Origin of the sequence: Paenibacillus riograndensis SBR5, from assembly GCF_000981585.1 — a bacterium.
Taxonomy (GTDB): domain Bacteria; phylum Bacillota; class Bacilli; order Paenibacillales; family Paenibacillaceae; genus Paenibacillus_AQ; species Paenibacillus_AQ riograndensis.
This window is the reverse complement of sequence record NZ_LN831776.1, coordinates 3,935,525-3,993,195: the sequence shown is the minus strand read 5'-3', so window position 1 is coordinate 3,993,195 and position 57,671 is coordinate 3,935,525. Positions and strand designations below refer to the sequence as shown.

Sequence of the window (57,671 nt, the reverse complement as noted above, 5' to 3'; positions counted from 1 at the left end):
GATCCCGTCATAGCATCCTTGGGCGCAGGGCCCAATTCCGTATGAAGCTCGGAGACTTTTTTCATCAGGCGCACCGCTGCTCCGTTTCACCCTTCCGAAGCTCTCTGTGAACGATGCCGCCTGATTACTCTTCTCTTCATCGCTGAAGTGTTATGCTTTTTCAATATAGACCACTATAACAAAATCACAATAAAAAGTCATTATCGAAATAAATATTGTCTGGATTTTCCCTTAATCATCTACATTATCAGCTGCCCTGTTCATTCAGATAAATGGCCTTGCCCGTACGCGAGGATTCATAGAGGGCTTCTAAAATCCGGGAAACCACGTAGGCCTGTTCAGGCGTCACCACAGGTTCTTTGTCCTGATCAATCGCCTCAATCCACTGGCGCATTTCGGTATCGGGTGCGCTTTCCTGTCTGCCTTCGTAGAAGGCCACTCCGCCCGCACTAAGCTCGATTTCGTTCGTATACAAACGGCCCAGCTTTTCGCCATTAATGCGCAGTCCTTGTTTCATGTCTGCACCCGCTTCCGTTCCGCTCAGGCTGCATTTGGCCTCATCGACATCCAGCGAATTCAGCGCCCAGCTGGACTCCAGCATAATAGTGGCGCCGTTCTCCATGACAATCATCCCGAAGGCCGAATCCTCCACCGAAAATTGCTTCGGGTCCCACGGTCCCCAGGCATTGGCTGCATTCTCTCTCCGCGAAAGCTCGTGGTGGGTGGTGCCGAGAACCACCTTGGGCTGATAATTATCCATCATCCACAGGGTCAAATCCAGCGCATGCGTGCCGATATCAATCAACGGTCCGCCGCCCTGCTTCTCCTCATCCAGAAACACTCCCCAGGTCGGTACAGCTCTGCGGCGGATGGCGTGGGCTTTGGCAAAATAAATGGAGCCAAGCTCCCCGGCTTCGCACAGCTGCTTTAGATACAAGCTGTCCTCCCTGAAACGGTTGTTGTAGCCGATCGTCAGTTTTTTGCCGGTCCGTTTGGCGGCTTCAAGCATTGCTTTGGCTTCTGCCGCTGTTTTGGCCATCGGTTTTTCGCACATCACATGCTTGCCGGCCTCCAAGGCGGCAATTGAAATTTCCGCATGGGAGATGTTAGGGGTAAGCACATGGACTATATCAAGCGATCCGTCTTTTAATAACTCTGTGTATTGGGTATATACTTTGGCTTCTGCGCTTCCATACTTCTGCCGGGCCTCTTCCGCCCGTTCTTCAATAATGTCACAAAAAGCGGCCAGCTCTACATTCTGAAGCTTGCTCAGGCTGGGAAGATGCTTGCCGTTAGCAATACCGCCACAACCGATAATACCTATCCGATACGTTGTACTCATATTAAGTCACCCTCACTTTGAATTGGATTGCTGTCTCAATGCGCGGAACGCTGCGGGCGTCATGCCCAGACGTTTGCGGAACACAGCATGCAGATAATTGGCATTGGTAAATCCCGAATCTTGGGCGATCTGCTCAATGGAGGACAAATTCTCTTCCAATGCACGGCATACTGCCTGCAGGCGGATTTCCTCAAGAATCCGGCTAAACGGCCGTTCCGGCTGAACCTGTTTGAAGATCCGCTGCAGCTGTCTGCTGCTGATATGGAGCTTTTCCGCCACATTGTCCAGGGTTACAGGGGTTTTATGATTGGCTTCCATATACTGGACCGCATATTCGTATCTGTACGCTGCCATATTCCGCACTGGTGCTTCCGCCCGGTTGTCCCCGCTGTCATACGCCCTGATGGTCTTCAACAAGATGCTGATCACCAGTTGTTTGATCGAAGTGTAATATCCGAGCAGTTTCCCGTCACATGCTTCATAGGCTTCCAAAAAGCAGTACATCGCCCGATGATAATCATACGCCGGAACCACAGGCAGAGCCCGCAGCTTGACCATAGTCTCCTCGGCTTCGGCGGCTTCCCAGGGGTCAACGCCTTTCCTTTCTTTGGCTGTAATATCCACATGCAGGCACAGTTCGTCCATAGCTTCCCCGGCATCCGCTTCCTGGTAGTGGATCACACCCGGCCCGGTCAGATAGAGCATGCCTTCTGAAAGAGAATATTGCTGCCCGCTGAGAATGACCTTTCCCCGCCCGCGCGGGATGAAATGAAATTCAAACTCGGCATGCTTGTGGAAATCTATAACCTTGCCTGCCGGAAAAGAGGTCAAGTGGAAGCGGAGCACCTTGATCTCGTAATGCCCCCATTCGATGCAAATATCGAGACGTTCCAGCATATCCTGCTTCTCGAACATTTTCTCAAATGAACACCGGCTCCATACGGCACCTTCCCGGATCATCCTAATCTATCAGCGCTTTCAAAAGTATCGTACGGCCTTCCCTGGCCGCAAGGTTCGCCGCTTCCATAAGCCTTGTCAGTTCTAAGGCTGTCTGTACATTATCCTCGGCAAATGTATTCGCTTGGATATGAGCCACCCATTGCCGGAATGCGCTTTCTTCGGGGGCCGGCAGAGGCCATTCGGTCCATTCCTGATAGAAATCTCCTGCCGCCTTCGTGCGAATCAGCAGTTTCTGGTCCGGTGTCCCGTACAGCAGCGTCCCTTCCGTGCCATGCACTTCGATTGCAAAAGGTGAATGGCTGTTGACGAAGCCCGCTTCAACGACGCCGATCGCTCCGGAATCCGTAGAAAGGGTCGCAACGGCGTTATCTTCCACTTCCTTGCCGGTGACATAACCAAAGCTTGCGCTAACCCCGGTCACCGCTTGGCCCAGGAAGAGTCTGGTTAGGTACATCGGATGGCACCCTAGATCAATCAAAGCTCCCCCCTGGCAGTCCTCCAGATTATAAAAATGGGCCGGCAGCCAGCCGGCAATCGCTCCGTCATGCGACAAGCGCACTCTGACATAAGTAACGGTGCCAAGCAAGCCCTGACGGAGTACCTCTTGAATCGCTAAGGTGTACCCGTCATACAAACGAGGCAAGGACACGGTCAAGGTTACCCCCTGCTTGGAGACCTCGGAGAGAATGGCGTTGGCTTCTTTCAGTGTCGCAGCAATCACTTTTTCTGTAAAAATGTGTTTTCCGGCTTTGGCCGCAGCGGTCAGCACCTCCGTGTGCATACGGGTGGGCGCATCCACAATAACGCCGTCTATATCATCCTCCGCAAGCAGATCGGCCAGTGATGCATAAAAAGGAACGTTCAACTGCCCGGCAGCCGCCTGCCCCCGCACGGGATCTTCATCCCACACGGCAGCGATCACGGTATCCTCATGTTCCTGGACCTGCTTGATATAATCCCAGGCGTGCACATGCCATAAGCTTAATACACCGATTCTAAGCGTCACTGCTTATACCTCCAATATATAATATTCTGACATCTGCATTTAAAATAGCACATAAAAAGCGTATTTTTAATAGAAATATGCGACATTAATTATATGGAATTACGCCATTCTTCAGATCAGGTTAATTTCACACCCACACTTCATCCGCCGTCTCAATAATCAGCCGAAGCTTATCCCACTGTTCTTCCTCTGTGAGCATGTTGCCTTCCTCGGTCGATGCAAAGCCGCATTGGGCGCTGAGGCACAGCTGGTCGATCGGTACAATCCGTGCCGCTTCTTCTATGCGGGCGATGATCTGCTCTTTGCTCTCCAGACCGCCGTGCTTCGTAGTTACCAACCCCAAGACGACCTGCTGGTCCCGGATGAAGCGCAGCGGAGCGAAGTCGCCGGAACGCTCATTGTCGTATTCGAGGAAAAAGGCATCCACTTCAGCCTGGCCGAACAGGACTTCGGCAACAGGTTCATATCCTCCGGCAGCGAACCAGGTGGAGCGGAAATTGCCCCGGCAGACATGCAAGGCAATGGTCATATCCGCTGGCCGTCCGGCGATACTCTCGTTAATCAGCCGCACATAATCCTGCGCCAGCTGGTCGGGATCGATGCCACGGCTGCGCAGATGCGCCCGGTGTCTGCCGCTGCACAGTGTGCCCCAGGTGGTATCATCCAGCTGCAGATAACGGCAGCCTGCCTCGTAGAAGGCCCGGATGGCGTCCTGATAGACCTGGATAATATCGCGGAACAATGCCTCCCGGTCAGGGTAGACCTCATTTCCGTTATAGCTCTCCACGAAGTGGAATAGCGCCGGGGATGGAATGGTCATTTTAGCGAGTGTGTCCCCGGCCATCTGCTGCAGCTCTACAAACTGGCTAACCATGGGATGATCGCCGAAGGCGATTTTGCCAACAATCCGGAAGCTTTCTGCCCGCTGCACCGCTTCTTTGGCGCTTCTGCCTTGATCCAGACTGATCTTCTGCGTACCGGCAACCCCGAGAAAAAAATCCAGATGCCACCAGGACCGCCGGAACTCGCCGTCTGTGACAGCCTTAAGACCCAGCGCCTTCTCCTGTTCCAGCAGCTTGGAGATTTCCGCATTCTCGATTTCATGCAGCTGCCCGTCTGTAATTTCACCCTGAAGATGCAGGCTGCGTGCGGCTTTTAATGCTTCTGGGCGGAGGAAGCTGCCGACAATGTCGTAGCGGAAGGGCGGAGTATTTCGTTTGGAGCCGTGAACTGGACTAATCATACGTTCCTCCTGCGGTTAGAGTAAAAAAGATTTGAGGTCAAAATTATTTCTGGTGACCAGATCATTCAGAATATCAATATAGGCGGACATCATCTCGCCGGGCTTGCGGTCCTTGTGGGCGATCCAGCCGACGGTGAACATTTCAGGACTGTCAAAAGGAATCGTCACCAGCCCGTCTCCGTTCAGCTCAGCATCCATAATTCCCGTACCTACCGTATAGGAATCACTGCCCAGCAACAGATGGGTCAGCGTGGCCCGGTCTGTCACCTGGATATTTTTCTCAATCTGAGTGAAACTAAGCATCTCCTCGGAAAAATGCAGGGAGTTGTTCTCGCCTTGTTCAAAAGTAATGTAAGGGTAGGGGAGAATATCCTCCAGTGTAATCAACTCCTTGCCGGCAAGCATATGGCCTGCCCGCACATACACATGCGGATTGGTGTTGAAGAGCGGCGTGAATTTCAGGTTCCCGTCGCTGAACAGCTTGTTCATCACTTTATAATTGCCCTCATTAATGTAGAGAATCCCCAGATCGCTGCGGAGCGTCCGCACATCCTCGATAATCTCATAGGTCTGAGTCTCTCTCAGACTGAAGTTGTATTCCGTCACCTTGTTCTCTTTCATCAGCTTGACAAAAGCATCCACGACAAAAGGATAATGCTGGGTAGACACGGAAAAATAAATCGGGCTGCGCTTCTTCCCGGTGTACCGGTTCTCCATAAATTCGGTCTGTTCGATAATCTGCCGGGCATACCCCAGAAATTCCACCCCTTCGGCAGAAATGCTGATGCCCCGGTTGTTCCGTTCAAAAATCGTAATCCCCAGCTCATTCTCCAGCTCCTTGATGGCATTGGAGAGGCTTGGCTGGGAGACAAAAAGCCTTTTGGCCGCTTCATTCATCGAGCCGCTGTTCGCAATCTCAATGGCATAGCGGAGCTGCTGCAATGTCAAACCTGTTCCCCCTTTTGCAAGAACTGTTGTTGCTGAACCTTCTCTTCCCGCTTAAAACAGATACCGTTCCCCGGAAGGAACGGCACCTCAGTTTCTGCTTATAGTAGCATAGATTCATAGTTCCATCCATGCCGGATGTATGAAAAGTCTGCGGGTACTTATTGGCTGCGCTTTTTACCCGCATCGATCTTGGACGGGTCGAGCCCTTCCCAAATGTTCCTGATCTTTGCCTGTTCCGGATGCTCGAACACCAGGAAGGCGGTGGGCAAATAGCGCTCGCCATATTGCGAGGATGGTTTGTTCACAATCTCATTGTCCTTCACCAAAACCGTAGATGAACCGCCGTCGAGGTTAGCGGCAATAACAGCTCCGTGCTTCAGCATAATCTGCTGCACATCATAAAGGTTCGCGCCAATGCTGTATCCGGGCTGTCTGCCGTCAATGACCACGAACAGCAGTGCGCCGTCGGCACGTTGCCCCATCGCGGTCCGGGGCGCAATCCCCCAGCCTTCTGCGGCGTTCTTAATCAGCCCTTTGCCATTGACAATGATCCGGGGCTGAAAGGTCACTGCCTCCTGTACCCCCATCTTGCTGAGCTCATCCAGCGTATAATTTCCGGCGATCATCTTCCCCTGCTTGTCCAAGCCAACAATTTGTGTAGACTTTTTGCCGCCGAGGCCGTTATAGAACAGCTTTCCCTGCGAAATAACCAGGCCAATCGGCTTGAAGCCGTTGCCCTTCCAGTTGGGATCGGCGAACCCTCCGCCGTTCACGCCGGCAATTGCACCTGTGCGGGCCACCATACTGGTCACCTTTTCGCCTGAGCCGATCTTGTTCGGCACACCCAGGCGGACCTTGGTCGGATCGTTAACCGTCATAACATATCCGGTGTAGCCGCTGCCTGACACCTTTTCTACCTCAACCAGCGGTTTATTTTGTTCTTCGGCTGCAGGTTCTTTAATAACGTGAGTGTCCTTCTCGTCTCCCATATGCTCAAACCGCTGATTGTAGGCCGTGACACGTTCCTTCAGTTCTTCTTCGCCGATTATATATTTCGCCAAATAGCGGTGCTGGGTGGTTATTAGCGTATCTGCTATCAGATAACGGGTGTTCTGGGCGGACGGGGCAAAATACAGCCAGCCCCCGGCGGCTAAAAGCAGAAAAATACCGAATAAAAAGACTCTGAAAAGCGTGCGGAAAAAGCTTTTTTTCTTGCGTTTACGCACGGGTTTCTTCTTGCGGACCGTAGAGCGTTGTGGTAATGATGAAGAGTTCACTGCTTGATTTCCTCCCTGTTACTGCCTGATAATGGAAATGGGCATAAGCTCATATACCCCATCATAGACGATATTGCGAGATTAAAGGTTTCAGTTTGTTTAACTGTTGGTGAAGACTATCCATTGAAAAGCGGGTGTCACAGGTTCTGGGGGGCGGATACGGAGTTGGCGGAAACTTGCAGGATATGGCTGTGCTGAGTTATATGGGCATTCCGGAAGTGAAATATCTTTCAGCCTCGTTCCCTCCTATTGGACGACGGATTTGATTGCATCTGCTTTCTAGGACGGTGTGATGGTATTAATAATCATTGGAAGGGCGGCAGTGATTGCCCCGCCTGTGTTGATCTTAGCAGCAAGACGGTTGGAAACTAGACTAACTCCGGTGCAAGGCACCTTGTGGCCTAGTGTTTATCAGATGGAGACTCTGATGCATGTTAGACTGGAGTCAGTCATCAGTTTTATCTACTCACATCTTAGTAATGGGCCTACGGCCGCAGGGATTCCTCACCGCTCCAAAATCGACGGGGGCATGCCGAAAACGGATCGCCCTATTCCTTCACAATCTATCCACAGCCGTTACGGACAGGAAAGCCGTTATTGAAGGGAGATTCGTCTATTTCGCAGGACTACGGACTCAGATGCCCTTATTTGTCCCTTTCCCCTTTATTCCAGGCTCCATCGAACGATATAACGGCTCCTGAGTCCGCAACTGCTGAAAAAGTACTGTATAATTTCCTATACAACAAAAAAAGGCCTATCATGGTAGTATCTAATCTTGATTTGCATTTCTCTTTATGAGTTCATAACTCATTCTTCGCACCTCCGCTAAATAAACTATTTGCTGGTGAACCTATCTTGTTTGAATTGTGGTTTACGACTTCTACCACTGTTAATTGAAAGTGCTCAATTCCTCTTCCCAGAAACTACCTTGAACAAGCGAATCAGAATCTATTTTCTGAAGTCTGTTAGCAATCCAAGATAACAACTCTTTTGTTGCATTTCTTTCAAAATATGCCTTTTTTCCCTTTACATTTTTTATTTTTTCAATAAAATCCACATATACAATTAATGATTCCGCCAACTGTGAAATCGAAGAATTTATAAATATCTCTTCATTATCGTTTTCATTATCAATATATATAACTTCGTCGTTTTCTTCATCGATACATATAGGAGCTCCGCTACCGGTATATCCAACATATATGAACTTCGAATATACTTCTTCAACATTCACGTATTTATCAGTCAGTCTAACTCCACCGCCATTAATTGAAGATTCGAAAGTAAGAAATGGAGGGGAGGACTCTGGCAAACCTGCTTCAATCAAAAAATCCTTAGTTTCTTTTGTTAAAGAAAATAATTCTATTACTTTTTTATCAAAGTCGACTAAACCATAAGTTTCCTTTTTCCACTCTTCTAAAAAATCTTTTGCTGTAATCATAGATATACCTCCGTAAACTTCTTAAGATACAAACAATATACTATACTTGAATCTCAGAATAGTATTTTATACATCTTTCACCGGGTGGTACTAACTCGTTATCAAGGAGTTCAACTTCGATTCCTCTCTTTCCCATCCAAACATTGTGAAATGTATTAAGCTTGAGACTATGTCCTTAAAGGTATAGCTCACCATCATACGCGGATAACGAAATTTATAAAGATCCTGTGACATACACTGATAAAATAAAGCGATTTGCAGTTGCTTTAAACTGTCTATTGAATTGCTACCATTAATCAATACATCCTTTTTCCATATTAAATGGTAATGTGCGAAAATCGATCCTATCCTTATTAATAAGATATGATCTTTTTCTTTCAACAAAGCTATCTGAAACTAAAAAAACGTTGTCCCAATAATCATCTAAACCAATATTTCCGTATTTTTTTTCATTCAGCATTACATTTGCAATCAATTCATTTTCGTGGTACCAAAAATAAATTTTCTCATTGAACCCATCCTTGACACCAATACATATAAGATTCCCTTTACCATCGTCTGCAATAGGTATTAAAAAACTGGGGATCCTTTCATAGTACTGATTAATTTTATGACTCACGTCATCCAAGCCACCATCAAAACCAAAAAATGAATCAAAAGCATTAAAACCATTCTTATCTGTACAAGGCGATAATTCTAATGATTTATAAATCACTTCTTGTTCAAATTTAGAATCTCCGTATTTAAGTACACAATTTTCACCTATTTTAATTATTTGAAATTCTCATCTCAGAAGCAGAACCCTTATGTGGTGTATTTCCATGGAGTTTTGACGGAATCATTTGTATTTCTGTATTGCTGAAGTGGTGAGGTGTCAATCCTTGAGACTTTGCCATCTCTGAATTATAGTCAGAGGCTTGGACCAAGGTCAGGGCGACAGATTTAATCGCATCTGCTTGCAGTTACAGTGTGATGAAATTCATAATCATCTGAAGGGCGGCAGTGATGATCTCAGCAGTTACTTAGGTTGCTATGAGAAAGAAAAAACTAGACCGAGTCTGGTGCAGGGGCACCTTGTGGCCTAGTGTATATCTGACTGAGTCTCTGATCCATGTTGCACTGGAGTTTGCCTTAAAAAGTTATTAACAAACCGCGCTCCATCTCTTTGGCTGTTTTATAGATAAATACAAGTTTATCATAAGCATGGATTAACTCAGTTTCATCTATTTCGTATAGTACGTTGCTTGAACTTGTCAAGCAATTTTCCATAAAACATTGTTTTAGACCGACTAGTTCCGAGTAAATAACAGGAATATCCTCTAAATACACGAACCCTAACCCCATCCCACCAGGATCAAGTATAAAGGACTCTGATTCTAAAGGGCTGCCGAGAATGTAAATTTCCGTCTTAAAATTCATAGTCAAATTACGTAACGATTCTAGTAAGGCATCCCATGTATAAGAGAGTCCGTCTTCCTCATCTGGTGAATAATACTTTGTCATTGCAAAATCGCATAGTTCTTGGATGCTACCGTTCTCTAATTCATCCTCCCAATCTACTGTCAGTAACTCACCCGTATATGGTGAACAAATTTTAGAAAGATTTGAATTTATAAATTTTATAAGGACATCTGAATTGTTTGTTTCACCAGATCGGATAATAATTTCGCTTAGTTCTTTATTGAAATTAACTGTATCAAATAAAAAACACTTGTGCTCCATCCCCATATACTCAATCCTCCTTCCTTTTATCCATTTGAAGGATTTGCAGGGTTTTTTCCAGTTCCCTTTTTATGTCGCCCCTAATGCTACTATTTACTATTGGTTCTAACATGCTATAAGCGTATTGGGGTTTTAAGTATTTCGCAAATATTACTATAACTTCCTTTGCGTAAGAATCTATTTTCATTTTTAAAATTTGAGAACCTATTTCAACTAATTTCTCAATAAACACACTGCTGACATAATCCATTAGCGGTTTTTTTTGTTCAGAAGCTCTCCATAGTGACTCTAAACCCTTAATAATAGCATCTTCATAGCTCGTTTTTTTCAACTTTAGCATCCAGGATTCACTTTTATTCACGTATGCCTCTAGTGCCTTAATTACAAACTGTACATCTTCAAGTGTTAAAATCATCGTACTTGAGTAGTTATACAATAATTTGTTTTTAACTGCAGGATGAACCCCCTCATTAAAAAATGCTTGTACAGCACCTTCAGGCCCATTCTCCAGTCGGATGATTATAGATTGAAGAATTGCCTTTTCGCTGATAGAAGAAAGGAAATCTTCTTCTGGTATGGATTGCTCTTTTATTCTTAATGCGTCGAGACTATCAGTATCACCTATACTGAGAAGGCTATGCATAGATTTGATTCTTACTCGCATCGTTTGATGATAAAGAGCTTCTTGTAATCTAGGAACATACATTATATTGTGTGAAGCTCCCATAGCAATTATTAATTCAATCGGCAACTCTTCACCTTTTTGTTTATAAGCTTCTAATAATTGTTCATCGGTGATTGTAACTTGCATATTATTTTTATCATATAAATGTTGGATCAGCAGATTCAAATGCTACTCTTCCTGCCAAGAATTCTCTTTTCCCGCTATCAATTCTTTCAAGATCACAAATAAATATAATATCACTCCATCTTTTCGCTTGTACAAAATCTTCTGCCAAAAGACAGAACTGTATTATGTACTCTACGATTGTATAACTTTCATCATAAGTCACTTTTGGATATGGAAGTAAATCCCACCCACTCTCAAGTATACTTATAGCCTCTGCAAATTCATTATTTTTATATTTATCCGCACAGTTTTTAAAGAGACTGTCCACCTTTTCTTTTAATGGTGGTTGAAGTAATACCATTACTTTTCCCTCCTTCAGATTAAACTTTTGATAGAATTAAAATACTTTTCATCTTCCTCGCCAAAAATATCCTGACCTTCCAACATGTACGCCCTTAATAGATATTCCCTGGACTGTTCTAAATCTTGTGTTTCAAAAAGCGTTTCTCCAATTCTTAAAAGAATTAAAGGATTGGATATGCCATCAGGACAATTCAACGCATTATAAAAATATTCTTTTGCAATATTAAATTCTTTATTTATAAGATATATCTCACCAAGCGTAGTGTATATCCATGTACTTGCTTCCCAATCACTCTTTGGATTAGGCACTAATTCTAACGCTGACAAGTATTTAGTTATCGCAAGATCCACTTTGTTCTCATCTAATAACTCATCACCTCTCTCACATAGTTTTAAAATCTTGACATGTATTTCATCAGATAATTCCATTGATTTAGTCCCTTCCTTTATTTAAGTGGCAGCTCAAGTGACAGCATCAGTTAGGTGATCCATAATGTCTAATTTATTTCACTTAATGTAACCCACATCGTTAAAACTGATCGGCTTCTTACCATCAAAGTCATTTCGTTGTATTTTCCAGCTTGGCAATGAATAGTACGTAAGAAAGGGAAGGAAAAAGACCACTCTATTTGAACCTCTTAAGAGCGGCCTATTCTTTAAATCAGTGTATGGTACTAAAATACTCGGTTTCCGTAAAAATACTTTGCCCCGGTTTCCCAATTCATTTTGGAAAGAATAGTAACATATTGATAAATCTCATCAAGTATCTTATTGTCAACGATTGTGTCGTATTGAACTGGACATTTTACTCCACTCCAAACTGATAATAAAGTAGGAATTACATTGGTTCTCACAGGAATTCCATCATTTATAGAGGTAACCGATTTTTCTATAATCTTTTTAGCTAAAGTTCCAGGAAAAACTGGAGACGAATAGTAATAATAGTTATTCAAATCTACTTGCTTAATAAAGTCGAGATAATAATTCCCAATCTCATCTACAGTTGCTTCCTCGTTTATTTCATCTGAATAATTCAGGAAAATATCCAATGTATTTCTAATCGTTCCTTCTACCTCTGTATCTTCCCATTCTTCTAACATTGCTAGTAGATATGGAACAACATCGTAAGACAAAGTGTACAAGGCACTCGCAGCAAAAGTATTAGCGTTATTCTCTGATAAGTCCGAAAGAAATAACAAATTTTCACTTTTCAACAGATCTTTATGTGATGCCACCGAACAAAATAACCGAATACATAAATTCAATATATTTTCATCTTTAGTAGTACTCATCATTTTAAACAGTATACCTTTTACTGCAAAATCACCCAATTTCAATAGATCAATTATTAATAACATGTTATCTTTTTCTGTTCTCGCTTGTTTAAGAGCTTCTCTTAAACAAGCGATGTCGCAACTTGAGTTTTTTTCTCCATACCAATTACTTTTTATCAAATTGTTAAGCTGGTCCATTTTCTAGGCTCCATTCATATTATCTCAAACCTGAATCTCTTTGTCGCTTTAAGGCTTTATTCTGAAAAACCGTTGCTTCAGTATGGTGACCTTTTTCAAGTGAACCACTACTTATCAAAGAACTATACTCCTCTCGATCGGCTTTTATCCACCTTTGTCGCTCATCCCTAAACCTTATAGTGATATTAAATCTATACTTTTCGAGAGTTACTGTACGTAGAGACAAATAACCAAAATTTACGGGTATTAAATTGCAACATCCTGATAACCTACATTAATTATTTTTTCATTTACGAGACGAAGTCCTAAACCATTTTCAATATCCCAAATGCAGTCAAAGTTAAGTCCAATATCTCTACCTTCAAAACAATCTGCAAAGGGAACGGTAATTCCAACTAAAGTTATTTTTTCTGATAATTTATCGATTGTCTCAATTAACGGATAATTCTCGTTAACTTCCACATCGTAACCGAGTTCATGTCTCTTTTGTATATAATAATCTAAAATTGCTTGTAAAAAGCCTTGCTGTAATTGATCCCAATTTTGCATCAATGAAGTATATGATTCATATTGTTCTTCATCAATTTCACCATCTTCTTCGCCATCTATCATTATCGATATCTCAGATTCTTTCCCACAAAAATCAATCGTGGTATCTTTAATCCAACCATACTCATATTCAAGTTCACCAAAAATTGCATCATTTATTTTCATTTTAAAGTCCCCTCCTTATTCATTGGCGAATCCTCCGGGTTCAAACGCCCCTGCATTTATCTCTCCTACTCCACCAAGGTGCCCAGATTTTAATTTCTGATGGAACAAGTTGGATTGTTTTTACATCATTACTCCCGCACCGGCGGCTCCGATGTTCGATTATTCAGTCAATGGACCTCTTTTTAAAATTATTACGTTTTTTATGAACCCTTAGAGAACTATATCCTGATACCCTACTTCTACTATTTTTTCATCTTCAAATTTTACAGCAAGACCATGCTCAGGTTCCCAAGTAGATTCAAGTAATAAACCAACTTGTCTAACTCTTTCATCAAATACCATTGGGAATAATAATCGCTTCGGCTCGATCAACTTGGATAGTTCTTCCTTATTTGAGATGACAGGAGCCATTTTATCAGCAAACTTTTCCCCAAGTCTTTCTCTATATTCCTCAATAACTTCTAAATAATATTTTAAAATTTCATCCTCCGCATTCATTAATAATTCATTCATGTTTCTAAAGAAAAATTTATAAGCAATTATTTGAGCATCTTCAAACTCAGCATCAATCGAAAGTGCCAACAATTTTTCATGTCCAAACATTGTTATTAGAATATTTTTTTCCATCCATAGTCATAATTCAGTACACCAAAAACTTGATGTTCGATTTGTGACACTTAGTTCACTCCCTCCAATAATTTATTTTTTATTCTCCAATTCTTTACTTCCTTCCAAGATACATTCCATTCTTTTGCCAACAATTCATCTGCTTTTCTGAAGTTATCATCTCTATTAATCAACATTCCTAGTCTTCCTCCCAATTCTCTTTAGCGTCACTAAGTCTTTCGAACAAGAACTTATAAAAATTGTCGGCACGTATTCCATTAAACCCTGATATTCTATCCCAAGATATTACAGAACACTCCCCATTCGAAATATCAGTAGTATCAAGGCAATAAAAAAACTCTTCACAATCCTCAATGACAATGTAGCCATACGGCATTCCAAGATTTCGAAGTTTTTCTGTTTTTGAAACAACAGAAGGACTAGATTTACCACAACCAAGTATATCTACGCCAAACAGCCCGCCCGAACCATAGTTTTTCAAGAACCATCTGTAGCTTTGTGGGAATTCAACATTTAAGGCGGATTCAATTTTTATCACTTCTTCTGCAGTGATTCCACCCGTAAAATCGCCCTCGTCAAAATTTTCTTGAATTAAACTTTTTAGCTTTTCATAAATCATTTTTATCCCTCCAGAGTATAAAATCATCATGCTTAGTAACTGTAGTTTCCTTAGCTCTCTTTCTCCAGTACTTAGCTCTAAAATTACATTCCCGCACCCGCGGCTCCGGTGCTGATTTTTACGGCTTTTCCGGCTTTGTTCAGCCCTTGCCAATCCGGCGATGGCAGCCAAAAGCTTCCATCCATTATTCTTCATCCATTTTATTAGATGCGATTTAAACGGGTCAAACACCATTTTCACATTGTTGGCGTATAGCAACGCGCCGTCGGCGATTTTGCCGCTAAGGCTTTGCTCCGCTTGTCTGTAGGTCCGCCATGGTGCAGTCCATTAGAGAGGGATTACAACTGTGTGGGGAGAGAATTTTTGATAGAGTTATTGTGGAGAAAGAAGAAATCGAAAAGCCACCCTCGTGCGCCGGATCGGGGTGGCTTTTCTTTTGGATTATTCAAAATGTCACTCTGTTTTATATAGAGCTTGCAAAAATCCTTCAAAGCTAAATGATGTTAACCTAATTAACTCAGGGATTAACCCTTTATCTTCATCTAAATGACTTAAATCACAAAAATATACTCTTCTTTTGTGTTGAGTGGAAAAAAAAGCATAATTGAAGAGATTACCACCTTATCTAAAGTTTCAAATCTTCTCAGAACAGTTTTACCACCATTATGAAATTTTAGAAACTCTTTATAATCATTAGTAAAGTAAGCCCATACTTTGCTTCAAAGGCAGCTAATTCCTGTTCTGTAATCGGTTCAAATGAGAATTCAAATTCAGTTTTCATCCTTTCACCACTATTTTATAGAATATAATCCATCCAATAATTCTGTAAATGTACTGCAAACAGGAATTACAGCTTCCTCTCCTGCCTCCTCATGATCAAAAAATATAACTTGGGGAGACGTCTTATTCAAACGATAATCAAAACACAACAGATTTCCAAACGGATCTCTTGCAAAAGGAACAAGTCCATCAATTGATGATTCTTCTGCAAAATTATAGAACATCATAATATTTAAATCACTATCTATAAAGCTTAGAAGATCATTAAGAATTCCCTGTTCACCATTGTCCATATCGAAACAGTTAGGGTTTGGATAACCTCCGTTATACATTTCAACACATTTCTTGTAATCGCTTGGAAATACGATACCAAAATTGTTTTCTACTGAGGTAATTATCGTATCGTCAAGTAGCTCTTCATAAAAAAGCCAGCTTTTTACTCCCATACAAACATCTCCAATATTTTATTTTTAATACTACCTTTTCTCCCACTCCTTCCTCCACCCCAAATAGCTCTACCTCCTGTATGGCCTGAAACTTGATGCTCAAAGTAATCTATAATTTGCATTTTGTTTGAATCCTGATGATGATGCCAGGTTAAAGTTTTAGGTACTTTTCCTTCTTTTAATAGAGCTATCTCGGATTTAGTAAATTTTTGAGCGAGTTCAGGGCTTTCTAATAAGTACTGTTTTATTTTATTTCGTATATCGTCAATGCCACCGTCTAAACCAAAAAATGAACCAAACGAATTTGAACCGTTTTTCATTGTAAATGGATTTATTTCTTGTGGCCGGTAAATAATGCCATGCTCAAATTTAGAATTACCATATTTCAGCTCAAAGGATTTATATATTTCCGGAAAAGAAATTTTATAATGCCTCTCTACTTCAATAATTTCCACTTCAGAAAAGATAACTTCTCAATGGGGCTGCCCCATTTTGAATAAACATTCTTCTATATCTTTGAATGAAATATTTGGTATCTTGCCTCCTGAATGGATTTAAAAAAAATTATGAATATGCTCAATTTTCAAATTAATTATCTTAGCTGCCTTTGTAACACATAATCCTGAACCATCAAATGAAGTATGTTTTAATACTATTAAATAAATAAAAAGGTCGATTATTTAGTCATATGACCCTACTCGACCTTTCTAAATTTATGAATATGAAATGTAAGTTGATCTTTGCCCATTTAGTTTTGTCATCTAGTAGTAATACTTTATAAATCTTTCGCTTGACGGTAATTCTTCATCGGCAAGAATCTCAGTTTGAAGTAATCTCGTTTTGCTCTCCAGCTTGGTAATAAAGAGTACGTAAAAGTCACCTGAGGTTGGAAAAGAAAATAATCCATATCCCTTTTGTGATAATAACTTATTAGCTTCTCTTACCTTTTCAGGTAGAAATGCGTACTCAAATTCTCCCAGCTCTTCAAGCTCATCTTGTGAAGCTACTTCAATCCCACGTGCGAATTCATAATCTAAAATATAATTCACCATCTCATTATCCTGCTCGCCTCTGTAGTCAAGATACAGAAATTTCTGAGTAGACAGTCCATATTTTAGCATGCTCTCATATAAATTAAATGCCTCTGGATCATCTAATATGGCTTCTATATCCTTCCTGTCCTCAAATAATAGCTGTAAGACACCTTCATCAAACATGTTGATTTCCTCCGCATCATTTATTGAAACAGTTTTTCTTTGTACTGTTTCGGAACATACTCAGGATAATTGTTGCGATAAAAGTTATCTATTAGCTCAAGCATAGGATCTTTTGCTGGATAAGCTTCAGGATCTTCAATCACCATTTTGGCCTCCGGTGTATTCATCAATAAGTCGTCAAAATGTTCAGGAACCGGCAGACTCAGTTTTTTCCTTATGTGTATAAGAAACAAAATTTCATAAGGATAGAAGCCATATCTATAATCACCAAATTCAATTGACGTTCCTAACTCCGAGGCGAGGTTAGAGTGATAGATGATCATTTTATTTATCAAAGCAGCGACCTCTTCCCCGTCCGGTGTTGACCACCGTTCAAGCACTTCAGCGTAAATGTCCAGATCTTCCGGTATTAAAGCATTTTTCAATTCCGAAATAATTAATTTCTCCTTTACAGTAACATGTAAATTTTGATTGGTTCCATAAATGGTCTTATCTCTGTATTGCAGATAGAGTTCCAGCAAAAACCATGTATGCTTGTTCCAATCGTTGGCGGACATCGTATTTTGCCCTAAACGTTCAATAATAAAGTCAAATAGTATGTTTTCCTCCTTTTCCCAACCATACATTGTAAAATGAATTAAGGTTGAAATTACTACCATAAAGGAATAATCCACCATCATATGAGGATAACGAATTTTATAAAGATCTTGGGCCATACATTGATAAAACAATGTGAGTTGCATCTGCTTTAATTCGTCTAATCTATTGCTACCATTAATTAGTACCTCCTTCTTCCACATTGACAGGTGATATGAGTAAATGGACTCTAAATCGATTAATAGGATGTGATCCTTCTCTTTATTACTTGATTCAACAATACTGATTACTTCACTTTTGTTCTCCTCATATTCAGCTTTGCTCTTGTCAAAAATCATCCCGTTTACAAAGTTTTTTTTGTACTTTTTAAATGCCATTTCTATTTTTTTTTGATTAAGCATTATGTCCTCCTTAATTTTCGCTCCAAACTTTTATTTTCAATTCATCTATCCCAAATCCAGTTTTAGTTATTTTGATATCAGATTCTACCCTGATATAATCAAACTCCAATCCCGGATTTTCCCTTTTTAAGCGATTGTATTTTGCCCTAAAGTCTGAATACCTGGGCTCACTACTATTCATCATTCGTTGAAAATACTTATCCCCTCCTAACTTCTGCTCTTTTGAATAGGTAAAAATAGCTGCATCCGATGCTTTGGCTTCAATCATTGTCAACTTAGGTGGCGGACCTTGTGATAAAAATGTTCCATCAATACCGTTTCTACCAGTTTGGAACATCGATGAAACATCATCCCCCAAATTATTTTCTTTGGCTACAATTTTTGCTACCTCTTCACCAAAGTCACCTTTATCATGACTAAAATTTTTAGTGTTATCGATTTTTCTTTCATATTCTTTCGCAAGCTTCAAGTCAAACTTTTCACTTATTTCACCAGTGGTATCCAGTTTGTTGGCTAATTTGCTTCTTTCACGTGTTATTCTATTAAGTTTAGATTTGTCTCCATCTGCTTGCTCAGCAATAGCCTCTAGCTCTTTAGCATCAAACTTTTCCAGTTTACTATGATCAGTTTTGCGGAGCTTTATAGGCTTCTTACCATCGAGTTCAAGCTCTTTTATTTGCTTCTCATCGACGTCCGGCATCGTCCCGTCAATCAGTAACACCCGAGGGTTGACTATTCCGTAAAGACGAACATGTCTGCCTTTGCGCTCCAGCTCGAACTTCTTAAACTTAAACCTCTGCAGAACCCGGTCCAGCAGGACTCTGAGCTTTTTGGCCCCCTTCATGAGCCCTTTCTGCAGGCTCTTGATCACGATTTTGCCGCTCCGGATGATCATGCTGCCGCTCTTGGAGGCAAGCTTGGCTCCGGATTTCAGCAGGCTCTTGATGCCTTTGACTCCTGCGCCCGCTGCCTTCTTCACTCCCGCACTAGCGGCTCCGATGCTGTTTTTTACAGCTTTTCCGGCTTTGTTCAGCCCTTTGCCAATCGCCTTGAACCCGAGCTCCATCGCCAGCTCAACCAGTCCCATGGCAAGTGCGGTGGCGAGCGCGATTGCCGCAGGCTCGATCATTTTCTGCCAGCCCTGGCTCAGGTAGGTGCCAATATAACCAGAGGCTTGGACCAGGGTCTGGGCGACGGATTTGATCGCATCTGCTTGCAGATACAGGGTGATGAGGTTCATAATCATCGGAAGTGCAGCGGTGATGGCCCCGCCTGTGAGGATCTCGGCAGCGACGACGCCAGCCAATATCCCCGCGATGGCCGCCAAAAGCTTCAATCCATTACTCTTCATCCATTTTATTACATACGTTTTCATCTGGTCAAACAACATTTTCGCATTGCTGGCACGAAGCTTCGCGCCGTCGGCGATTTTGCCGCCAACGTTTTGCTCCGCTTTTCCGGTATCAAAATCCGCCATGATGCTGTCCATCGTAGCCGGCTTGCTGCTGCCTGGAAGCTGCTTCGTTTCTCCATCCTTAAGGTTCGCTTCCTGCACCAGCGCCGGGTCCAGCTCCCCTTCTTCCACCGACTCCATTTCGATGTCGTCTGCCGTAAGCTTCTCGTCCGCAGCCTGACCTTCCTCCTGGGCCTGTGGCGCAGCGCCGCCCTCAGCCGCTTCTGCCCCCATAGGTTTGGAGATGTCCACACCCAGCAGATATTCCCACATCTTGCCTTCCAAATGGCTGAGCGAACGCTTGGCCGCCTTGCCGAGCGCCCCAATCCGTGACAGCACATCCAGAAAGGTAGCAATGAGAAGATGGCCTAACGTTGAGATCAGCTTGGTATAGAAGTTCTGCACCGCAGCCAGCGCCTGATCCACCTTGGCGGCCAGGAAATCCATAACCTGTGTGACTTTGGTTTTGAGCTTCTGCGCCAGTTGGTTGACAGCCTTCACCGCTTTGTTAACGACTCCGTCAATTTTGCTGCATATTTTGGCGGCGATGCCAGGGAATTTGGCAAAAACAACTGAAACCAGCTTTTTGAGCAGCGTTCCCAGGCCTTTAATCAGCGTGGTGATCAGCTTGCGGCCCAGTTCAATAATGCCCAGCACGGCTTGCTTGGCTTTGTCAAAAATAAACTTAACCGCTTTTCGGAGGCCCTCGAAAATAAAGGTAACTGCCTTTTTAACGACTTCGACCACCGCTTCGAGCTTGTCTTTCACCCAGCCGAGGAAGCCGCCCTTTTTCTCTTCCTTCGCTTTTTCTTCCTCGTGTTTTCCGTCGGCTTCCTTCTTGGCTTTGCTGTAGGCCTGGGTGGCTTCCCGTTCAGCTTCGGACTGCTTTTTCTGCGCTTCGCGCTCTTTTTCCGCCCGGACGCTGTTGATCTCGCCTTTTTTCTGCTGCGCTGCGGCTCCAGCCTGACCGGCATAGTCGGCTTCGGCCGCATCCAGCTCGTTTTTCCATTCGCCGCGCAGATGATCCACTTCCGCCTTCGCCCCGGCCTGCTGGCTAAGCTGCTTGTCCTTGGCCTCGGTCTCCGCCTGCTGGATTTGGGCGTGGCTGTCTGCTTTGGAGCGCTGCACCTTGCTGTCGAACGCTGCTTTCTCCTTGCTGTATTCAGCCTGCTTGGCCCCCAGCTGCTTCTTCATTTCCGGAGCAAGGCTGTGATTCAGCCCGGCGGTCATGTCCGCCGGCACTCCCAGCACAGGCAGCTTTTTGGCTCCCGGGGCATGGCCTCCTTGCAGTTCTGCGGCTTTCAGGGTGGAGCCGTCCGGCTCGGGATAGATGTCATTTTCACCAAACGGATGGCTAATCTGGTCCATCTCCGCCCGCTTGGCTGCTCCTACCTGCTGGGAGGCCTCCTGGCTGAAGCCTTCAAGCTGGGACGGGTCCGCCTCGCCTGTCATGCTGATTTCCGGCGGCACCGCCGCAGCGGAACGGATTTCGCCCAACATGGCTTCCGGATTTCCGTCTGATCCTGAAGACCCGATGTCCATTCGACCAAGATTTCCTGGTTGCGCGCTTCCGCCAGACCGTTCGCTCTTATAGCCGTCCGGAACGTCATGTTTCAGCGGCGCTATTTTTCTCCGGGCTTGCAGCACTTTTCCCTTCAGTCCCGTAGGGGTCGGAATGACCGGCAGCCCCTGCTGGGTCTTCTGCTTCTGCTTCGCTAATGCGCCTGCGGATACATCCACAGCCTGGGCATAGGCATCCCCGATCTCTGTGGGCTGAACATGGGTCAGCTGATCGAGAATTTGCCCCGGATCTTCCCCGTGGATGTTCACCTTCTTAGCCTTGGCCGGCTCTTCCTTCCCCTCTCCCGCCAATGCGCCCAAGGCCTCACCCAAGGATGGTTCCTTCGGTGCTCCCTTCTGTGCGGATTCCCCTTTGGAATCCTCTGCCTTGGATTTCTTTTCTGACTTTGAGCCCTTTTCTCCCTTGGACTCTTTGCCTTCGTTCACATTCTTCGCATCTTGGGCTTCGGCCACTTGCGCTTTCCCAGTTTCTGTAGCCTGAGGAGCTGCTGCTTTCTCTTTTCCGTCCGGCCGCTCTTCATCTGCTTTTCCTTTGCCCGCTTCAGCGCCCGAAGGTGAACTTTTCGCCAAAGGTCTGCCCTGCTCTTTGAGTGCAGAGCTGACCTTTGCTATATTGCTAGGCTTTTCATTCTGCTGTGCCTTCGGTTCAGTCTGAGCGCTAAGCGGCTCTGCCTTTGCTTGTGCCGGTTCCGGCTTCTGCTCCTGAGGCTGCCTTTGCTTACTTACAGTCGGCTCCGTGATGACTGAGGGCGCCGCTTGAACCGGGTCCGTAAAAGCAGGCTCCCGCTCAGCCGGAGTATTTTCCGGGCTTCCCTGTCCTTGTCCGCCCGGCTTTGCCTCCGGAGAGTTATCTGTCTTCTTCTCATCCTTAGGCCCATCCTTCAGGCTGGATAACAATTGAACTACGGCACGGTTGCCTAAGGTACGCTGAAGCGCCAGCTTGTCTTCCCGGCTCAAAGAAGCCGGATTTTGACGGACACGCCGGATGATCTCTACCGGGTCCGGTAGCTTTGTTGCGGCTGGCCGTACGAACGTCAGTGGATTGCTGTATGGTTTATGGCTGCCCGAAGTGTTCTCTTTCTCCTTGGTCGCGGTTGCTTGGGTCTGCAAGCTGAGTCCCCCCTCTGTAAAAAATCGATCCTATAGAAGATGTAAAATCTATAGCGATTTTTACAGCCGGGATGACAAAGAAAACTATTTACTGTTTCTTGAGGTTTTAGAAGAACCCATCCTTCCTCACTTGAATGATAGGCAAGATTATCTTCATATGGCTTGCTTTGAGCTCAGTGTGATTACATTTGGTGCAACAGATTGCTCCGCTAACTCCGGTAAAAGACAATCTATTGTATTTCATGCAATTGAATTCTAAGAATTGAGCTCAAAAAGACCTTTTTCCTAAAATCTGCTGCAGAAAGTGCAATAGATTTCCAAAACGAAAAAAAGGAGCCGCTTCGTAGCAGCTCCCCTGTCCTCTAATCCATAATTTTTTTCTAATCTAATGCTGCCGTCCCACACCCCCGCCGCTGCTTGCGCTGCCGCCGCCACCGGAGGAGCCGCTGTCGTTATCGTCGTCGTCCGACGAATAACGGCCCGCTCCGCCACCGTAGCTGGAACCTCCGCCACCGTGGTTGTCATCCTCGTCATCCGTACTGGATGAATAACGCCCGGCTCCACCGCCACTGGAAAAGCCTCCACCTCCGTGGTTGGTGTAGCTGCTATCCTCCGGGCTGCTTCCCCAGAAGCTGCTCCCGGAGTGATGAGGCACCGGCCGTCTGCGGCGGCGGTGCTGGCGGTTGTACCACCGGCTCCCCGCTCCGTAGCCCGGCTGGCCGTACCAGGTGCCGTAACGCCGGACGTTCCGCGGGCTGCGCGGGTTCACCGGAATGCCAAAAAGGGCAATATGCCGGTTGCGCAGTGAGGCAGCAACACTGATCAGAAGAATGATGATCAAAAATATACCCATGATCGTAAATGCTTTGGATACGGACATCGGTTTTAACTCTTCAATCTTAACCGGACTTGAAGCTGTCTTCACTGCTTGTCCGGCTGTAGCTGCGGGGCTGCCGGGCTTGGCCGCTGCGGCCGCAGTCTCCTGCACATGATCTGCCCGGGCCAGAAAAAAGCTGTAAAATGCATTAGCCGCGGCTGTTGCACCGGCTGCATAGTTCTTTTTGGCAAATTGCGGTTCGAGTTCGGTAGTCAGAATCCTGCTGATCACGTCATTAGTGAGTATGCCGTCGATATTTTTTCCCTGCAGCGCATGATAGTTGTCACCGCCGATATCCAGCACCAGCATCACATCATTTGGACCTGCCCCCGCTGAAGCGAATTTGGCATACGTGTAATCCTCCAGACTTTGATTGCCGGAGTTTTTCACCGTTACAATGTACACCCCGCTTCGGGTCGTAGGCTGATATCGGTTGCCGGATTGATTCAAATAATCTTTTGTAACCTTTGGAAGGACCCCGGCATTATCGGCGACATAATTTTTGGAGCCTGCAGTCTCAGTGTAGGTCCCGCCCAGGCTTTGAACCAAAGCGCCATAAGTCTTGCGGGCCCCGGCGCTGTAATCCTTTTTGGCGAAATCCGGCTCCAGCGACGCAGAGAGAATCTTCGAGATCTTGCTGTCGGTCAGAGTAGACTCCAGGCCTTTGCCGGGAACTGCCCAATAGTCATCATCTTTGATGGACATCAGCAGCAGTACACCATTATTCTTGTCCGCCGATCCTACACCCCATGAATTGAAAAGCGCAGTTGCGTATTCCTCCATCGAAACGCCATTTGTGGAATCCACAGTGACCAGCACGACCTGCGCGCCATCCTTCTGATGCAGACGCACACCATAGTTGACCATATAATTCTCGGTTTTCGTGTCAATCACATCGGCAAAATCATTCACATAAAACGAAGCGGTATGTTTGGGAACGGCGGGTTTGGCCAGGCTGAGCGACGGCAGCAGCAGTACACTGAGCAGCATGGCGATAAGTGCCAATTTAAAAGTTTTTTTCATACGTACCCCCAGGCTTGACATAGAGACTAACTTCTATATCGGTTGCAATAATAGGATTCGATAATCAGAACAGTGAGGCCGGAATCAGCTTGCGTCCGCCTTTTATGAGCGTGGATTCCAGCATGTCGCCCTTTTCACCGCCAAAATAAAGCTGCCAGTAGACGCCGAAGCGGACGCTAACATCATTTTTCACCAGCTCCGGCGGAGTAACGATTAGCCACTGGAAGCGCAGTGCCTTGGAGATTTCGAATACCGGATCAAGCACGTTATTAGATACCATTTCACCAAACGGATTGTCATATAAAAAAACCGTCCAGCCTTTATTCTCGCGGTTGACCCGTTTATGGGTCATGATCATCATCGCCACCAGCAGCTGGACCGACTGGCGCTGCCCGCCGCTGCCGACCGCTTCGTCCAATGCTCCCCGGTTGATGACTTCCCAATCAGAGTAGTGATACTCCTCCGGAGCCGCATAGAGGAAATAATTCTCCGTCACCGGCTTATAGACCTGCAAGACCGGGAAGCGGTTCTGCAGGGCGGCGTAGACAATCTTGCCGTCGCTGATCAGATCCTTGACCGCCGCTGCCGGTACCTGCTCGATCTTCGGAAATTTCTCCAGCAGGCTGCTGATGCAGCGGTTGAAGTAATCGCTCACCAGCGGTTCGATATCTTCGGTTGTCTTGGGCACATTGATGTTTTTATAATTCAAACGCACCAGCGGGAACGCATGGCCGTTCTCGTTGTGGATGATCATCCGGCGTTCCATGCGCTTCAAAATGTCAACGATCTGTACTACCCGCTTCGCAGCCCGGCCAACCCACATTTTGCGGGACAGCTCCATGCCTTCCTTATCGCTGCGGATGCTCTCAATCTGATCCTGCGAGCTCTGGAGCATCGAGTCCAGCACCTGCAGCGCAATGGAGAAATCTTCCCAATGCACGGTGTTCAGACGTTCCTGGATCTTGGTTTCCAGCTCGGCATTCCAGCCGCCTTTGGCAATCTTGCCGCTGAGTGAGGTTTTCTCTTCCTTGACTTTCCGTGAAATTTCGCTCCGTTCACTGCGGCTTTCCTTGCTGCGCAGCAGCCATTCAGCCACCGCCTGCTCGCAGTCCTCTCTAGTGCGCAGCTGTACTTCTTCAGGAATGTCACGCAGCTGCAGCCGCCCTTCCACATGGGTTTCCATGACTTTGCTCTGGCTGGCAAGTGTCTGAAGCCATTGATCCAGTGAAGCCAGGGTCTGCTTACAGTTGTTCAGTGCATACTCATTCTCACGGGACCGTTCTCTGATCTCGTCTTCTTTCGGGTCCAGCGGTTCATTCCAGAGCTCCACAGCCCGCTCATGCTTTTCCTTGATCGCCTTCTCTGCTTTGGCCAGCTGCTTCTGCAGATGGTCCAGCTCGGTCTGACAGCGGACGAAGGAATCGCGGACAAGCTGATAGTCCTCGTCCAGCATTCCAGTGTCGCTCTTCTGCCGTGTTCTGGCTGCCATGATCGCGTCAGGTGTATCGTTTGGCTCCGGCACATTGCGCCAATTCGCCTCAATCTGCTGAACGGCTGCTTCAAGCTCAGCCAGCTGTTCAGCCGCTGCTTTGATCTGTGCGGCCCTTGTGCGGATTTCCAGCTCATTGCGGCTCAGGGATTGCTGAAGGCTCTCCAGAGTACTCAGGATCTGAAGCAGTTTGTCCTGAATGGAAGCATCAAGGGGGAACTCCGGCTGATCCTCTGCATGTTGGGTCGAGGAAGCCTGTAGTCCGGCCGGGTAGACAAGCTCAGGGAACCAGGTTTGGAGCCTTGGGAACAATGAATACCGGGTATCTCCAACCCACCTTTCCCGTTCCAGAGACGTACTGTCCAGCTCGGCCTTTAGCTGTGCCAGCTGCTGTTCCTTGCCTGTTATTTCTTTGTTCAGCTCGCTTCTGCGGTCAACTGCCTTCTGCTTGTCTTTATAGTCCTGTTCCTGTTTATGGGTCCGTTCGTTCCATTCGCGCAGCGCTGCCGCTTTCTCCTCGTGTTCCTCTTTGCCGGCTTCGCATTCGGAGATTTCCCGCACAATCACACCAATTGCAGCTGCATTTTCGCTAATTTCGGTATTCAGTTCGCCCAAACTTATGCGCAGCTCATTCTGCAAGCCGTTCAGAGCTTTCAGCTTGCCCTTGAGGCTAATCGAATGCTCACCCTGGAACAACCGCTCATACTCCTGTCTTGCGGATTTCAGCTTCGCCAGATATCCCTCCGCATCCTGCAGCTCCACTTCCTGATCCTTGAGTCTTGCAGAGATTCCCTGCTTCCACTCCAGAAAACGGTCCGGCTGCAGCACCATCTGCGGGCCTTGTCCGCCCAGCAGCAGGAAGGGCTGCTCCGCAGGCTGCGCCATCTGCTCGCGGATGAAGACCGGGACTGCTGATTTGAGCAGCAGATCCTTCAGCATTCCCGGCTGCAGCTTGGCAGCCTCTCGTTCAGTAACAATGAGACCGTAAGGCAGCAGCGGATGCCGGTCCAGCTCTTCCTCACGGATCAGATAAGGCTGATCGTTCAGGAAGGCGCTGCCCAGCATCGAGCTGATCTTCAGCGCATCGAGCCTGTCCTTCACCGTCAGCAGATCGCTGTTCGGCAGCCAGTAGGCTTCATGCTGCAGCTCAACATCCAGCAATTGATGATAATAATCTCTTCGTAGCCGTTTGGTCTGCGCCTCGGCTTCGTCCAGCCTGCGGATGAAGCGCTCCTGCACAACAGCCTTCGCTTCGAACAAGCCTGTCGCGCCCAGCCTATTATGCTCTTCATACAGCTCCAGCAGCACGACCAGCTGTGACCAGAGCTGCGATTCCCGGTTCAGCTGAATATCCAGCTGTTCCTGCAGCTCCCCCTCCTGCTGCTCATGGGCAAGGAGCTTCCCGCTGACCTGGGTATGCTTCGTATGCAGCCGGAAGCGGTCTTCATCCGCAGCCTTACGCCGTTCATTCAGCGCAGCGATATTCTCGGCGAAGCCTTTGGCCGCAGCGATGGCCCGCTGAAGCGATGCAGCCGGGGAATGGGCGGCTTCCTGCCCATGGCGGGCGGCGAACACCCCGAGCGCCTCCGTATATTGGCGGATGGAGGCGGTCAGCTCGTGAATCCGGCTGTCCAGGCCGCCCAGCTCCAGCAGACAGCTTTCCCGTTCCTTGCGGCGGGCAGCTTCCTCTGCGCTTAAGGATTGCTGGCGGCGGCTGAACGCCGAAATCCGCCCCTGCCACAGCTTGTACACTTGCTCCCACTGCTGGCGCAGCTCTTCTTTTGCGGCTTGAACCACCTCTTGGCGCTCCTTCATCTCAAGCGACCCTTCGATGGCTTCAATTTCCTTCTGCCACTGCTCCATCTGGCGGAGCTGAAGCTTCCGCCGGGCCAGATAATGGGCGGTCTCCAGCTCCTTTTCCTTCGCTTTCGAATCTTCCAGACGCTGGCGGGCGCGGATTTGATTATCGCTTATCTTTTGGAAATCCTCCTGCTTCCGGTCGGCCTCCGCTTTGCTGCGCAGGTAATTCAGGTTATCCGCTTCAAAACGCAGCTGCCGCGACTCCTGATGGAGCTGTACCAGCTCGTCCGCTTTTTTGCGGCGCCCCTCTTCGGCTGTCTTCAGCTCGTCATGGATCACGGTGTACATTTGCCGTCCCAGCAGCTCTGTTTCGCGGTAGTGCAGGTCCGCTTCCGTCCCCTGCTTCACCAGCTCATGCAGCGGCGCTGCCAGCCCGGTAAACTCGGCAAAAGCCTTCTCGCGCTGCTCCAGCATCGGCAGTCTCTGCGCAACGATCGCCGCATCCATGAACATTTTCTGGAGAGAGCCTTCCTGCTCAGGCAGGCCTTCGTTCAAGCTGGTGCCGATTTCGGGAATAATAAGCTTTTCGAACAGATTCTGATTCGTAAAGGCATCATTTTTCTGGAAATAGCCCTTAATCCCGCCCTCTTCACCGTTAATCCGCCGCATGTTGCGCCACTCGCCGATATGGATATCCCGTTCTGCCAGGAAATTATAGTATTTTTTCAGATCCGAGCTGTGGCTTCCAAAGGATGCCATTTCCCCCCGGTGGTCCCGCACAAACTGTTGAATGCTCTCGAAACTCACGGGACCCCCGGCATCGATGTCATAGAGCGGCAATGTGGAAAGTGTAAGCTCAGCATGTTCTTCATAGTCGAGCAGGGCATAGAGCAGATAATCAACCTTAATCTCCAGCTGGTCCACAGAGCTGTGGGCCGTCATCGCGATGCCGGTGGTCATGTACTCATTGCGGTCGCTGTTATCCAGGCGCCATTCAATGGCCACGTGGAAGGTGTAGGGCTTGAGCTGTTTTTTGTGATTATGGAAAAAAGCCTCAACCTGGTTCTCATTATCCTTACCCCAGGCTGCTTTCGGAATCAACAGCTGGAAAATCGATTGCAGCAGCACACCCTTGCCGCCGCCGTTCATCAGGGTAATCAGTGTGTTGGCCGGTCCATCCTCATTGCTGAGGTCCAGAACCATATCGTCATACTTTTTGAGCATCTTTTCATATTTCAGTCCGGTAATCCGGATTCGCTCAATGCGCGGCATGGGCTTCCCCCTCCTTCTCCGTCAAGGTACGCCCGATCAGTGCCTTCAGTTCCTTATAACGGTCAACATCATGGTACAGATAACGCATTCTTTCATATAATTCTTCACGCGGGAAAATCCGCTTCTCGTTCTCCGAGATGAAGACCAGATGCTCCTCCTCCAGCAGCTTCATGCCCTCATGAATCAATCCGATCCGGGAACCGGCTCCTCTGCTAAGAGAATCAGCTTCCTCCTGGCTTTTGGTCTGCATATAGAGGCTTGTCCAGACCTTGTGCATCGCCTGGATATCCAGGCGCCACTGCCTGCTGAAGCCGCCCTCGCTGTCCATTTCCATCCATGCCTGAAACAATGAGGATACCTGATCTGAGATTTGAATATAGGACATGCTGTCCTGCCCGGGCTTGAAATGATGCTCATCCTGGTCCATCTCGGCTAGGAACACCAGAATAATAATGTTGATGATATGTAAATGGGTTTTGCGCTCAATCCGTGAATATTTGTTCCTGAGTTGTGTGAAATTGCTGGCAAAACCCGAGCCCAGCGGATTGACCAGCAGGTGCAGGCGGTGTCCGGAATTCATAATCCGGCAGCCTCCTTCCTTGGCCATGTACTGCAGGGCGTCATAAGCTCCGTTGTCCTGAAGGCATTCAGCGGCTGCGGGATCATCCAGCGAAATCACCTTCCGGCGCAGCAGGTCAAAAAACAGCCGCGAAGCCTGCTGTAATTGTTCTAGCGAATAGTTCATGCTGAATCATCACCTCTCTATGATAGTTATGGTATAAGGACTCATTTCCAGACCGGGCCAGGTGACGCTTGGGCGATGGCTGCCCTGAATCGTTGTCCGCAGCACCTTGCCGCGGAGAACCTCCAGCTCCGGATTTGCCGCCAGCAGATGCCGGATTAATTTCTGGCACTCATCAGCCGCCCCGCCTTGGCTGTCCGCATCCTGCGGTTGGACAGTAATTTCCGTATGGAAAAACTGCGCCCACAGATCAACCGCATCCGGAGTACCCGACCATTTGCGCTGTTCCTCTTCCGTAAATGCTTCTTCGGCGAAGGTAAAGCTTCCTTTCTCCGCCAGTCCTTTAAATACGGGCAGCCACAGCTCGGAAACGCTTGACCAGGGAATGGACTTGGGTGTATAAGGGATGCTCTCTTCTTCACCGGCTTCGTCCGGCTCGTCTAATACATCTTCGGGCAAAAAGCCGACCTCCTGCTCCTCCCATGCCCAGGCCAGCGGGTAGATAAAATCCTGGCTGGGCGTGAACAGCCCGCCGATCAGCAGTTCCAGGCTGTCCGCATCCGGCAGCCCTTCGGCCTTCACCCATTCCTCCCAGATATGCGTGCGGAAATTAAAGCCCCCGGCTCCCCAGAATAGCTCAGGGAAATTCAGCCGCAGATTTGTCTCCGCTTCAAAGATGCTCAGCACCACCTCAGCCAGCTCATCATGCACTCGTCTGGACAGCTCGACCCTCTCCGAGAGCTGGCGCAGCTCATTGAAGTCGATAACATCCTTCTCATCATTGGCGAGCCGGGCCAGCGATCGGTGGATGTTGTCAAAATGCCTGCGCTCTTCGTCAAACTGCAGGTGAATTTCCTCCAGCCGCCGATGCCGCAGCACACCGTATTCACTGAACATATGCTTGGGATTCCGGCGCAGCGCATTGCGGTACTCCTGCTGCTGCTGCGTCATCTTCCGCACCCGTGAGATCAGCTCGCCTACATCCTGCATAGCGCGCGTGACCCGCCCATGCTTGATGTGCATCTGAATTTCCAGCAGCTTGATGCTGATCTGAAATTCTTCAATAATCTCGTGGCTCATGAAGATCAGCTCCATGGCATATTCCGACAGCCGGTAAACGGTTTTGCCGCTCTCTTCCCAGCTGGTCCGTGTAGCATCCTCGTCCACCGTAAAATATTTGTATTTCTGCACGGCCATCTGCCGGGACAGATCATCATAATAGTAGGCTTCAAAATCCCCGCCGCTTCCGCTCCACAGCAGACCATCCACCAGCCGCTCCACAGATTCGGCAGTGCCCAGCTTCGTAATATTGAACCGTTCCAGTGAACTCCAGGCCAACTCCACAATATCCTCCCTGGACCTCTGCTCATTGGATTCCAGCTCCAGATAATAGACCTGAAGCAGCACGCTGAGCGCTACCATCTCCTTATAGGGCTGCAGTTCACCGAGATTCATGCCTGCCCCCAGAGTCCATAAGGGGTTCAGCCGTTTATTCCGTTCTCCAAAATCACTCCAGTTCATGCTTCACGCCAACCTCGCCATCACTTCGTAGTTTAGGACTTCCTGGGGAATCCGCTTATTATCTTCTAACAATCTCTTGATACACAGCTTCAGCCGGGGAACCGCAGACACCTCTTGCAGCATAATCTCCAAGTGGGGGGCGGTGCATTTCTGTTCATTTGCATAGGGGTATGTGTGTTTCGCAAAATTGGCCATATATTCATAAACCGTAAGCGCCAGGTTCAGCTTTAGGTGCGGATAGCTGAGCTTCAGGTTTCCGTAAATATCCCAGCCCGCCTTGTCCATATCGCCAACATAGCCAATTGAAGCCCCTTGTGCGTCCGCATCCAGTTCCGCAAGAAACATTAAGCTGCTGACGATCTTCCAGCCTTCACCGTAAATCAGCATATCCGGCTGCAAGCCGCAAACGGATTTGCCTGCTTTGATCAGTCTTTTGGCAGAGTCATAAAAAGAATGATTCTCTGAAATCAGGATACTGCGCACAGACTGCAAAGACTCTGGGTAATACTCAAAATGTTCCCGAACGGTCACTGCTTTGAGTGTCTCCAGTGTAATGCCCAGTCTCTTTAGGAGTTGGGCGCCTTCTTTTTCAGACAGAAACTTCTCATCATCGAACAGCTCCAGTGAGCGTTCTTCCCGGGTGATGATTTCCCGCTCCCCTGCGGTCCGCAGAAAAGTATAAATCCGCTCTATGTATTCCCATACTTGCACCGTCTGCTCAGCGGGATGGTTGATGTAATAGTCAAGATTCAGCGGATGCGCAGCCAATACCCGCAGCATGGAAGCCTCGTTCCAGCCGCCCGTAGTGGAAGCCGTTTCAGCCAGCCAATAGACTTCATCCAGAGCAGAAGACTTGTATTTCTTTGGCCGGATCAGCGGGATTAGATACTTTTCAGCCAAAAGCTCCTTCATCCCCGCTTGAAACGTGGAGAATCCGCCTGCATCCACATAATCCGAACGGTACTCATAGGTGCCAATGATATCCTGCTCAAGCTTCTCAAGCTTCAGTTTGGTTCTCGTCCGGCGCACTGCACCGTATTTACGCTCAATGACCTCCATGATTAACTCTTTCAATGGATCACCCTCATAAAATAACATAAACCCATATCTGCCCCATGAAGGGTGGAGTATGGGCTGTGAGATCCTGCTCAGTTTCAGCTATCGGGGAATATATGTTTCTATTCTAATGTTTTCTATTATATCAATGATTTAAAGATATGGCTATTTGCATTTCATATTAATGAAGTAAAATTTATCAGCCTGACAACCGCATTGGGGCTTGATAAGAAGGAACCCGCAAAAAGTCTTGTAAAAACAAGGTTTTTTGCGGGTTCAGGGGTTTAAAATACTTGTACAACTTCTTTAATATCTTCGATTTCCTCAAGAATTGCGCGCTCGATAGCGGCTTTTAACGTAATCGTTGCACTTGGGCAACCGTTGCAGGCTCCCAAAAATCTTAATTTAGCTACGCCGTTCTCAACCTCAACCAATTCTGCATCTCCGCCATCACGCAGTAAGAAAGGACGCAGTTTGAGAAGCACTTCCGATACTTCATCGAATAAAACTCCATTTTCCTCCATTATGCCAGCTCCTCTTTTTGTTTTACCAACTGTCAATTCAAGTCTGCTTTATTCTGGATAGTCCGAGTGATCCTTTGCTTTTTGCATAAGAGAGGCCTCTTGAGCCGAAAGCTCCATTAGAAGCGAATAAATAGATTCTGTAGGTATCATCACACCGCAACTCGCGCTCAATCCTAACAGCATATTAAGATAGAACTGAACTTTCCTTTTCTCCCGGGTAATTTGAGTTAGTTCTGAAATGCCCGAATTTTTTTTCTTCATTAATAACACCTCGTACTTCTTTAAAAAGAAAGAGCTAAACGCTTGATTTATAAACTATATAGATTGAACTTGTGATTTTTCTATTTCGGGATTGGTCGTGACTCCAGAGAATGTTTGGACTTTCGGCCACTGCCCATCTGCAGATTTCTTGATTGTATACCGCTGTTCACGGTGGAAATCCGCAGACAAAGGCGGACGCTACCGCTCCTACAGTTCCAAACTTCCCCTCCGCCACGCTCCCTTTTTTTGTATATTACTAAGTTCAATCCATATAGCAAATCAACCGATGCTTCCTTCCATCTCAAATTGGATCAGCCGGTTCATCTCAACCGCGTACTCCATCGGCAGCTCTTTTGTAAAGGGCTCGATGAAGCCCATCACAATCATTTGCGTAGCTTCTTCTTCTGTAAGTCCCCGGCTCATTAAGTAAAATAACTGTTCCTCGGATACTTTAGATACGGTGGCCTCATGCTCCAGCGTGATCTGGTCGTTTTTTATTTCATTATAAGGAACTGTATCCGATGTCGACAGGTTATCCAGAATCAGCGTATCGCATTTGATATTGGACTTGGAACCTGCGGAATTGCGGCTGAAGCTGGACAAACCCCGGTAGCTGACTTTGCCCCCCTGCTTGCTGATAGATTTGGATATAATCGTGGAAGTGGTATCGGGAGCCAGGTGAATGACCTTCGCTCCGGCATCCTGATGCTGCTCCTTGCCGGCTACGGCAATCGACAATATTGACCCCTTGGCCCCCCGCCCTTTCAAAAGTACCGCCGGATACTTCATCGTAACCTTGGAGCCGATATTGCCGTCTACCCATTCCATCGTGGCATTTTCCTCTGCGACAGCCCGCTGGGTCACCAAATTGTAGATGTTGGGCGCCCAGTTCTGAATGGTCGTGTAACGCACACGGGAATCCTTCCGGCAGATGATCTCAATGACCCCGCTGTGCAGGGAACTGGTGCTGTAAATGGGTGCAGTACAGCCTTCAACATAGTGGATAAAGCTTCCTTCATCGGCAATAATCAGCGTCCGCTCGAATTGCCCCATATTTTCAGAGTTAATCCGGAAATACCCCTGAATAGGCACCTCGCATTGTACCCCTTTGGGAACATATACGAAGCTTCCGCCAGACCACACCGCGCTATTAAGTGCTGCAAATTTATTGTCAGCAGGGGGAATAATTGTACCGAAGTATTCCTTAAACAATTCGGGATATTGCTTTAACGCGGTATCCGTATCCAGAAAAACAACACCTTGCTCCTCCAGATCCTGCCGCATGCTGTGATATACCACTTCCGACTCATATTGAGCGGACACACCCGCCAGGAACTTTTGCTCTGCTTCGGGAATGCCCAGCTTGTCAAAGGTTGCTTTGATTTCAGCCGGTACTTCCTCCCAGGTCTTTCCCTGCTTTTCCGAAGGGCGCACATAATATTGAATGTCTTCAAGATTAAGCCCATCCAAATCTGCTCCCCAGCGGGGCATCGGCATTTTGTAGAATTGCTCCAACGCCTTCAGACGAAACTCAAGCATCCACTCCGGCTCTTCCTTGATTCGGGAAATCTCCCGCACAATCTCCGGGGTCAATCCTTTTCCTGATTGGAAAACAGACTGATGCCCGTCTCGAAAACCATATTTATAGTCGCCCATATCAGGTGCATTTTTAGCCATTTGATGTCACTCCTTTGTCCTTCAAATAACTTACTTTGATCTATGATTTGAATTCCTGTGATCTGCCCAGCTTACTCTCCACTAAATCCTGCAGGCGGCTGCGAACTCCCTCGAGCGGAATCTCCGAAATGACAGGAGCCAGGAAGCCGAAAATAACAAGATATTCCGCTTCATTCCGGGAGATCCCCCGTGACATCAAGTAATAAATCTGCTCCTCATTCACTTGCCCCACAGATGCAGCATGACCGGCTGTGACGTCATCTTCATCAATCAGAAGGATGGGGTTGGCATCGCCGCGTGCTTTGGGACTCAACATCAGAATTCGTTCTGTCTGCTGCCCATCACAATGGGTTGCGCCTTTTTCAATCTTGGTAATCCCGTTGATAATGGCCGTAGCCTCTTCGCGCATAACTGCACGTGTAATCATCTGGCTCACCGAGCTTCTGCCAAAATGTTGGGCTTGAGTTGTATAGCTTAACTTTTGGGAGCCCGAGCCTACAGCTATCACCTTGGCATCAGAGGTAGAGCCATTGCCTTGGAGCAATGTCTTGGTATCAGAGGCAGTATAGCCATTGTTCATCTCCCCGATAATCCATTCTACCGCTCCATCTGCAAGCACAACCGCACGCCGCTGGGTAAAGTCCGTTGTAGGAGCAGCAAGCTGATGAACCGAAGCAACCTGCACCTTGGAGCCTGCTCCTGCAAATACTTCCAGCACCCCATTATGTAGAACCTTGATATCCTCTCTGCCCGATATGCAATTGTCTACATAACTGATCTTGCTGTTGTTTCCGGCCACAATCAGGATATGCGGTGCAAAACGCGCCCCGCTCATGCTGCTATAAAAAATCGCCTGTAGTGGCACCTCAACCTCTACTCCGTCCGGAATATATAGAAATACACCGCCGCTCCATACGGCACTATGCACAGCAGATAGCCAATGCTCTTCCGGTTTCACAGCCTGACCGAGATACCGTTGTACCAGTTCTCCATGCTCTCTCGCCGCTGTATGCAGATCTGTCAGAATCACTCCTTGTGCAGCCAAATCAGCTGACAATTCGCTATAAACTACATCTGAGTTATGCTGAACGATCAGCCCGCCTTCCACCGGGAAGTTGACCAGACTGTGGACTGCCTCGTGCGCCTCCTGCAGGCCAGGCCACATGTTCTCAGCTTTGTAGTCTCCATGCTCATAAATGTCCCAACGCTCAAGCTTCATTTTTTCCACTTCTGGCAACTTCAGATTTTCCGCCTGCTTAAGTGCCTGTAAACGTTGCTCAAGCAGCCATTGCGGTTCAGCCTTGGCTCTTGACCAGGCACACAAGTCATCCGCATTTACAGAAACTCTATTTTGTACCTCCACTGTCTTTTCCCCCTTTCCGGCCTCTTAAGCCTCCTGCCCTGCCGCCTCATCCGTGATGCCGAGTTCCTCCTTCACCCAATCATATCCATCCGCCTCCAAACGATGGGCAAGCTCGGGACCGCCGGATTTGACAATACGGCCTTGCATCATCACATGCACGAAATCCGGGGTGATATAATTCAGCAGACGCTGATAATGGGTAATGATGAGAAAACCTCTGTCAGGACTGCGTAGCTCATTAACACCATTAGCTACAATACGTAATGCATCAATATCAAGGCCCGAATCCACCTCGTCCAAAATGACGAACTTAGGCTCAAGCATCATCATTTGCAAAATTTCATTCCGCTTTTTCTCCCCGCCGGAGAAGCCTTCATTCAGATAACGGTGTGAAAATTCAGGATTCATCTCCAATCCCTTCATCTTGCTTTCCATCTGGCGGATAAAGCGGATTAATGATACTTCATTGCCTTCCCCGCGTCGTGCATTAACCGCACTTCTCAGAAAGTCCGAGTTCGTCACACCGGCAATTTCACTTGGATACTGCATAGCCAGGAACAAGCCTGCCCGGGCACGCTCATCGACCTCCATCTCCAGCAGATCTTCATCATCCAGCGTTACCCTGCCATTTGTAACCTCATATTTGGGATGGCCCATTAACGCAGAAGCCAAGGTGCTTTTCCCCGTCCCGTTAGGACCCATAATGGCATGAATTTCTCCGCCATGAATCTCCAGGTTAAGTCCTTTTAAAATTTCTTTGCCTTCAATTCTGGATCTCAGGTCCTCAATCTTTAAGGTCGTCATTTATCAGATACTCCCCTTCCACATTTCTTTCTTCAGCCCGCATCGTTGATATTTTTCAAAAACTCCAATGGTGACTATCCTCTCCCCTCTTGCAATAACTGAGCTTATGCGGTGTCAGTTTATTAATTGTTCACTAGTAAACAATAGCAATATATCACAAGTGATAATGATTATCAATATCATTTTTTTCTTTCCAAGTTAAAATCATTCTGCTATAATGACACCAAAATACCAAACATCCTACGTTTGCAAAGGAGTGATGCTGTTGTTAACTCAAACTCAACGTTTAACCTTGGTGGAACAGGTGGCCTACCAAATCCAGGGGAAGATCGAAAACGGCGAATGGCGGGTAGGGATGCGTATTCCTCCAGAGCCAGAGCTAATGGAACAGCTTCAAGTCAGCCGTAATACCTTGAGGGAAGCCATTCGGGCTTTAACGTATGCGGGGCTGCTGAAGACCAGACAAGGGGACGGAACCTATGTCTGCTCCTCAAGTGTCTTGGGGTCAGTGATCGAAAAAGTGATTAATCATACCGATATGCTTGAGAGCCTGGAGGTCCGATATGCATTGGAAAGAGAGGCTGCTGCCCTGGCTGCGTCCAGGAGAAGCGAAGAAGATTTGGAGGCGATTCGGACATGTCTGGACAAGTGCAGACAAGCAGCCGGCCAGCAGGATCTCAAAGCTTATGCCCACTGGGATGTCGAGTTTCACAAAATGGTGATTGCTGCTTCACATAACCAATTGATGGGGAATTTGTACAACCATATTACCGAGGCACTGCACAACATGGTTTTGGAAACAGAGGACTTCAAAAATGCTTTTTATCACGACTCTCATGACCTGCTGTATCAAGCCATTGCCAATCGGGATTGCCCTCAAGCCGAGGAGGCAGTTCGTTTATACATTGAAAAGGCCCGTACTAAAATGTGCTAAATGAAGTAGTGATCAGGGTACTTCTTCCACATGAATGAAATTGACCATGAATTAACTTAAAACGCGGGAGGAACCCTTATGAGTTCATCAGAACAATTGTTAAAAAAACAGGATGCAATATCCACTACCGGTATCCGCAAGCAAGCGAGAATCTGGTTCATGATCGCAGGAATTATTTTTATCGCAGCGAATTTGCGTGCTCCCCTCACCTCGGTGGGACCATTAGTCGGTCTTATCCGGGAGAACGTGCATATTTCGAATACCTTAGCAGGCCTGATTACCACAGTTCCACTGATTGCATTTGCATTGTTATCCCCTTTTGTACCAAAATTAGGACGCAGATATGGTGTGGAACGGATTATGCTGATTTCCCTTATTTTGTTGGTCATCGGTATCGCTGTTCGCTCGTTATCCGGGGCGGTAACCTTGTTTGTTGGAACCGCTGTTCTGGGGTTTGCTATCACTATATGTAATGTATTACTACCGAGCCTGATTAAACGGGAATTTCCGCTGCAAATGGGGACAATGACAGGGGTTTATAGTGTTTCCATGAATCTAAGCGGGGCGATTGCTTCAGGTATTAGTGTTCCCTTAGCTGTGGGGGCAGGCTTGAACTGGCAAGGTGCTTTGGGAGTATGGGGAATACTTAGCGTCATCTCCATCCTCTTTTGGGCACCGCAGCTCAAGGCTCCGGCGAAATCAGCCGCTGTTGCCAGCAGCAGCGCAGGGAACGACCACCATGTCAATATATGGCGCTCTCCGTTGGCTTGGCAGGTAACTCTTTTTATGGGATTACAATCAACCATTTTTTATGTGCTGGTGGCATGGCTGCCTGAAATACTAAAAGACCAGGGCATTAGTTCAAGTCAATCCGGCTGGTTTCTCTCAATTATGATTATAGCTTCACTCCCCCTTTCGTTCATCGTTCCTGTTATAGCCGGGCGCATGCGTAACCAACGGTTGTTAGTGGTTATTACAACGCTTCTGCTTTTGACCGGAACACTTGGACTTCTCTATGGCAGTATCCATCTGGTTCTGTTGTGGACTATTATTCTTGGTATTGGGTCGGGTTTTGCCTTTGGCTTGTCAATGATGTTTTTTGGCTTGCGTACCCGGAGCGCCCATCAAGCGGCTGAATTATCGGGCATGGCCCAATCCATCGGATATCTGCTGGCCGCAATGGGCCCGGCACTGATTGGATACTTGCATGATGCCACCCATAGCTGGAGCGTTCCATTCCTGATATTGGCTTGCGCTTCTGCCCTACTCGGTATCATTGGACTGGGTGCGGCTAGAAATCGATTTGTTATCTAAAGCTAGCAAGATATCCACATTGTTTTTGGGATTGCATAATTCCCTAAACAATATAAAACGGACTGGCCCTGTGTAGCATACTGCACAGGGCCAGTCCTTGTTAAGCATTATATATTATATAGAGTGAACTTAAGATATATACATTAGGGACTTTGTCGGGACTACGGAGAATGTTTTGTTCGTTTTTCAAGTTCACTCTATATAGCCTCCTTACCCCTCCAAACAAAGCCTGATCAGATCATCCACATGAGCGGTAGCCAGGCATTCCACCGTGTCGGCGGCTCCGTAATAGATTTTCACTTCTCCGTCCTCCTCCAGCACCATGCCGCCGGGGAAAATGACGTTATTGCGGAAGCCCCCGTCCGTCTCATAAGCTGCTTCAGGTGCGAGCAGCGGCGATGCGCTCATGCCGAGGATTTTCTTCGGATTGTCGAGATCAAGCAGCATAATGCCGGCCGTGTACCGCTTCTTCCAGGACGGTTCCCAGCCGTTCTTCCCTCTGGCGGGATCGATATCCACTGCATGGAACGTGGTGAGCCAGCCCTTACTCGTCTTCACGGGAGGTGCGGCCGGGCCGATCTTGTCATTGGCAAACGGCACCTGCTCCACCGACAGCAGCAGCTCGGAACGGCCCCAATAGATCAGATCCGGCGACTCCGAGATCCAGGTATCGAACCGGTCAACGCCGCCGCGGCTGTACACGGTGAACGGCCGTTCCAGCCTTACGAAGTTGCCGCCGATCCGCTCCGGGAACAGCACCATATTCCGCAGGTCCGGGGTCGACAAGCTCAATATCTCGAAGGATTCAAAATCGTCCGTCACAGCGATCCCTCCCCGGATGCCGTGCCGTGTATCTACGGCGAAGCACATGTAGCAGCGGCCGTCGATAACCGTCAGACGCGGATCGTAGGCACGTACGATCTCTTCGTCGCGCAGCTTGAAGACCGGCTTCGGCCCCGCCGTCCAGTGAATGCCATCGTCGCTGAAAGCGATGCCAAGATCCGTCGTGTGAGACGGCTCGATGGTCTGCTTCTCCAGGGAGCCGTAGTCGTTGCGGAATACCATGACGTAGCGGCCACCGAATTTGGCGACGCCTGCATTGAAGACAAGCGCGGTGGGATACGGCACACGGGCAGCGTCCAGCACGGGATTAGCCGGATGACGGCGAATGGGCAGGCTGGACTCCAGTGCGCCGATGATGGGCATATTGGTTTTCATCTAAACAACATCCTCCTAGTTCTCCATGTTGTTGATGTGTCCGGTTGTGAGGACACACTCATTCCAACTTCTTCTATACAAGATGCCCATTTCCTGCAAACGGATAGTCGATTGTAATACGCCCTGCCTGGCAATCGCCAATGCCGCTGTACAGATCGGCTTTGCCGTCCGGGCGCATCACAATGCCCGAAGAAAAAACACAGTCGGCTAAATACGGTGCCTTGGATGGTCCCGGCGGGTAACAGGGACGGCTTCCAATCATATGAAGGTCAGATGACTCCCGGGTAGTTGGATCAAAGACAAAGGCCATGTTCAGGTACACCTTCACTTCCCCGCCATTCTCATCCTTATCCTGGTAGCAGATATGTCCGATGACGCCGATTTTACCACTGTCCAGCAGATAAGCCTGATTGACGCCTCCCCATTCGCCTTCTCCGAAAATGCCGTGAATGTAAGGTGCGTTCTCGATGACGTCCGCGGTCAGCTCTTCCAGTCTGTCAATAACCGTGAAGCCGATCATGGATTCGCTGCCGAATTTGCCTCTCATCTCGGTGCTGCGCGGACGCGAAAAGACGCCGATCTTGCCGTCCGTGAGCGGAACAAGGCGGATATCCTTCATTTTGTTAGGCCCGGTAGTAAAGTAGTACAAATTGTCGAGTTCGGTGCCCCGGAAGAAATAGCCGAAAAACGTACTGTATCTTCCACTCTGGTACTGTACATGAGTCCCGCCCATTACAAGCTCATCACCAATCTCACTGATGTAAGGGTCCTCCAGAGTATAGATCATGCTGTCTTTTACCACAGTCCATTCATCCTGTCCCGTTTCCTCGAATAACCGGACCCAAGAGCGGGCCCATTCCTCGCGGTGTTCTACCCGTCCGAACAAATAGCGTTTCCCGTTCCGTTTGAATGGGATCGAAATATTGTAGACATCCAAACCGTCCACACCATGAAATTTCAAGGTTGCACTCTCATATATCTTTTTTGCCGCTTCAAATTCAATTCTTTGCTCTTGCAGGGTCAACTTTCTCCACACCTTCCCTTTTGTTATCGGCTCGTTTATTTAAGCGAAGCCTGATATTCCTGGAATTGCTTCTGATATTCCGCAACTACCTTATCCAAACCGGCTTTTCTCATTTTTTCCAGTGCAGCCGGGAAAGCCTTATCGTATTCCAGGACGCCCATATAAATCGGAGTGATGCTCGCTGAAGCTTCCGACATAATGTTGGTGTACTCAGCCCTTACATTCGTCGGGTCAAAAATAAAGTTCGCCGCGATACTGTTGACTGCATTCGGATTAGGCTCAAACAGAACTTTGTTGTTATCAGGGATGCTATTCTCCAAATCAAAACGCATGAAGTTTACGTTGCCGTTTTGCGAATCAGATCCTCTATACCCCGGATTATTATTGTTATTCGGGTCTTTGATCGGCTTATAGCCCTTCTCGCCGTCCTTGGTGTAATGCTTGCCCTCGATGCCATATTGAACCAGATCATAGTTTTCTTGGCTTGCCAGCATCCAATCCATGAATTTGACGGCAGCTTCGGGATGCTTGCTGTTCACCGGTACGGCATTCCCGTTTTTGAAGGTGAGCGGGCGCAGATATTCTTTCTCCGGGTTAAACCACACAACACCGATATCGTTTACAGTGGCCTCTGGATTGTACTTCTTGAGCCCGGTCAAGCTTCCGCCGGTTCCCAGACGGACGAACCAGTCACCGCTGTCGAGCTGCGCGTCTACCTGTTCCTGCTTCATGACCAGGATATCGGGATTGGTAATTCCCTTTGTGTATAGCTCGCGCATGAAGGACGCATCCTTCTTGAATTCCTCGGTCTCAATCCAGGACTTGACCTCGCCGTTCTGATTCACATAGAAGAACTTATCCTTCACCGTGAACGGGAAGGTGTCATACGTCCGGTGCAGGATCGACGTATGCAGGAAGATCGGGTCAAAATCCGCCCGTGTGCCCAGATAGGGCTTATTGCTTCCCTTCCAGTTCTTCATAACAGTCTCCCAAGCGCTGATCAATTCAGCCGGAGTAGTCGGCTCCTTGAGATTGTTCTCGCGGAGAATGTCGCGGCGGATATCGAACTGACCTTCACTCGCCATCTCAACCCAATAGGACGGAGCGGCATAATATTTCCCATCGATTTTAGCCCCGTCGAAGATATCGTCCGGGATATGTTTCTTCAGATTCTGTCCGTATTTTTCGATGGCATCTGTGATATCCGCCAATGCACCGCGATTATAATAGCTGGAGAACGGCGTACGGTCTTGCATAACGTGGAACAGATCGAAATCTTCGCCGGTGGACAACATCAAGTTCAGCTTCTGATCCCAAGCATCCCACGGAATGTAGATCTTCTCCACCTCAACGCCGACACCGTCCGCAGCCAGCTTCTCATTAACCTTTTGGAACACCTCCTTGTAGTCTTTCGGCTCCGTGCCGGGAACCAAATATTTGATTTTTACCGTCTCTGCAGGCTTGCCGTTATTCTCCGGTTTCGCGGCTGATGAGTTGTCTTCCTTATCCGCAGTGTTGGTTGAATTGGAACCCTGGCTGCATCCAATCAGTGTCGAAAAGAGAAGCACCACAGCTAAAAGAATTACGTAAGACTTTTTCATACAAAAGTTGACCTCCTTCTATTGTACACTTTTTATATTAACCCCGAAGGGATAATATCAGCCTTTGACCGAACCAATTACCAGTCCTTTGACAAAATACTTCTGCAAGTAAGGATACAAGAATATGATCGGCCCGATCGTCACAACCGCTGTCGCCATCTTGACCGATTCCGAAGGAAGCGTGATATCACTGGATCCGGCCAGCATCGTCATCTCGTTCAGCATGCTGATCTCCGATTGCATCTGCAGAAGCATAAATTGCAGCGGGTACAATTCCTTGCTGTCAATCAGCATGATCGCATTCCACCAGTTGTTCCAGTAATCAAGTCCGTAGAAGAGCGCAATCGTCGCCAGTACCGGCTTGCATAACGGAAGATAGATCCTGAAGGCAATCGTAATATCGCTGGCCCCGTCAATGGTTGCCGACTCCCGCAGGGAGTCTGGAACCCCGTTCATGAAATTGCGCACAAGGAAGAGGTTGAACGGGCTGAACAGCAGCGACGGAATGATCAGAGCAAGAATATTGTTGGTCAACCCAAGCGACCGGTTCATCAGATACCAGGGCACAATCCCGGCGGAAAATATCATGGTGATAAAAAAATAAAGCGCCAGCAGATTGCGGTATTTCACGTTTTTGTTCGCCAGTGTATAGCCGGCCATGGAGGTAATCAGAATCGCCAGCGCCGTGCCGACGATCGTGACAAAAATGGAGATTCCGTAGCTCTGCATGACCTGGGAGCCACCCGTAAAGATCAGCTTATAGGCATACAGGGAGAACTTCTCCGGAAAAAGGCTGTAGCCGTTCTTCAATATGGCATCCTCATCCGTAACCGAGATCATCAGCACCAGCAGCATCGGAAGCAAAGAAAGCGCCGAATATATTGAAATCAGAGCATACATAACCGTCTTACTGATTGAAAACGTCTTCATTTCTATTCCTCCTAAAGCCTTTCTTCGGTAAGCTGTTGCCAGAAGCATTTTAATATAACGCACCGTCTTTGAAAAATTTGCGGGTAATGGCATTTGTACCGAAGACAAGGATAAATCCGACAACGGACTGGAACAGTCCGACGGCCATTGCTTCGGAAGGATTGCCAATCTGCCGCAACGAGCGGAATACATACGTATCAATGATGTCCGTGGTCCCATACAAGGTGCCGTTATCGCCGATCAAGGCATAGATCATCCCAAAATCGCCGTACATGATTTTGCCGACCGAGAGCAGCATCAGTATAACCACCGTAGGCATCATCAATGGAACCGTAATGCGCATGCACATCTGCCACCGGCTGGCCCCGTCTATCTCGGCCGCTTCATACAACGTCTCATCGATTCCGGTAATAGTAGCCAGATAAATAACGGCGCTCATCCCGGCTCCCTTCCACACATGCATGATGGTAAGAATAGCCGGCCATGCCTGCTGCTCAGTGTACCAGTTGACCGGGGCGATGCCGAGCTGGTTCAGCAATTTGTTCACGATCCCCATATCCATTGAAAAAAATGCGTACAGCACATAGCTGATCACGATCCAGGATATGAAGTTCGGGAACAGCATCATCGATTGGCTAATCTTGACGAACAGCTTCTTGCGCAGCTCGTTCAGGATCAGTGAAATCGCCAGCGCCGTCAGCGTACCGAAGATGATAAAAAGCAAATTTAGATATATGGTGTTAAAGGTGACCGTAAACGCCTTGTTCGACCGGAAGAAGAACTCGAAGTTCTTTAATCCTATCCACTCGCTATGGAATATTCCCTTACTGTAATTGAATCGCTGGAAAGCAATGAGCATATACGGATACGTCATATACCCAAAAATAAAGGTGTATGCCATCGCAGGCAGAACCAGCAGATAAGACGTACCGTTCCTGCGAATATCGGACAGCATACCGAATCCCCGCCGCCGTTTCTTTTCCAATTTTTGTTCCCCCCCATTAGTTATGAATCCCGGCTGCCGCATCACACCAGCGGCCGTTGCTATGTTTCCAGAGTAGCCGGAGCAACTTGCGGCTGTCTATTTTAAAATCCGGAGAACCCTTCTACAATGCGGCACTGGGCTTCCAAATAAACGAACTGGCTTTCATTTTTGCGTGATGGTGTACCTTTTTAGCTGAAAATGCTCTATATTGAAGAGGTACTATTGCAGCACTGGGAGGTATTCTTCATGCGGAACACCATGCATCAGCTTGTCCGGTACAAGGCATTTCAAAAGCTTACCATCTCATATTTCCTGCTTGTTCTTCTAACCGTCAGCCTGCTGTCCGGCGTCCTCTTCTATCTCTTCTCCAGAAGCGCCGTCAAGGAGATCGACCACAATTCCAAAGCCATGTTGTCCCAAATCACTTACGCCTCTGACGTTGTCTATAACCAAGTCATGACAATCGGCAATGCACTGCTCATCCAGCGGGAGATCATCTCGTTCCTGAACGACACGACTGAGGACAAGGTTAACAATTACCGTATCTTTCAGCAGATGTCCCAGATTACAAGTATATATCCTTATATACACAGCATTGGGATCTACCGCCCTTCTACGGGAACAACAGTGGATACAGCCGGGCTTCCTTTCGATTCCTCGCTCACCGCCCTCAGCTCAGAGCGGTATATGGAATTTTATCCGCGAAGCCTGACCATTGCCGGCCGTAACAATGATGCGCCGCTGCAGCTCCTAACCTTTCTGCTGTACCCGGATTTCTCATTTCGGACCTCCGACAACCCTCTCATCTATATTAATGTGGAAGAAAAGTCCATTCTGACGACGATTCGCAAGATCAGCAAAGCGGATGCCGCGAGCAACGTTTTCGTCATCAACAATGAGGGTAAAGTGCTCTCCCATACCGATTCAAATTTGTTTCTGGAGGACTTGTCGAAGGAACAGTATGTGCAGCGGATTTTGAATCAGGACAAGGAGGAAAACAGCTTCACAGCAAATATTCATAATAAAAAGCATCTGGTCACTTATGTGAAATCGGAGAAAATGGACTGGTATTTTGTAAGCGTTTCCCCTTACTCCGGGCTCATCTCTAACATTGATCAGCTCCGCAGCGTTACGCTGCTTGTGACGGCCGGGATCGTACTGGCAGGTCTGCTGGTCTCTATTTTTCTGACCAAAAATATTTATAGTCCGTTATCGACGCTGTTTGAAAAGATCATGCCGGGCACGAATGTTCCGGCCTCCGGTTCGCCGTTTATCGATGAATATAAGATCATGGCCGAGGTTTTCCATTCATTGGAGGAACGGGATAAATCGATGCAGTTCGTGATCAGCAGCTCTTCCCGGACGATCCGTGAGCTTTATCTGCATTCATTGCTCCAGGGCCATCCGCTGGAATATTCGGTTCCGAGCGAACTTATCCGGGATATCGACGAAGAAGTGTCCGGGCCTTATTTTTGCGTACTGGTATTCAAAATCAATGAGCTGGAGCAGACAAAAGGGCGGATCGAAGCGGTACAGCGGCCGTTGCTGCGCTTCGCCCTTGGCAATATTACAAAAGAGATGCTGGCGCATATCGGGGCTTGTGATTACTTGAATATTGGGGAGAATGAAACCGCCGCGATCCTTCAGTGTGCAAAAAACCAGACGCCGGAGGAACTCAAGCCCGCCTTGCGCAATATTCAGAGCTTCCTGAACCGTTACTTCAAGGCGACGGTATCCATCGGTGTAGGGGATATAAGCTATGGCAGGAAGAACATCCCTTCCTCCTATACTTCGGCGCAGCAGTATGTTAAATACCGGATGATCTACGGAAAGGAATCGATTCTGGATGCCGTAGCAACGCGGCCCCATATGATGACGGCCTTGAGCTATCCCAGCGCCTACGAGAAGAAGCTAATCGATGCTGTGCAATCCGGCAAGCCGGAGCCTATCCGGGAGGCAATCGGACAATTCGTAGAACAAATCTCTAACGGTTCAATCAATCAGGTCATTACCTACAGCATCCAGCTCATGCTGTCCCTGCTCAAACACTTTGACTATTTGCAGCATGTGCCGGATTCCAATTTCAACGAGTATCTGGTTGCGGTGACTGAAATCGAATCTGCCGAACAGCTGACCGAAATCAACGGCATTTTCAACCGGTATTGTTTCAATATTTGCGCATTAATCGAAGAGAAGAATCTCTGGATGAATGCCCAGAAGCACAATGTTATCATTGAGAAGGTACAGAATTACATTCAGGAGCAATATGCCCAGCCGAACTTATCCCTGGAGCTGGTGTCCAACATCGCCGGCCTGTCGCCAAGCTATCTGGGAAAGCTGTTCAAAGGAGCAACCCGGCAATCGTTCAGCGAATACCTGAACCACACCAGGCTGGAGAAAGCAAAGGATTTGCTTGCTTCCACCCATGAGACTGCCGCCAAAATCAGTGAATCGGTAGGCATGTACAATATCACTTATTTCTCCACGCTGTTCAAGAAAAAGTATGGCCTGACTCCTTCGGCCTACCGCGAGCAGGAGGCGCTGAAAAGTCCTGATAGCGCTGGAGAAGGTTATACTTCAGACGAGCAGGCCTAAAGATTTTTACATTTTATGCAACTAAATAGCAAGTTCAGGTGTTTATATACTTTGAAGGCAAACTTCCCAGATTGTGAAAGGAGAATGGAGAAGCAATATGAGAAAATTGTTATCATGTGTTTTGGGCATAAGTCTCGTCATTCATGCGAACATAGCCCTGGCAGAGCAGTCAAGCAAGTTTAAAGATGTTCCAGATCACTTTTGGGGACAGGAGTACATTGAAAGAGCCATTCAGCATAAAATCGTTGAAGGCTATCCTGACGGGACGTTTAAACCCGATGCGAAGGTAAGTCAAAGTGAATTTATTGCGATGCTCATCAGAAGCTATCAGCCCTCCGATTTTAGTTCAAGCCAAAAGAGCCAAAACTGGGCCGAACCTTATCTAAGTTACATTCACAAACTTGGGTGGACAGAGCTTCAGCCTTCTGAGCAGGCAGCTTTGAACAGAGGAAATGTAGCCCGTTACTTAGCCAGTGCAGCCGGGAAAAACTTTACCGTCGACGACTCCATCCAATATCTATTGGATATTGGCATAGCAAAGGGAAAAACGGAAAGATCTTTACAGGGGTTCAATAAAAACGAGCCTGTTACAAGAACCGAAGCATTGGCCTTTATAGAACGGCTAAAATATAGATTTGATGAGTTGAAGTCAATTCCTAAAACAACAGAAAAGTATAAAAGTGACCTTGCACAAAAAGATGTTTATACAATACCGGAACAAAACATAAGCATTCAGTTTCCGCAACAATGGAAGAACAAATACGAAGTGGTTACTGCCACAAATACGGATGTAAAAACCAAGAGCTACAACTTCATTGATAAATCCAACAAAAAGTATGGAGGGACACTCTTTACACTGACTGTTTGGCCCAAAGAAGTCTGGTCTTCAGAGGGACCGGAACTTATGAAAAATATTCATATATACAAAATCGGTGAAAGAGAAAATGTCGTCTTCACAATAAATACACCAACTGATGTACAATATGCGACTGAAGATTTAGCATTAAAGACAGAATACCTGAACTTGAGTAATGATATTCAAGAAAAAGGAATCGACTTTATTATCGATTAGGTTCATGTAATTCAAGGAACGACAAAAAAAACGGCTAAGCGCCTAATCCCGCTTAACCGTTTTTTGTTACACCTTATAGATAGGAAGAATTGACGTAATAGAACTCATACGAGCTGCTGCTAAAGTTTGCAAAGGAGGCTTTTAAGCGATCATTTGTATGAGCACTGAACAGCATTGTTACGCCATCATTTGCAACAATGAACATCACATGAGAATAATTAACCGCGCTGATAAAGCCGCCTGCAGAGGTTCCGCCTTTAGTTGTCTTATAGAAATAGCCCTTTGTATCAACCATATATTGTTTCAAACCATTAGAGATGTTACGTCCTGTGTTAACCCAAGCTGTGCTTTCCGGTTTCCACGTACTGTCCTTTGGAATGCCCCCCGCATAAATGGCCTGAGAAACATAATTGGCGCAATCCACTCCACCACTTTCAGTGTGCCATGCATAATTAGGATTCCACTTGCTGGTATCGTATCCGAGCGACGAGGTCACTTCCGAAGTATATTTATTGGCATAGTCCCTAGCCGCCAGACGATCATATTTAACGGTAGCAAGGGGTTGAATTGCGCTAGCCTCTTGCTTAACTGCATAGTTGCGGTTGACTGTAATGTCATTTGCCAGATCTGCTTCTGCGTTTTTTGCAATCGCAGTTTCAGATTCAGGGATGAAATAAGTTGCCGGAATCCATTCAACAAGACCGTTTAAGAACTCAAATTTGGCGTTATTCAGATCAAGCTGGTTGTCAATAATATCCGCAGTCACGCGAAATGAATCATTTTGATCGGTTGATGTCCCAATGTACTGTTCAAGGTCCTGGATTTTATCATTAATAACTTGCTCGGCATCGTTTACGTAGGCGGCTCTGGATAGCTTGAGCGAATTCAGTTTGCTGTTAAGCCCCTTCACATAAGGAAGTTCATTTACAGACTTTGCTTTTAACGTTTTATTCAAGGATACATTGACTCTGGTGGTTAATTTGCCTTGGTCAATCGTAAAATCAGATGTTGAAAGCTGAATGGAGTTAATGACATAGTAAGGAGCATAAGCATCCTTCACGAAATTTTCAACATAGCTTTTCACTGCGGCCTGATACTGCTGCTGTTCAGGTGAATCCTGCGAAACTGTGACTGTCTCCGGTTGAGCAAAAGCAACGCTGGAAGTTAGAGATAAAACAACTACAATTGCCGAAAGTACTTTTCTAAAACGCATTGAGCTTTCCTCCCTCAAAATGGTTGATGTGATCTTCCGTTAGATAAATGGCCAGTCAGCAACAATGTACAAAAATTCACAATGAGTTCCCGCTTTTTTAAGAGAATGGGGTCCCTATCACTCTCTACCAAAATAATACCATAATATTCCTGTCGAATTGCTTTCAATATTGCAATGGATTCGACAGCAAAACAATGATTCTATTACTTTTTCTCTATGTGGAAATGAGAATATATCCTACTCCTCTAACGGAAATTAAATTGTTCGAAGTAGATTTATCTTCTATCTTTTTTCGAATCCGTGACATATGTACATGAAGCTCATTTGGCGTAATCGGTTCTGTTACAAAAATAATTAACTCACCATATGTCACGATATGCCCTAATTTTGACACAAGGCAAGTAAGCAAGGATGTCTCTATTCTCGATAATGCACATGGCAGGTCATGATTTACAAAGATTGCTCTATCAAAATCAACATAACAGTGGTCTCGAAGGAATGTCACATTTTTAATATTTTCGCTCATCGTTAACCTCCTTGTTTTCATAATTTTCTCCCCTTTGAAAGAAGCTTATTTTTTAGCAAATCTCTGGCTCTGTGAAGTTTCTGCCGCACTTTTTCATCGGTTATATGAAGCTCTTGAGCAATTTCATGATAGGACAAACCAAATTTCCAACGCAATTCAATAAGAAACCGATATTCCGGCTTCATCTCACTCAGATATTGTAAGATTTGCTCTTCGAGTAATTTTGCTTCGATTTGGCTTTCAACTGACTCAGCGGTTCCACTAGAAGCCGTTTTAATAAAAACTCTATCAACGTCAATATTGTGACGGCTATTCTTTATTTTACGCAAATAATTTAATACCAAATTACGAACAGTTACTTTGATCCATCCTATTAATTGTCGTTCGTTCTCTACGTCTGGAGACTTATAGATCGTTTTCAAAAAAGCTTCCTGAATAATATCTTCGGTAGCATGATGATCATGCGTCACATAAAAAATTGATCCGTAATTCAGATCATAAAAAACATGGAAAATTTCTTCCTGTATGACTGGATTTAAAGAAAAGAAGCGGGAAGACTGAATAAGCAGCAGCTTCCCCTCTGTTTGATCCATACTATAGACCCCCATTTTGTCATACAAACAAATTGAACAATTTTGAACCGCATACTTCAATAAGAGTTTTATATTTTATTCCATTTATGAAATATAGATACAATTCCATCTTAAAGTTTAATCTATGTCTATTCTATAGGGCAATAAAAAATAAAACGGACCTGTAAAATTACTTTTAAGTAATTTCACAAATCCGTTTTGATGGACCCTGGTGAAGGGTCTGGAAAACAGCCACCAAATAAAAATCTTTATTTTTCTGCAGCAGCTTCCACATATTTTTTGAAATTATCCTGAATCGCCTGCCACCCGGCTTGCTGCATCTCAACGGGGTTGGTCTCTTCCGCTTCGAATGCTGTGATGATCTTGGTATCATTGCCTTGGCGGACAAAATCGATCTTCACTTTTCTGCCGTCGGCAATCGTGTAGGAGATGCTCTCGTTAATGGTCACATTGTCGTATACTCCGCCGAAATCAAATCCAAAGCTACCGTCCTTGGCTTCCATTCTGGAGAGGAATTTGCCACCGGGTTTCAGATCATTCTCGGCATATGGCGTATGCCAGTCGTCGGAAGCTGTATTCCATTTCGTAATATGCTCCGGCTCGGTCCAATATGTCCACACGCTTTCAACAGGAGAATGAACGACCGTTTCCAATGTTATTGTTACCGGCTTGCCTGTTTCCAATTATATAACCCCCTTGATGTCTGAGATTCACAACCTGCTTACCATTCTAGTATAACCTTAATGCTCTCCTGAAATTTCTTTTGGATTGCTGTGATTCTTATTTCCCGCCCGCATACTTTTCGTTAAGCAAGTAGTGCAGATTCGCTTGTACCGCAGGCCATTCGTCGTCAATAATGCTGTACAGCACATTATCCAGAATGCGGCCTTCCGCAGTGATCCGGTGTTTGCGCAGCACGCCTTCCTTCACCGCACCGATTCGTTCGACCGCCTTCCGGGACCGCTCATTGTCCCCCACAACGGTAAAATTCACCCGGATCAGACCTAGGGTTTCAAAACAATACTGCAGCAGCAGTGATTTGGATTCCGTATTGACTGCTGTTCTCCAGAACTGCGGGGAGATCCAGGTGCAGCCAATTTCCGCGTTGCGGTGAGTGAGGTCAAGATGCATAATCCGTGAGGTGCCGGCGATCCTGCCGGTAGATTGCTCTACCATCACAAAAGGGAGCTCGCTCCCCTTCGCCTGATTGGCAAACGCCGTATCCAATAATTCTTTTACTTGTGCAGCAGAAGTAATTTTGCGCCAGGTATACTCCCAAATCTGCGGATTACTAAGCAAAGCCATCAGTTCACCTTGATGCGCTGCTTCCATAGGGACCATTCTGATAAAAGTGCCGTTAAGTTCATGGACGTTGTTCGAAATCACGAGGCTGCCTCCTATAGATGTATTCATTCAAATTATAAAATACTTATAATCTCCCTGTCTGCCTGATTCATATAAAAGAACAACCCCATTTATGTAAAATGGGGCTGCACCTGACTTGTCTGCTGTCTGCATATTCTACTGTCTACATTTTAATGAAGAAACTCTTCATTTCTTGCCGCGTTCTCACTGACAATCTGCCGGACAAACTCAGCTATGCTCATGGCTCCGGCATCGCCGGACCCGCGTTTTCTTACAGATATAGCGCCTGAGTTTTGCTCCTGCTCACCGAGTACAAGCATATAAGGCACTTTCTCCAGCTGGGCTTCCCGGATTTTATAGCCTAATTTCTCATTCCTCAGATCAAGCTCGACACGGATTCCGGCATCCTGCAGCTCTTTTTTCACCTGGAAGGCGTAATCTGCATAGTGGCTGGAAACCGGCAGAAGCTTGACTTGCACCGGGGACAGCCACAGCGGGAAAGCACCGCTGAAATGCTCCGTCAGAATTCCCATAAAGCGGTCGATCGAGCCGTATACCGCACGGTGGATGACGACAGGACGGTGTTTCTGGCTGTCTTCACCGACATAACTCAGATCGAATTTCTCAGGCATCTGGAAATCCAGCTGAATCGTTCCGCACTGCCAGCTTCGCTTCAGCGCATCCTGAATGTGGAAGTCAATCTTCGGCCCGTAAAAAGCCCCGTCCCCCGCGTTCACCCGATAGTCGATTCCGCGTCCATCCAGTACGCTTTGGAGCGATGCTTCCGCCTGATCCCATAACGCTTCCGAGCCCATGTAATCATCCGGCCGTGTAGACAGCTCCACCTTATATTCAAAGCCAAATACTTTGTAGACGTGCCCGATCAGGTCCATAACACTGGCGATTTCCTCTTCAATCTGCTCAGGAAGCACGAACAAATGGGCATCATCCTGACAGAAAGTCCGCACCCGCATCATTCCGTTCAAGGCTCCTGAAAACTCATGCCGGTGTACCTGGCCAAACTCCGCCATGCGTATCGGCAGCTCCCTGTAGGAGCGGAGGCTGTTCTTGAAGATCAGCATATGTCCCGGACAATTCATCGGTTTCAATGCATATTTCGTTTCATCCACCTGTGTAAAATACATGTTGTCCTTATAGTGGTCCCAGTGTCCTGACTGCTCCCACATCCGGTTGTTCATCATCAGCGGTGTGCGGACCTCATCATAATCCCGCGCCCGCTGCAACCCGCGCAGGAAGTTCTCCAGCTCGGTACGGAGGACCATTCCCTTGGACAGATAAAAAGGCATGCCCGGCGCTTCCTCGGAGAACATGAACAGTCCCAGTTCCTTGCCCAGCTTGCGGTGATCACGCTTCTTCGCTTCCTCCAGCATGTGCAGATGCTCTTCCAGCTGCGCTTTTTTGTAAAACGCCGTTCCGTAGATCCGCTGCAGCATGGGATTATTGGAATCCCCGCGCCAATAAGCGCCCGCGATGCTCAGCAGCTTAAAAGCTTTGATCTGGCCCGTGGAAGCCACATGCGGACCCCGGCATAAATCAGTGAACTCGCCCTGCTCGTACAGGCTGATCTCTTCATCTTCCGGCAGACCGTGAATCAGTTCCACTTTGAGCGGCTGATCCAATGCTGCGAACAGCGCAATGGCTTCGGTGCGGCTGACTACCCGCCGGACAATCGGGAGATTCTCCCCGATGATCTTCTGCATTTCCTGCTCAATGGCTGCGAAGTCATCTGTGGAGAGCGGCCCGTCCATATCGATATCGTAGTAGAATCCATCTTCGATTACCGGACCGATGCCCAGCTTAACTTTTGATGAACCGTATATGCGTTGGATGGCTTGAGCCATTAAATGTGCTGTACTATGCCGCTGGATGAACAATCCATCCCGGCTGTCGGCCATTACGATTTCAACGTGACAGTCGTGATCAATCCGTTGATGAAAGTCAACGAGTCTGCCGTCGATTTTACCGGCTACTGCGTTTTTTTTCAGGCTTGTACTGATGGATTCTGCTACTTGGGCAATTGTGGTGCCGCGTGCGTACCTCCTAATTGATCCATCCGGCAGTGCTACATTGATTTCCATGATTGTGGCCTCCATTTCTTCGTGGTCAACTCCTAAATTGAACGCAAAAAAAACGCATCTCTCCCGAAAAGGGACGAGTGCGTTTTGGCTCGTGGTTCCACCCTAATTTGACCTGCAATGACCGACCCCCCGGCTGTTCGGGCGGAAGATCATATGCTAGATCCTCATTGGTATCCGGTATCGGGGATAAGACGGTAGCATTTACAGCTCCCCTAACAGCAGGAAAGGTTCAGTGCCACGGCTGCAAAGGGGTAACATCCTGCCGGTCTCTGTAAGAAGCTCTCACCGTTCACTTCTTTCTCTGGCCAGTCCGCTTAGGATATCATGTCTTTGGTCATCGCCTTGATTATGGTGTTGCTGGTTACATAATACTTAACTCTCTGTGAAAATGTCAACCGTTTTGGAAAAAACAGTTTTCTTATCATGCAATGAACAACTGGAGCATGGATTCATTACCGGTTTCTCTGCGCGTCAACAATTCCTTCGTGAATATGTAAGATAATATCACCTATATCTTTCACATTTCGTGCAATATAATCCGCACCCGCACTTTGCAGTTCTTCCCTGGACCCATAGCCGATGAGGACGCCGACTGAGGCGACGCCGCAGGCCCGGGCCCCGATGATGTCATGCTCACGGTCCCCGATCATCACCGCGGTTCCCGCTGCAATCTGATGCTCGTCCAATACGTGTTGGATAACCTCTTTCTTCTTGGAGCGCGTACCGTCCAGGTTGCTGCCTGCCACATGCCTGAAATATTGATCCAGCCCGTAATGGCGGATAATTTCTTCGGCAAACACCGTTGGTTTTGAAGTGGCCACGTATAAATCAAAGCCCCTGCCCTGCAGCTCCTCAAGCAGCTCCGGGATTCCCGGAATCACCGCATTCTCGAACATCCCCAGCGTGCTGTAGCGCTCGCGGTAGAATTCAACTGCCTGGGCTGAGCGCTCTGCCGTAAAGCCTTGGATTTCCATAAAAGAATCGTATAATGGCGGTCCGATATAAGGCAAGAGCAGGTCAGGATGCTCCACGGCAATATTGAATTTGCCCAGCGCGTACTCTACGCTTTTGGTAATGCCTTCTTTGGGGTCGGTTAACGTTCCATCCAAATCAAATAAAATACTTTGCAATCTTTCCATGTCTTCCGCCATGCTCCCTCCACGTTCAATTGCTGCCTGCGTCTATTTCACAGCTTATACAAGCATACCTTCGTTTCCCCATACTTTCCATACATTCCGCCGAAATGTTCACGGCCCTGATTCAATGGACGAATGACGGGGTATACTATTCCGTTATTATCTGATCTGTGGAGGCGAACCATGCAACGTGTAAACTTGGACCAAATCACCTTTAATCAGCAAATATATGACCATGCTTCCTTTGGAATTGCCCTTGTTTCGCCGGATGGTTTGATTTTGACCGTAAACCCTGCCATGGAGCAGATGCTTGGCTATACCAGAGCAGAGTTTGACGGCAGGAGAGTAGGCGACTTCTCTCATCCGGATGAAGCAGTCAGAGATATTGGCAGTCTAGTGGCAGGTATGGAAATTGGGAGTAATGAAATACAGCTTGAAAGACGGTATCTCAAAAAAAATGGCGAAAACATGTGGGGACTGCTCTCCTTTAAGCGATTCCATGATGAGGCGGGTCAGCTGGTATATTACATTGGCCAATTAATTGATATAACAAGACAAAAAGAATCGGAGCGACGGCTCCAAGAGTCTGTCGAGCGCTATAATTCACTCAAAAAATATAACCATGATGCCGTGATCTCTTTTGGCCTGGACGGGCGCATTATCAATGCTAACAATATGGCAGAAAAGCTGACCGGTTACCACATCGAAACGGAATTGATCGGCGCGGAGCTTGCGAAACTGATTGGACAAGCGAATGTCGGCAGAATTCTTGAGAAGGCCATTTACGACGATTCCGTTGAACATGATATTGACATCCTCGTTACCAAAGAGGGCAGCACGGTGGAGGTGCTTACCAGCATAGCCCCGATTTATGTAAGCGGACAAAATATCGGGTTTTATCTGATTTGCAAGGATATCTCTGAGCAGAAACAGCTGCTGCTTGCCAAGGAGACTGCGGAGGCCACCAACAAAGCCAAAAGTGAGTTTTTGGCCATGATGAGCCATGAAATCCGCACACCCATGAACGGGGTAGTCGGCATGACGGATGTTCTGCTGGACATGACAGACCTGACTAAAGAGCAGAGAAGTTATGTTGAGGTAATCCAGAAAAGCGGTGATATCCTGCTCAATATCATCAATGACATCCTGGATCTCTCCAAAATCGAAGCAGGCCGCTCTGAGCTTCAAGAGCATAATTTTGATTTGCGCAAATGCATTAAGGACAGTTTTTCAGTTGTTTCCAAGAAAGCTGATGAAAAGAAAATAGAACTGTCGTACACTGTCAATCACGATGTTCCTGACTATATCTATGGCGATGCCGAGCGGCTGAAACAGGTGCTGCTGAACCTGCTGGGCAATGCTGTAAAATTCACTTCCAAGGGCAGCATAGCGGTAAAAGTGCGGCTGCTGAAGGAAGAAGCCTGCAGGTTGGCGTTTACCGTTACAGATACCGGCATCGGAATAGATCCTGACCGGCTTGATGACATTTTTGAGCCATTCGCCCAGATTGACAGTTTTATGTCCCGAAGCCACGAAGGCACAGGCCTTGGTCTGGCGATCAGCCGCAGAATTGTTGACATGATGGGCGGCGAGATTTACGCTGAGAGTGACGGCAAACACGGCTCGTCCTTTACTTTCACCATCCAGTTTAAGGAGGCTTCGCAGATCCCCCGGGAACATTTTTTTGAAGAGATGCTGCATAACACCGGAAAGGTTAACATTCTGCTCGCAGAAGACAATGCCATCAACCAGCTGGTAATGACCAAAATGCTGGAAAAATTGGGGCACCGGGTGACCACCGTCCCCAACGGCAAAAAGGCGATTGAAGCCGCCCGCAACCAATCGTTTGATCTCATTTTCATGGATTTGCATATGCCGTTTTTGAACGGTCTGAAGGCATCGCAGATCATAAAGGAAGAGCTCAAAGATAAGTGTCCCCGTATTATCGCGGTTACGGCCAATGCCTTAAAGGGAGACCGGGAAAAGTGCCTGGAGGCAGGGATGGACGATTACATCAGCAAGCCGGTAAAACGGGAAACCCTCATCAAGATCCTGCACCAGCTGAAAAAATAGATTATATTTTCCATTATTTATGATATTATATACAGTGGATTTTATGTTCGGATTACGAGCGTAAATCCACTGTTTTTTATGGTTATTGTACGGAACATAGCACCCTGCTCTTACACAATTTAGAGAAAAATATACCCAAAGGAGTGGTAGAAATGGCACGTGTGTTATTTATTAATGGCGGATCAGAAGGACATATCAACCCGACTATTGGTGTGGTGCAGGAGCTTATTTCGCGTGGCGAAGAGGTAGTATATTTTTGTATTGAAGCTTACCGCGAGCGCATAGAGAAGACAGGAGCTTCAGTACGGACAATTGACGATCAAAAAATCATTAATGCCTTCATCTCAGGCGGAAGAAATTATTTGCCCGAAAGAATTAACGGTCTTTTACTTACGGCGGATATCATCATACCAAGTGTTCTGGAACAGATTGCAGGGGAGCATTTTGATTACATCATCCATGATTCCATGTTTGG

Annotated in this window: 51 protein-coding genes, 1 pseudogene and 1 other annotated feature (2 of these 53 running past the window's edge); of the genes and pseudogenes, 6 read left to right on the top strand and 46 right to left on the bottom strand. The window is 47.0% G+C overall.

Translation table 11 applies throughout. From position 1 onward, the window contains the following. Positions 1 to 149, bottom strand: a binding site (T-box leader) (it extends 115 nt beyond the left edge of the window). A 98-nt stretch (positions 150 to 247) separates the two neighbouring features. The 34 genes and pseudogenes from PRIO_RS16685 to sufC all read right to left on the bottom strand — a co-directional run bounded on the left by PRIO_RS16685 (position 248) and on the right by sufC (position 36,518). Beyond that, complete coding sequence (locus PRIO_RS16685) at positions 248 to 1,342, bottom strand: Gfo/Idh/MocA family protein (protein WP_046503604.1); 1,095 nt, start codon at positions 1,340 to 1,342, stop codon at positions 248 to 250. Between the two features lie 12 nt (positions 1,343 to 1,354). Next, the gene (locus PRIO_RS16680; protein ID WP_020426252.1) at positions 1,355 to 2,257 is read right to left on the bottom strand and encodes an AraC family transcriptional regulator; all 903 of its coding nucleotides are present in this window, start codon (positions 2,255 to 2,257) and stop codon (positions 1,355 to 1,357) included. A 46-nt stretch (positions 2,258 to 2,303) separates the two neighbouring features. Beyond that, positions 2,304 to 3,308 (bottom strand): Gfo/Idh/MocA family protein, encoded by a 1,005-nt coding sequence (locus tag PRIO_RS16675; protein WP_046503595.1) that lies wholly within the window; start codon positions 3,306 to 3,308, stop codon positions 2,304 to 2,306. A 127-nt stretch (positions 3,309 to 3,435) separates the two neighbouring features. After that, a complete protein-coding gene (locus PRIO_RS16670) occupies positions 3,436 to 4,551 on the bottom strand; it encodes a 5-methyltetrahydropteroyltriglutamate--homocysteine S-methyltransferase (RefSeq protein ID WP_020426255.1) in 1,116 nt (371 codons plus the stop codon). Between the two features lie 15 nt (positions 4,552 to 4,566). Continuing rightward, on the bottom strand, positions 4,567 to 5,499 hold the full coding sequence (locus PRIO_RS16665) for a LysR family transcriptional regulator (RefSeq protein WP_020426256.1): 933 nt from the start codon (positions 5,497 to 5,499) through the stop codon (positions 4,567 to 4,569). A 158-nt stretch (positions 5,500 to 5,657) separates the two neighbouring features. Then, entirely contained in the window at positions 5,658 to 6,776 is a 1,119-nt protein-coding gene (locus tag PRIO_RS16660) for a phosphodiester glycosidase family protein (RefSeq protein WP_039785603.1), read from the bottom strand. A gap of 889 nt (positions 6,777 to 7,665) precedes the next feature. Next, positions 7,666 to 8,217 (bottom strand): SUKH-4 family immunity protein, encoded by a 552-nt coding sequence (locus PRIO_RS16655; RefSeq protein ID WP_046503591.1) that lies wholly within the window; start codon positions 8,215 to 8,217, stop codon positions 7,666 to 7,668. A 292-nt stretch (positions 8,218 to 8,509) separates the two neighbouring features. Further along, a complete protein-coding gene (locus PRIO_RS33930; protein ID WP_331709850.1) occupies positions 8,510 to 8,983 on the bottom strand; it encodes an SMI1/KNR4 family protein in 474 nt (157 codons plus the stop codon). Between the two features lies 1 nt (position 8,984). Next, positions 8,985 to 9,113 carry an HNH endonuclease gene (locus PRIO_RS37330; protein WP_144412112.1) on the bottom strand — a complete coding sequence of 43 codons (129 nt, stop codon included), beginning with the start codon at positions 9,111 to 9,113 and terminating at the stop codon, positions 8,985 to 8,987. Between the two features lie 235 nt (positions 9,114 to 9,348). Then, positions 9,349 to 9,945 carry a hypothetical protein gene (locus tag PRIO_RS16645; RefSeq protein WP_046503588.1) on the bottom strand — a complete coding sequence of 199 codons (597 nt, stop codon included), beginning with the start codon at positions 9,943 to 9,945 and terminating at the stop codon, positions 9,349 to 9,351. A gap of 4 nt (positions 9,946 to 9,949) precedes the next feature. Next, positions 9,950 to 10,789 (bottom strand): HEAT repeat domain-containing protein, encoded by an 840-nt coding sequence (locus PRIO_RS16640; protein ID WP_046503585.1) that lies wholly within the window; start codon positions 10,787 to 10,789, stop codon positions 9,950 to 9,952. Then, positions 10,761 to 11,090 carry a hypothetical protein gene (locus PRIO_RS16635; protein WP_052741473.1) on the bottom strand — a complete coding sequence of 110 codons (330 nt, stop codon included), beginning with the start codon at positions 11,088 to 11,090 and terminating at the stop codon, positions 10,761 to 10,763. Before PRIO_RS16635 ends, PRIO_RS16640 begins: the two co-directional genes overlap by 29 nt. A 14-nt stretch (positions 11,091 to 11,104) precedes the next feature. Then, positions 11,105 to 11,521 (bottom strand): tetratricopeptide repeat protein, encoded by a 417-nt coding sequence (locus PRIO_RS16630; protein ID WP_046503582.1) that lies wholly within the window; start codon positions 11,519 to 11,521, stop codon positions 11,105 to 11,107. A 245-nt stretch (positions 11,522 to 11,766) separates the two neighbouring features. Continuing rightward, a complete protein-coding gene (gene imm47, locus PRIO_RS16625; RefSeq protein ID WP_046503579.1) occupies positions 11,767 to 12,564 on the bottom strand; it encodes an Imm47 family immunity protein in 798 nt (265 codons plus the stop codon). A 246-nt stretch (positions 12,565 to 12,810) separates the two neighbouring features. Further along, on the bottom strand, positions 12,811 to 13,278 hold the full coding sequence (locus PRIO_RS16620; protein ID WP_046503576.1) for a DUF6985 domain-containing protein: 468 nt from the start codon (positions 13,276 to 13,278) through the stop codon (positions 12,811 to 12,813). Positions 13,279 to 13,293: 15 nt separating this feature from the next. Further along, positions 13,294 to 13,408 (bottom strand): annotated as a pseudogene (locus tag PRIO_RS37605) (HNH endonuclease); the annotation flags it as partial. Positions 13,409 to 13,488: 80 nt separating this feature from the next. Next, entirely contained in the window at positions 13,489 to 13,905 is a 417-nt protein-coding gene (locus tag PRIO_RS16615; RefSeq protein WP_231869699.1) for a DUF6985 domain-containing protein, read from the bottom strand. Between the two features lie 50 nt (positions 13,906 to 13,955). Continuing rightward, a complete protein-coding gene (locus tag PRIO_RS37210) occupies positions 13,956 to 14,081 on the bottom strand; it encodes a hypothetical protein (RefSeq protein ID WP_269451249.1) in 126 nt (41 codons plus the stop codon). A 2-nt stretch (positions 14,082 to 14,083) separates the two neighbouring features. Then, positions 14,084 to 14,554: an SMI1/KNR4 family protein gene (locus tag PRIO_RS16610; protein WP_231869698.1), complete on the bottom strand. Its 471-nt coding sequence runs from the start codon at positions 14,552 to 14,554 to the stop codon at positions 14,084 to 14,086. A 761-nt stretch (positions 14,555 to 15,315) separates the two neighbouring features. After that, positions 15,316 to 15,750, bottom strand: coding sequence for an SMI1/KNR4 family protein (locus PRIO_RS16605; RefSeq protein ID WP_046503570.1), 435 nt, complete (start codon positions 15,748 to 15,750; stop codon positions 15,316 to 15,318). After that, positions 15,741 to 16,205, bottom strand: a complete 465-nt coding sequence (locus PRIO_RS16600) for an HNH endonuclease (RefSeq protein ID WP_231869697.1) — start codon at positions 16,203 to 16,205, stop codon at positions 15,741 to 15,743. The genes PRIO_RS16605 and PRIO_RS16600 overlap by 10 nt, the downstream gene beginning before the upstream one ends. A gap of 306 nt (positions 16,206 to 16,511) precedes the next feature. Continuing rightward, positions 16,512 to 16,967: a DUF6630 family protein gene (locus tag PRIO_RS16595; protein WP_046503567.1), complete on the bottom strand. Its 456-nt coding sequence runs from the start codon at positions 16,965 to 16,967 to the stop codon at positions 16,512 to 16,514. A 20-nt stretch (positions 16,968 to 16,987) separates the two neighbouring features. Next, on the bottom strand, positions 16,988 to 17,965 hold the full coding sequence (locus PRIO_RS16590; RefSeq protein WP_046503564.1) for a hypothetical protein: 978 nt from the start codon (positions 17,963 to 17,965) through the stop codon (positions 16,988 to 16,990). Positions 17,966 to 17,975: 10 nt separating this feature from the next. Continuing rightward, on the bottom strand, positions 17,976 to 22,109 hold the full coding sequence (locus PRIO_RS34400; RefSeq protein ID WP_063850479.1) for a hypothetical protein: 4,134 nt from the start codon (positions 22,107 to 22,109) through the stop codon (positions 17,976 to 17,978). Positions 22,110 to 22,494: 385 nt separating this feature from the next. Further along, the gene (locus tag PRIO_RS33925; protein ID WP_052741472.1) at positions 22,495 to 24,009 is read right to left on the bottom strand and encodes a TPM domain-containing protein; all 1,515 of its coding nucleotides are present in this window, start codon (positions 24,007 to 24,009) and stop codon (positions 22,495 to 22,497) included. Positions 24,010 to 24,073: 64 nt separating this feature from the next. Then, positions 24,074 to 28,570 (bottom strand): coiled-coil domain-containing protein, encoded by a 4,497-nt coding sequence (locus PRIO_RS16570; protein ID WP_046503561.1) that lies wholly within the window; start codon positions 28,568 to 28,570, stop codon positions 24,074 to 24,076. Next, a complete protein-coding gene (locus tag PRIO_RS16565) occupies positions 28,557 to 29,315 on the bottom strand; it encodes a DUF6063 family protein (protein WP_020430300.1) in 759 nt (252 codons plus the stop codon). Before PRIO_RS16565 ends, PRIO_RS16570 begins: the two co-directional genes overlap by 14 nt. Positions 29,316 to 29,324: 9 nt before the next feature. Further along, the gene (locus PRIO_RS16560) at positions 29,325 to 30,833 is read right to left on the bottom strand and encodes a hypothetical protein (RefSeq protein WP_046503558.1); all 1,509 of its coding nucleotides are present in this window, start codon (positions 30,831 to 30,833) and stop codon (positions 29,325 to 29,327) included. A gap of 3 nt (positions 30,834 to 30,836) precedes the next feature. Beyond that, the gene (locus tag PRIO_RS16555; RefSeq protein ID WP_046503556.1) at positions 30,837 to 31,907 is read right to left on the bottom strand and encodes a Wadjet anti-phage system protein JetD domain-containing protein; all 1,071 of its coding nucleotides are present in this window, start codon (positions 31,905 to 31,907) and stop codon (positions 30,837 to 30,839) included. A gap of 266 nt (positions 31,908 to 32,173) precedes the next feature. Next, entirely contained in the window at positions 32,174 to 32,413 is a 240-nt protein-coding gene (locus tag PRIO_RS16550; RefSeq protein ID WP_020430291.1) for a NifU family protein, read from the bottom strand. 48 nt (positions 32,414 to 32,461) lie between these two features. Continuing rightward, positions 32,462 to 32,674 (bottom strand): hypothetical protein, encoded by a 213-nt coding sequence (locus tag PRIO_RS16545; RefSeq protein WP_046503553.1) that lies wholly within the window; start codon positions 32,672 to 32,674, stop codon positions 32,462 to 32,464. Between the two features lie 279 nt (positions 32,675 to 32,953). Further along, complete coding sequence (sufB, locus tag PRIO_RS16540; RefSeq protein WP_046503550.1) at positions 32,954 to 34,351, bottom strand: Fe-S cluster assembly protein SufB; 1,398 nt, start codon at positions 34,349 to 34,351, stop codon at positions 32,954 to 32,956. A 40-nt stretch (positions 34,352 to 34,391) separates the two neighbouring features. Continuing rightward, the gene (gene sufD / locus PRIO_RS16535) at positions 34,392 to 35,714 is read right to left on the bottom strand and encodes a Fe-S cluster assembly protein SufD (RefSeq protein ID WP_020430287.1); all 1,323 of its coding nucleotides are present in this window, start codon (positions 35,712 to 35,714) and stop codon (positions 34,392 to 34,394) included. Positions 35,715 to 35,738: 24 nt separating this feature from the next. After that, positions 35,739 to 36,518 (bottom strand): Fe-S cluster assembly ATPase SufC, encoded by a 780-nt coding sequence (gene sufC, locus PRIO_RS16530; protein ID WP_046503547.1) that lies wholly within the window; start codon positions 36,516 to 36,518, stop codon positions 35,739 to 35,741. 265 nt (positions 36,519 to 36,783) lie between these two features. Between sufC and PRIO_RS16525 the strand changes: the two genes are divergently transcribed. Beyond that, on the top strand, positions 36,784 to 37,452 hold the full coding sequence (locus PRIO_RS16525) for a FadR/GntR family transcriptional regulator (protein WP_039789838.1): 669 nt from the start codon (positions 36,784 to 36,786) through the stop codon (positions 37,450 to 37,452). 78 nt (positions 37,453 to 37,530) lie between these two features. Beyond that, entirely contained in the window at positions 37,531 to 38,766 is a 1,236-nt protein-coding gene (locus PRIO_RS16520; protein ID WP_020430275.1) for a CynX/NimT family MFS transporter, read from the top strand. A gap of 210 nt (positions 38,767 to 38,976) precedes the next feature. Here the strand turns inward: PRIO_RS16520 and PRIO_RS16515 are convergent, their stop codons facing one another. The 5 genes from PRIO_RS16515 to PRIO_RS16495 form a co-directional block, all read right to left on the bottom strand. Beyond that, complete coding sequence (locus tag PRIO_RS16515; RefSeq protein ID WP_020430274.1) at positions 38,977 to 39,984, bottom strand: glycoside hydrolase family 130 protein; 1,008 nt, start codon at positions 39,982 to 39,984, stop codon at positions 38,977 to 38,979. 73 nt (positions 39,985 to 40,057) lie between these two features. Next, positions 40,058 to 41,020: an MTP-1 family protein gene (locus tag PRIO_RS16510; RefSeq protein WP_282705063.1), complete on the bottom strand. Its 963-nt coding sequence runs from the start codon at positions 41,018 to 41,020 to the stop codon at positions 40,058 to 40,060. Positions 41,021 to 41,043: 23 nt separating this feature from the next. After that, positions 41,044 to 42,609, bottom strand: a complete 1,566-nt coding sequence (locus PRIO_RS16505) for an extracellular solute-binding protein (protein WP_020430272.1) — start codon at positions 42,607 to 42,609, stop codon at positions 41,044 to 41,046. Between the two features lie 57 nt (positions 42,610 to 42,666). After that, positions 42,667 to 43,539 carry a carbohydrate ABC transporter permease gene (locus PRIO_RS16500; RefSeq protein WP_020430271.1) on the bottom strand — a complete coding sequence of 291 codons (873 nt, stop codon included), beginning with the start codon at positions 43,537 to 43,539 and terminating at the stop codon, positions 42,667 to 42,669. Between the two features lie 49 nt (positions 43,540 to 43,588). After that, positions 43,589 to 44,524 (bottom strand): ABC transporter permease, encoded by a 936-nt coding sequence (locus PRIO_RS16495; RefSeq protein WP_020430270.1) that lies wholly within the window; start codon positions 44,522 to 44,524, stop codon positions 43,589 to 43,591. Positions 44,525 to 44,770: 246 nt separating this feature from the next. Here PRIO_RS16495 and PRIO_RS16490 point away from each other — a divergent pair, with 246 nt between their 5' ends. Both PRIO_RS16490 and PRIO_RS33920 read left to right on the top strand, forming a co-directional pair. Further along, positions 44,771 to 47,119: a helix-turn-helix domain-containing protein gene (locus PRIO_RS16490; RefSeq protein WP_046503539.1), complete on the top strand. Its 2,349-nt coding sequence runs from the start codon at positions 44,771 to 44,773 to the stop codon at positions 47,117 to 47,119. A gap of 97 nt (positions 47,120 to 47,216) precedes the next feature. After that, the gene (locus PRIO_RS33920; RefSeq protein WP_052741471.1) at positions 47,217 to 48,191 is read left to right on the top strand and encodes an S-layer homology domain-containing protein; all 975 of its coding nucleotides are present in this window, start codon (positions 47,217 to 47,219) and stop codon (positions 48,189 to 48,191) included. A 73-nt stretch (positions 48,192 to 48,264) separates the two neighbouring features. Here the strand turns inward: PRIO_RS33920 and PRIO_RS16480 are convergent, their stop codons facing one another. The 7 genes from PRIO_RS16480 to PRIO_RS16455 all read right to left on the bottom strand — a co-directional run bounded on the left by PRIO_RS16480 (position 48,265) and on the right by PRIO_RS16455 (position 55,138). Continuing rightward, positions 48,265 to 49,404 (bottom strand): amidase domain-containing protein, encoded by a 1,140-nt coding sequence (locus PRIO_RS16480; RefSeq protein ID WP_020427296.1) that lies wholly within the window; start codon positions 49,402 to 49,404, stop codon positions 48,265 to 48,267. A 214-nt stretch (positions 49,405 to 49,618) separates the two neighbouring features. Further along, positions 49,619 to 49,930 (bottom strand): helix-turn-helix domain-containing protein, encoded by a 312-nt coding sequence (locus PRIO_RS34885; RefSeq protein WP_167345631.1) that lies wholly within the window; start codon positions 49,928 to 49,930, stop codon positions 49,619 to 49,621. A 17-nt stretch (positions 49,931 to 49,947) separates the two neighbouring features. Continuing rightward, positions 49,948 to 50,523 carry an RNA polymerase sigma factor gene (locus PRIO_RS16475; protein WP_046503534.1) on the bottom strand — a complete coding sequence of 192 codons (576 nt, stop codon included), beginning with the start codon at positions 50,521 to 50,523 and terminating at the stop codon, positions 49,948 to 49,950. A gap of 248 nt (positions 50,524 to 50,771) precedes the next feature. After that, entirely contained in the window at positions 50,772 to 51,206 is a 435-nt protein-coding gene (locus PRIO_RS16470) for an SRPBCC family protein (protein WP_020433152.1), read from the bottom strand. A gap of 97 nt (positions 51,207 to 51,303) precedes the next feature. After that, positions 51,304 to 51,936, bottom strand: a complete 633-nt coding sequence (locus PRIO_RS16465; protein ID WP_051010698.1) for a GNAT family N-acetyltransferase — start codon at positions 51,934 to 51,936, stop codon at positions 51,304 to 51,306. A gap of 122 nt (positions 51,937 to 52,058) precedes the next feature. Continuing rightward, positions 52,059 to 53,987 (bottom strand): threonine--tRNA ligase, encoded by a 1,929-nt coding sequence (thrS, locus tag PRIO_RS16460; RefSeq protein WP_046503531.1) that lies wholly within the window; start codon positions 53,985 to 53,987, stop codon positions 52,059 to 52,061. Positions 53,988 to 54,439: 452 nt separating this feature from the next. Continuing rightward, positions 54,440 to 55,138 (bottom strand): HAD family hydrolase, encoded by a 699-nt coding sequence (locus tag PRIO_RS16455; RefSeq protein ID WP_020433145.1) that lies wholly within the window; start codon positions 55,136 to 55,138, stop codon positions 54,440 to 54,442. 168 nt (positions 55,139 to 55,306) lie between these two features. Between PRIO_RS16455 and PRIO_RS16450 the strand changes: the two genes are divergently transcribed. Both PRIO_RS16450 and PRIO_RS16445 read left to right on the top strand, forming a co-directional pair. Beyond that, positions 55,307 to 57,196, top strand: a complete 1,890-nt coding sequence (locus PRIO_RS16450) for a PAS domain-containing hybrid sensor histidine kinase/response regulator (protein ID WP_020433143.1) — start codon at positions 55,307 to 55,309, stop codon at positions 57,194 to 57,196. A 152-nt stretch (positions 57,197 to 57,348) separates the two neighbouring features. Next, positions 57,349 to 57,671: the beginning of a macrolide family glycosyltransferase gene (locus PRIO_RS16445; protein ID WP_046503528.1), read on the top strand. It continues 871 nt past the right edge of the window; 323 of the gene's 1,194 nt are visible here — the first part of the coding sequence; its start codon is at positions 57,349 to 57,351; its stop codon lies off the right edge, out of view.

What these genes read in the sequence shown, in the direction of transcription:
- PRIO_RS16685 (WP_046503604.1), bottom strand. Translation starts at nt 1,342, where the DNA reads ATGAGTACAACGTATCGGATAGGTATTATCGGTTGTGGCGGTATTGCT.
- PRIO_RS16680 (WP_020426252.1), bottom strand. Translation starts at nt 2,257, where the DNA reads ATGTTCGAGAAGCAGGATATGCTGGAACGTCTCGATATTTGCATCGAA.
- PRIO_RS16670 (WP_020426255.1), bottom strand. Translation starts at nt 4,551, where the DNA reads ATGATTAGTCCAGTTCACGGCTCCAAACGAAATACTCCGCCCTTCCGC.
- PRIO_RS16655 (WP_046503591.1), bottom strand. Translation starts at nt 8,217, where the DNA reads ATGATTACAGCAAAAGATTTTTTAGAAGAGTGGAAAAAGGAAACTTAT.
- PRIO_RS37330 (WP_144412112.1), bottom strand. Translation starts at nt 9,113, where the DNA reads ATGGCAAAGTCTCAAGGATTGACACCTCACCACTTCAGCAATACAGAA.
- PRIO_RS16645 (WP_046503588.1), bottom strand. Translation starts at nt 9,945, where the DNA reads ATGGGGATGGAGCACAAGTGTTTTTTATTTGATACAGTTAATTTCAAT.
- PRIO_RS16635 (WP_052741473.1), bottom strand. Translation starts at nt 11,090, where the DNA reads ATGGTATTACTTCAACCACCATTAAAAGAAAAGGTGGACAGTCTCTTT.
- PRIO_RS16630 (WP_046503582.1), bottom strand. Translation starts at nt 11,521, where the DNA reads ATGGAATTATCTGATGAAATACATGTCAAGATTTTAAAACTATGTGAG.
- imm47 (WP_046503579.1), bottom strand. Translation starts at nt 12,564, where the DNA reads ATGGACCAGCTTAACAATTTGATAAAAAGTAATTGGTATGGAGAAAAA.
- PRIO_RS16620 (WP_046503576.1), bottom strand. Translation starts at nt 13,278, where the DNA reads ATGAAAATAAATGATGCAATTTTTGGTGAACTTGAATATGAGTATGGT.
- PRIO_RS16615 (WP_231869699.1), bottom strand. Translation starts at nt 13,905, where the DNA reads ATGGAAAAAAATATTCTAATAACAATGTTTGGACATGAAAAATTGTTG.
- PRIO_RS37210 (WP_269451249.1), bottom strand. Translation starts at nt 14,081, where the DNA reads ATGTTGATTAATAGAGATGATAACTTCAGAAAAGCAGATGAATTGTTG.
- PRIO_RS16610 (WP_231869698.1), bottom strand. Translation starts at nt 14,554, where the DNA reads ATGATGATTTTATACTCTGGAGGGATAAAAATGATTTATGAAAAGCTA.
- PRIO_RS16605 (WP_046503570.1), bottom strand. Translation starts at nt 15,750, where the DNA reads ATGGGAGTAAAAAGCTGGCTTTTTTATGAAGAGCTACTTGACGATACG.
- PRIO_RS16595 (WP_046503567.1), bottom strand. Translation starts at nt 16,967, where the DNA reads ATGTTTGATGAAGGTGTCTTACAGCTATTATTTGAGGACAGGAAGGAT.
- PRIO_RS16590 (WP_046503564.1), bottom strand. Translation starts at nt 17,965, where the DNA reads ATGCTTAATCAAAAAAAAATAGAAATGGCATTTAAAAAGTACAAAAAA.
- PRIO_RS33925 (WP_052741472.1), bottom strand. Translation starts at nt 24,009, where the DNA reads ATGAAAAAAACTTTTAAATTGGCACTTATCGCCATGCTGCTCAGTGTA.
- PRIO_RS16570 (WP_046503561.1), bottom strand. Translation starts at nt 28,570, where the DNA reads ATGCCGCGCATTGAGCGAATCCGGATTACCGGACTGAAATATGAAAAG.
- PRIO_RS16565 (WP_020430300.1), bottom strand. Translation starts at nt 29,315, where the DNA reads ATGAACTATTCGCTAGAACAATTACAGCAGGCTTCGCGGCTGTTTTTT.
- PRIO_RS16560 (WP_046503558.1), bottom strand. Translation starts at nt 30,833, where the DNA reads ATGAACTGGAGTGATTTTGGAGAACGGAATAAACGGCTGAACCCCTTA.
- PRIO_RS16550 (WP_020430291.1), bottom strand. Translation starts at nt 32,413, where the DNA reads ATGGAGGAAAATGGAGTTTTATTCGATGAAGTATCGGAAGTGCTTCTC.
- PRIO_RS16545 (WP_046503553.1), bottom strand. Translation starts at nt 32,674, where the DNA reads ATGAAGAAAAAAAATTCGGGCATTTCAGAACTAACTCAAATTACCCGG.
- sufB (WP_046503550.1), bottom strand. Translation starts at nt 34,351, where the DNA reads ATGGCTAAAAATGCACCTGATATGGGCGACTATAAATATGGTTTTCGA.
- sufC (WP_046503547.1), bottom strand. Translation starts at nt 36,518, where the DNA reads ATGACGACCTTAAAGATTGAGGACCTGAGATCCAGAATTGAAGGCAAA.
- PRIO_RS16520 (WP_020430275.1), top strand. Translation starts at nt 37,531, where the DNA reads ATGAGTTCATCAGAACAATTGTTAAAAAAACAGGATGCAATATCCACT.
- PRIO_RS16515 (WP_020430274.1), bottom strand. Translation starts at nt 39,984, where the DNA reads ATGAAAACCAATATGCCCATCATCGGCGCACTGGAGTCCAGCCTGCCC.
- PRIO_RS16505 (WP_020430272.1), bottom strand. Translation starts at nt 42,609, where the DNA reads ATGAAAAAGTCTTACGTAATTCTTTTAGCTGTGGTGCTTCTCTTTTCG.
- PRIO_RS16500 (WP_020430271.1), bottom strand. Translation starts at nt 43,539, where the DNA reads ATGAAGACGTTTTCAATCAGTAAGACGGTTATGTATGCTCTGATTTCA.
- PRIO_RS16490 (WP_046503539.1), top strand. Translation starts at nt 44,771, where the DNA reads ATGCGGAACACCATGCATCAGCTTGTCCGGTACAAGGCATTTCAAAAG.
- PRIO_RS33920 (WP_052741471.1), top strand. Translation starts at nt 47,217, where the DNA reads ATGAGAAAATTGTTATCATGTGTTTTGGGCATAAGTCTCGTCATTCAT.
- PRIO_RS16480 (WP_020427296.1), bottom strand. Translation starts at nt 49,404, where the DNA reads ATGCGTTTTAGAAAAGTACTTTCGGCAATTGTAGTTGTTTTATCTCTA.
- PRIO_RS34885 (WP_167345631.1), bottom strand. Translation starts at nt 49,930, where the DNA reads ATGAGCGAAAATATTAAAAATGTGACATTCCTTCGAGACCACTGTTAT.
- PRIO_RS16475 (WP_046503534.1), bottom strand. Translation starts at nt 50,523, where the DNA reads ATGGATCAAACAGAGGGGAAGCTGCTGCTTATTCAGTCTTCCCGCTTC.
- PRIO_RS16465 (WP_051010698.1), bottom strand. Translation starts at nt 51,936, where the DNA reads ATGAATACATCTATAGGAGGCAGCCTCGTGATTTCGAACAACGTCCAT.
- thrS (WP_046503531.1), bottom strand. Translation starts at nt 53,987, where the DNA reads ATGGAAATCAATGTAGCACTGCCGGATGGATCAATTAGGAGGTACGCA.
- PRIO_RS16455 (WP_020433145.1), bottom strand. Translation starts at nt 55,138, where the DNA reads ATGGCGGAAGACATGGAAAGATTGCAAAGTATTTTATTTGATTTGGAT.
- PRIO_RS16450 (WP_020433143.1), top strand. Translation starts at nt 55,307, where the DNA reads ATGCAACGTGTAAACTTGGACCAAATCACCTTTAATCAGCAAATATAT.